Annotated in this window: 40 protein-coding genes; 25 read left to right on the forward strand and 15 right to left on the reverse strand. The window is 39.5% G+C overall.

The features are described from left to right. Nucleotides 1-59 precede the first annotated feature (59 nt). Complete coding sequence (locus tag BN2425_RS03750) at nt 60-1,454, reverse strand: hypothetical protein (protein WP_042455161.1); 1,395 nt, start codon at nt 1,452-1,454, stop codon at nt 60-62. Nucleotides 1,455-1,715: 261 nt separating this feature from the next. Continuing rightward, complete coding sequence (locus BN2425_RS03755) at nt 1,716-2,213, reverse strand: hypothetical protein (RefSeq protein ID WP_042455164.1); 498 nt, start codon at nt 2,211-2,213, stop codon at nt 1,716-1,718. A 223-nt stretch (nt 2,214-2,436) separates the two neighbouring features. Between BN2425_RS03755 and hemE the strand changes: the two genes are divergently transcribed. From hemE to BN2425_RS03795, 8 genes are all read left to right on the forward strand, one after another. Beyond that, the gene (gene hemE, locus BN2425_RS03760; RefSeq protein WP_042455166.1) at nt 2,437-3,486 is read left to right on the forward strand and encodes a uroporphyrinogen decarboxylase; all 1,050 of its coding nucleotides are present in this window, start codon (nt 2,437-2,439) and stop codon (nt 3,484-3,486) included. 119 nt (nt 3,487-3,605) lie between these two features. Continuing rightward, nucleotides 3,606-4,538 carry a ferrochelatase gene (gene hemH / locus BN2425_RS03765; protein ID WP_042455168.1) on the forward strand — a complete coding sequence of 311 codons (933 nt, stop codon included), beginning with the start codon at nt 3,606-3,608 and terminating at the stop codon, nt 4,536-4,538. 37 nt (nt 4,539-4,575) lie between these two features. Beyond that, nucleotides 4,576-5,997: a protoporphyrinogen oxidase gene (gene hemY, locus BN2425_RS03770; RefSeq protein WP_042455170.1), complete on the forward strand. Its 1,422-nt coding sequence runs from the start codon at nt 4,576-4,578 to the stop codon at nt 5,995-5,997. A 193-nt stretch (nt 5,998-6,190) separates the two neighbouring features. Further along, complete coding sequence (locus BN2425_RS03775; RefSeq protein WP_042455172.1) at nt 6,191-8,344, forward strand: YhgE/Pip domain-containing protein; 2,154 nt, start codon at nt 6,191-6,193, stop codon at nt 8,342-8,344. 99 nt (nt 8,345-8,443) lie between these two features. Then, a complete protein-coding gene (locus BN2425_RS03780; RefSeq protein ID WP_042455174.1) occupies nt 8,444-9,178 on the forward strand; it encodes an MBL fold metallo-hydrolase in 735 nt (244 codons plus the stop codon). A 14-nt stretch (nt 9,179-9,192) separates the two neighbouring features. Continuing rightward, a complete protein-coding gene (locus BN2425_RS03785; protein WP_042455176.1) occupies nt 9,193-10,182 on the forward strand; it encodes a lipoate--protein ligase in 990 nt (329 codons plus the stop codon). A gap of 188 nt (nt 10,183-10,370) precedes the next feature. Beyond that, on the forward strand, nt 10,371-11,933 hold the full coding sequence (locus tag BN2425_RS03790; protein ID WP_042455178.1) for a fatty acid--CoA ligase family protein: 1,563 nt from the start codon (nt 10,371-10,373) through the stop codon (nt 11,931-11,933). Nucleotides 11,934-12,089: 156 nt separating this feature from the next. After that, on the forward strand, nt 12,090-13,361 hold the full coding sequence (locus tag BN2425_RS03795) for a M48 family metallopeptidase (RefSeq protein WP_042455180.1): 1,272 nt from the start codon (nt 12,090-12,092) through the stop codon (nt 13,359-13,361). Between the two features lie 174 nt (nt 13,362-13,535). Here BN2425_RS03795 and BN2425_RS03800 read toward each other — a convergent pair whose 3' ends face one another. Then, a complete protein-coding gene (locus BN2425_RS03800) occupies nt 13,536-13,772 on the reverse strand; it encodes an IDEAL domain-containing protein (protein WP_042455182.1) in 237 nt (78 codons plus the stop codon). 191 nt (nt 13,773-13,963) lie between these two features. On the opposite strand from BN2425_RS03800, the gene BN2425_RS03805 reads away from it, so the two are divergent. After that, nucleotides 13,964-14,524, forward strand: a complete 561-nt coding sequence (locus BN2425_RS03805; RefSeq protein ID WP_235714565.1) for a competence protein ComK — start codon at nt 13,964-13,966, stop codon at nt 14,522-14,524. Between the two features lie 16 nt (nt 14,525-14,540). On the opposite strand, the gene BN2425_RS03810 is transcribed toward BN2425_RS03805, so the two are convergent. Beyond that, nucleotides 14,541-14,906, reverse strand: coding sequence for a hypothetical protein (locus tag BN2425_RS03810; RefSeq protein ID WP_042455184.1), 366 nt, complete (start codon nt 14,904-14,906; stop codon nt 14,541-14,543). Between the two features lie 258 nt (nt 14,907-15,164). On the opposite strand from BN2425_RS03810, the gene BN2425_RS03815 reads away from it, so the two are divergent. The 5 genes from BN2425_RS03815 to addA all read left to right on the forward strand — a co-directional run bounded on the left by BN2425_RS03815 (nt 15,165) and on the right by addA (nt 24,797). After that, nucleotides 15,165-16,106 (forward strand): LCP family protein, encoded by a 942-nt coding sequence (locus BN2425_RS03815; protein ID WP_042455186.1) that lies wholly within the window; start codon nt 15,165-15,167, stop codon nt 16,104-16,106. A gap of 39 nt (nt 16,107-16,145) precedes the next feature. Then, nucleotides 16,146-16,811, forward strand: a complete 666-nt coding sequence (locus BN2425_RS03820; protein ID WP_042455189.1) for a TVP38/TMEM64 family protein — start codon at nt 16,146-16,148, stop codon at nt 16,809-16,811. Next, nucleotides 16,801-17,355 carry a signal peptidase I gene (gene lepB, locus BN2425_RS03825; protein ID WP_042455191.1) on the forward strand — a complete coding sequence of 185 codons (555 nt, stop codon included), beginning with the start codon at nt 16,801-16,803 and terminating at the stop codon, nt 17,353-17,355. Before BN2425_RS03820 ends, lepB begins: the two co-directional genes overlap by 11 nt. Nucleotides 17,356-17,521: 166 nt before the next feature. Next, nucleotides 17,522-21,019 carry a helicase-exonuclease AddAB subunit AddB gene (addB, locus tag BN2425_RS03830; protein ID WP_042455193.1) on the forward strand — a complete coding sequence of 1,166 codons (3,498 nt, stop codon included), beginning with the start codon at nt 17,522-17,524 and terminating at the stop codon, nt 21,017-21,019. Further along, nucleotides 21,012-24,797 (forward strand): helicase-exonuclease AddAB subunit AddA, encoded by a 3,786-nt coding sequence (gene addA / locus BN2425_RS03835; protein WP_042455195.1) that lies wholly within the window; start codon nt 21,012-21,014, stop codon nt 24,795-24,797. The genes addB and addA overlap by 8 nt, the downstream gene beginning before the upstream one ends. 75 nt (nt 24,798-24,872) lie before the next feature. Here the strand turns inward: addA and BN2425_RS03840 are convergent, their stop codons facing one another. The 6 genes from BN2425_RS03840 to BN2425_RS03865 form a co-directional block, all read right to left on the reverse strand. Continuing rightward, complete coding sequence (locus BN2425_RS03840) at nt 24,873-25,091, reverse strand: spore germination protein (RefSeq protein WP_042455197.1); 219 nt, start codon at nt 25,089-25,091, stop codon at nt 24,873-24,875. Nucleotides 25,092-25,135: 44 nt separating this feature from the next. Beyond that, nucleotides 25,136-25,543, reverse strand: coding sequence for a spore germination protein GerPE (locus BN2425_RS03845; RefSeq protein WP_042455199.1), 408 nt, complete (start codon nt 25,541-25,543; stop codon nt 25,136-25,138). Nucleotides 25,544-25,546: 3 nt separating this feature from the next. After that, on the reverse strand, nt 25,547-25,729 hold the full coding sequence (locus BN2425_RS03850) for a hypothetical protein (protein WP_042455202.1): 183 nt from the start codon (nt 25,727-25,729) through the stop codon (nt 25,547-25,549). Beyond that, on the reverse strand, nt 25,726-26,304 hold the full coding sequence (gene gerPC / locus BN2425_RS03855; protein WP_235714566.1) for a spore germination protein GerPC: 579 nt from the start codon (nt 26,302-26,304) through the stop codon (nt 25,726-25,728). Before gerPC ends, BN2425_RS03850 begins: the two co-directional genes overlap by 4 nt. A 134-nt stretch (nt 26,305-26,438) precedes the next feature. Further along, nucleotides 26,439-26,717 (reverse strand): spore germination protein GerPB, encoded by a 279-nt coding sequence (locus BN2425_RS03860; RefSeq protein ID WP_042455205.1) that lies wholly within the window; start codon nt 26,715-26,717, stop codon nt 26,439-26,441. A gap of 16 nt (nt 26,718-26,733) precedes the next feature. Beyond that, nucleotides 26,734-26,955 (reverse strand): spore germination protein, encoded by a 222-nt coding sequence (locus tag BN2425_RS03865; RefSeq protein ID WP_042455208.1) that lies wholly within the window; start codon nt 26,953-26,955, stop codon nt 26,734-26,736. Nucleotides 26,956-27,195: 240 nt separating this feature from the next. Here BN2425_RS03865 and BN2425_RS03870 point away from each other — a divergent pair, with 240 nt between their 5' ends. From BN2425_RS03870 to BN2425_RS03885, 4 genes are all read left to right on the forward strand, one after another. Further along, nucleotides 27,196-28,110 carry a fumarylacetoacetate hydrolase family protein gene (locus BN2425_RS03870; protein WP_042455210.1) on the forward strand — a complete coding sequence of 305 codons (915 nt, stop codon included), beginning with the start codon at nt 27,196-27,198 and terminating at the stop codon, nt 28,108-28,110. Between the two features lie 129 nt (nt 28,111-28,239). Next, nucleotides 28,240-28,599, forward strand: a complete 360-nt coding sequence (locus tag BN2425_RS03875; RefSeq protein ID WP_042455212.1) for a YisL family protein — start codon at nt 28,240-28,242, stop codon at nt 28,597-28,599. A 125-nt stretch (nt 28,600-28,724) separates the two neighbouring features. Next, the gene (locus tag BN2425_RS03880) at nt 28,725-28,997 is read left to right on the forward strand and encodes a ubiquitin-like small modifier protein 1 (RefSeq protein WP_042455214.1); all 273 of its coding nucleotides are present in this window, start codon (nt 28,725-28,727) and stop codon (nt 28,995-28,997) included. A 1-nt stretch (nt 28,998) separates the two neighbouring features. Then, a complete protein-coding gene (locus BN2425_RS03885) occupies nt 28,999-29,271 on the forward strand; it encodes a hypothetical protein (protein WP_042455216.1) in 273 nt (90 codons plus the stop codon). A 41-nt stretch (nt 29,272-29,312) separates the two neighbouring features. Here BN2425_RS03885 and BN2425_RS03890 read toward each other — a convergent pair whose 3' ends face one another. Next, complete coding sequence (locus BN2425_RS03890; protein ID WP_042455219.1) at nt 29,313-31,142, reverse strand: aldehyde ferredoxin oxidoreductase family protein; 1,830 nt, start codon at nt 31,140-31,142, stop codon at nt 29,313-29,315. A 210-nt stretch (nt 31,143-31,352) separates the two neighbouring features. Here BN2425_RS03890 and BN2425_RS03895 point away from each other — a divergent pair, with 210 nt between their 5' ends. Then, nucleotides 31,353-32,381 carry a ThiF family adenylyltransferase gene (locus BN2425_RS03895; RefSeq protein ID WP_042455222.1) on the forward strand — a complete coding sequence of 343 codons (1,029 nt, stop codon included), beginning with the start codon at nt 31,353-31,355 and terminating at the stop codon, nt 32,379-32,381. A gap of 73 nt (nt 32,382-32,454) precedes the next feature. Here the strand turns inward: BN2425_RS03895 and BN2425_RS03900 are convergent, their stop codons facing one another. After that, entirely contained in the window at nt 32,455-33,018 is a 564-nt protein-coding gene (locus BN2425_RS03900) for a DUF2777 domain-containing protein (RefSeq protein ID WP_042455224.1), read from the reverse strand. Between the two features lie 225 nt (nt 33,019-33,243). Here BN2425_RS03900 and asnB point away from each other — a divergent pair, with 225 nt between their 5' ends. Together asnB and BN2425_RS03910 are read left to right on the forward strand one after the other, a co-directional pair. Further along, entirely contained in the window at nt 33,244-35,091 is a 1,848-nt protein-coding gene (asnB, locus tag BN2425_RS03905; protein WP_042455226.1) for an asparagine synthase (glutamine-hydrolyzing), read from the forward strand. Nucleotides 35,092-35,195: 104 nt separating this feature from the next. Then, the gene (locus BN2425_RS03910) at nt 35,196-36,701 is read left to right on the forward strand and encodes an alpha-amylase family glycosyl hydrolase (protein ID WP_042455228.1); all 1,506 of its coding nucleotides are present in this window, start codon (nt 35,196-35,198) and stop codon (nt 36,699-36,701) included. 48 nt (nt 36,702-36,749) lie between these two features. Here BN2425_RS03910 and BN2425_RS03915 read toward each other — a convergent pair whose 3' ends face one another. Then, the gene (locus BN2425_RS03915) at nt 36,750-37,622 is read right to left on the reverse strand and encodes an SDR family oxidoreductase (protein ID WP_042455231.1); all 873 of its coding nucleotides are present in this window, start codon (nt 37,620-37,622) and stop codon (nt 36,750-36,752) included. 102 nt (nt 37,623-37,724) lie between these two features. Further along, on the reverse strand, nt 37,725-38,216 hold the full coding sequence (locus tag BN2425_RS03920; protein ID WP_042455233.1) for a YajQ family cyclic di-GMP-binding protein: 492 nt from the start codon (nt 38,214-38,216) through the stop codon (nt 37,725-37,727). A gap of 186 nt (nt 38,217-38,402) precedes the next feature. Between BN2425_RS03920 and BN2425_RS03925 the strand changes: the two genes are divergently transcribed. Both BN2425_RS03925 and BN2425_RS03930 read left to right on the forward strand, forming a co-directional pair. Then, nucleotides 38,403-39,266, forward strand: coding sequence for a CvfB family protein (locus BN2425_RS03925; RefSeq protein WP_042455235.1), 864 nt, complete (start codon nt 38,403-38,405; stop codon nt 39,264-39,266). Nucleotides 39,267-39,334: 68 nt separating this feature from the next. Then, a complete protein-coding gene (locus tag BN2425_RS03930) occupies nt 39,335-39,466 on the forward strand; it encodes a DUF3941 domain-containing protein (RefSeq protein WP_074433002.1) in 132 nt (43 codons plus the stop codon). A 39-nt stretch (nt 39,467-39,505) separates the two neighbouring features. On the opposite strand, the gene BN2425_RS03935 is transcribed toward BN2425_RS03930, so the two are convergent. Continuing rightward, nucleotides 39,506-40,366, reverse strand: coding sequence for a DegV family protein (locus tag BN2425_RS03935; protein WP_042455237.1), 861 nt, complete (start codon nt 40,364-40,366; stop codon nt 39,506-39,508). 108 nt (nt 40,367-40,474) lie between these two features. Here BN2425_RS03935 and BN2425_RS03940 point away from each other — a divergent pair, with 108 nt between their 5' ends. Together BN2425_RS03940 and BN2425_RS03945 are read left to right on the forward strand one after the other, a co-directional pair. After that, a complete protein-coding gene (locus BN2425_RS03940; RefSeq protein WP_042455239.1) occupies nt 40,475-41,317 on the forward strand; it encodes a YitT family protein in 843 nt (280 codons plus the stop codon). A gap of 43 nt (nt 41,318-41,360) precedes the next feature. After that, nucleotides 41,361-42,125, forward strand: coding sequence for a BsuPI-related putative proteinase inhibitor (locus BN2425_RS03945; RefSeq protein WP_052352767.1), 765 nt, complete (start codon nt 41,361-41,363; stop codon nt 42,123-42,125). Nucleotides 42,126-42,169 lie beyond the last annotated feature (44 nt).

The following is a 42,169-nucleotide window of genomic DNA, read 5'->3' on the forward strand; positions in this document are numbered from 1 at the left end:
ACCTTTCTCGACAATCTGAGAGGCTAAACAGCCTCTTTTTTGTTTTTATTAGCAGAGTCCTAGATTAAAAAGATGGCTGCTATAGTTGTAACGATGAGGCCAATGACTACTGGAAGCAGGTTTCTTCGGGCCAGTTCAAAGGGGTCCACATTACATATCGCTGCTGCGGGGATTAAAGCCCATGGGACGAGTGTTCCACCGCCAACCCAGATCGCTGCGATTTGTCCCAATGCTGTCAAAGCTGCTGCTCCTTTACCAATTGCCACTGCAAACAGACTGGCAACCGAACCGGCTAGGGAAATTCCTGAGAACCCGGAACCATCTAATCCTGTTATAGCCCCTACTGCAGTCAAGGTTACAGCTCCGACGGTTTTGCTTAAGGGAACAATGTTGGCAAGAGCGAGGCCTAAGTCATTTACGATGCCTTGGGATGCTTTTGGTAAGAAATCTCCAACAATTTTTGTGAATCCTGCATCGCCTAAATAAAAGAAGGCGGCAATGGGGATGACTGGTCCAAATACCTTAAAACCAAACTGAAAGCCTTCAATTAAAAAGTGGGTGGTTTTTTCCAATCCTTTACCCTTGTATCCGGCTAATGATATTAGAAGTAAAATCAGGATAGAGGTACCACCTATTAAAGCAGTGGCATCACCACCAGTTAAATCTAACACGACCATTGTTGCGACGTCGGCTACATACAGTATTGGAACCAGAATTGCGAAAAATCGTTGCTGGGATAGGGATAAAAGTGGAGGCGCGGCTTCAGATTCTTGTGAAACAGCTTGGGAAGTGGTATCGGCAGGCAGAAGTCCTCGTTTCATATCTCTTCGCAGAAAGTAATAGGCAACTGTTGTTGTAACAATCCCCATGATAAATACTAAAGGTATGCTTGCGTGAATAACAGCATTAATGGGTATTCCTGCTGCGTCCGCCGTAAGCTTTGGTGCAGCCTGAATTACGAAATCACCGGATAATGCTATCCCATGGCCAAACAAGTTCATTGCCATTGCAGCACCAAGAGCTGGAAGTCCTGCCCTAATTGCTGCCGGGAGAAGCACTGCCCCTAGCAAGGCAACAGCTGGTGAAGGCCAGAAAAACCAGGATATCACCATCATAAGTATACCAATCGTCCAATAAGCGAGTCCTGGATTTCGAATCAGTTTACGAAAAGGGGAAATCATGACATCATTAATCCCCGTCACAGTTAAAGTATGGCTCATACCGACAATAATGGAGATGACCAGAATGGTAGATAGCAATTCTGTTATCGCATAACTAAAACTTGTAAAAATACTGGTAACAGCATGGCTTAAACTGCCGGTGGCAGTAATAGCGATTAGGAAAATGCCAACGATACAAACAATGGTCGTATCTCTTCTCATGACCATGAAAGCAATAATCAGAGCAATAAACACAACATATATCCAATGAAGAGCAGTTAACTCAACCAGCATCATTTGACCTCCTTTCTATTTCCATAGGGAGTTAATTAGGTATCCGCCCTGATGGATGTAATACAGAATATTAATGTATCCCTCAAGTGGTGAAGGGAAAATTAAAAGCGGAAACAACTTTAAATTAAGCTATGTTAGAGACCAAATCTGTATTTGTATACTAGTTAGTCGGAATAAAAATCTACGACTTACTTTAATTCAGCCTAGAATAAAAAAGGAATGGACACTGGACCATTCCTCAACAGGTTGTGTAAAAACCCTTTATTCTTGTATTGTGTACTTCTGTATATAAGGGGAACTCTCAAATACGCTGGGCTGCTGGCTGTACCCCAGACCATTTTTGATTTTCTCAACCAATGGCGTATTGGACTTTTGCCATTTTTCGTAGAGTGTTTCTTTTTCCCAAATTGTTATTATCATGTAGGCTCTTGAAGATAATGGGCGGAGTGCCCTTAGTGTATATAAACCTGGTTCATTTCCGAACAGCCAGTTTTCAACCTTCAGTTGATACTCAAATAAGGGGCGTCCTTCGTCTGTAATAGGTATATGGTACATGACAACATATCCATTATCGACCAATTCCCCACGTGATTCAATGGCTTCATAACGTCTCGGTTGTTTAAAGACAGTTTCGCCAGCCGTTTCATGGAATAGCAATGCACCGTCGGCTTTTGCCATCAACACCATCTTCTCCTCTGGATTTTTTTCCTTTACTCGTTTCAGAAATTCTATTGTTCCGGTGGTAATATAAATGTTCAATAATCTCCCTCCTAGAATTATTAATAGTGTACTCCAGAGTACATGTTTTGTTTAGCTTAAGCAATCAGAAAATCGACTATTTTTTGACAGTTAATAGCATTTACTATACACAAATGTTTTAAATGGATATAGTGTAGACAGTCTATATAAAAATGAAGTTTTAAAAATTAAACTTTATATATTAAAATGAAAATCAGATGTGTCTATGAAAGGGGCCAATGGAATGAACAAACCGATAAATGAAACATTTTTAAAAGCAGCAAGAGGGGAGAAAACAGAGTACATACCTGTTTGGTACATGCGGCAAGCTGGGCGGTCACAGCCGGAATATCGGGAAATAAAAGAAAAATATTCCCTATTTGAAATAACTCACCAGCCCGAGCTATGTGCTTATGTTACTCGGCTGCCAGTTGAAAACTATAATGTTGATGCTGCCATTTTATACAAAGATATCATGACTCCGCTTCCAGGTATGGGGATGCATGTGGAAATCAAAGGGGGAATAGGACCAGTTATTGAAAAGCCAATCCGTTCATTGGCAGATGTGGAGAAGCTGCAGGGACTCAATCCAGAAGAACATATTCCTTATGTGCTGGAAACCATTAAACTGTTAACGGAAGAACAATTATCCGTACCTTTAATTGGCTTTTCCGGTGCACCTTTTACACTTGCTAGTTATATGATCGAAGGCGGCCCATCGAAAAACTATAATAAAACAAAAGCGTTTATGCACACGGAGCCAAAAGCTTGGTTTGCTTTAATGGAAAAGTTAGGGGATATGATTATTACATATGTAAAAGCACAAATTGGCGCAGGTGCTAAAGCAATCCAAATTTTTGATTCCTGGGTCGGTGCGTTAAATGTTGAAGATTATCGCTATTTCATTAAGCCTGTCATGAATCGAATTTTTTCTTCTTTGAGAGAAGAAAAGGTACCGCTGATTATGTTCGGCGTTGGAGCTAGTCATCTGGCGCTGGAATGGAATGACCTACCACTTGATGTCGTGGGGTTAGACTGGCGCCTCCCAATCCGTCAGGCTAGGGAGATGGGAATTCAAAAAACAGTTCAAGGAAATCTTGACCCAGCCATTTTAATGGCACCTTGGGAGGTCATTGAGCAGAAGGCAAAAGCGATTTTGGACCAAGGAATGGAACAGAGCGGCTATATCTTTAACCTAGGTCATGGTGTTTTCCCGTCGGTTAACCCCGAGACGTTAAGAAGGTTAACATCGTTTATCCACGAATATTCAGCTTCTAAACTGAGCCAATTCTAATTCTTTTTAAGGCTTTAAGTTGGCGGACAGGCACATTTTTTGGCACAATAAAGTGAAACTATTTATTGGGTTTACCTGCTGATAGTTCTGCAGAAAGAGTAAAAGATGAGGTGCAATAGATGACAAAAAAGAAAATGGGGCTGCTTGTTATGGCATATGGCACTCCCTATACAGCTGATGATATTGAACGATATTACACACATATTCGGCATGGCCGCAAGCCAACACCCGAAATGATTGACGACTTGCGGAATCGATATGAAGCCATTGGGGGAATATCCCCTCTTGCAAAGATCACGCTAGAACAGGCTGAAAAACTAGAGAAGCATCTCAATACAATTCAATCGGAAATAGAATTTAAAACTTACCTAGGATTAAAACATATTGAGCCATTTATTGAAGATGCTGTTGGGCAGATGATTAACGATGGACTACAAGAGGCAGTAAGTATCGTGCTTGCTCCACACTATTCGACCTTTAGCATTAAGTCATATAATAGCAGAGCTTCAGAGGAAGCTGAAAAATTAGGCGGACTTTCCATCAAATCTATTGACAGTTGGTATAGGGAACCAAAGTTTATCCAATACTGGTCTGATCAAATAAAACAAATTTTTGAAGGAATGCCTACAGAGGAAAAGGAAAATTCTGTTCTGATTGTATCGGCTCATAGCCTTCCTGAAAAGATCCTCCAGTTAGGTGACCCGTATCCAGAGCAACTGAAAGAAACAGCCGATTTGATCGCGCAACAAGCAGGTGTGAAAAATTATTGCATCGGCTGGCAGAGTGCTGGGAATACACCCGATCCATGGCTGGGACCTGATGTTCAGGACTTAACTAGAGACTTATATCAAGAGCATCATTATAAAGCATTTGTATATGCTCCTGTCGGTTTCGTTTGTGACCATTTAGAGGTTCTTTATGATAATGATGTAGAGTGTAAGACAGTTACTGTAGAATTAGGGGTCAGCTACTATCGCCCAGAAATGCCTAACGCAAAGGATTCATTTATTGAAGCCTTATCGACGGTGGTTCTCAAAAAGGCAGCGGAATAAAAGAGGAGCGCAATATTATTGGAAGAAGGTTAGTACCGTGGCAGAACAAAAGCAAAAGGTTGTTATTATTGGCGGAGGAATTTCCGGACTAACAGCCGCGTACTACTTGCAGAAATCAATAAGTGCCGATCGCCTTCCCATTGAAGTTCAACTTATAGAGGCATCACACCGACTCGGGGGTAAAATGCAAACTGTTAATCGAGACGGTTTTATCATAGAGCGAGGCCCTGATTCCTTTTTAGCAAGAAAAACCAGTATCATAAAACTGGCAAAAGAAGTTGGGATGGAGGATAAGCTAGTCCCAAATTCCACGGGTAAGTCATTTGTTTTAGTCAATGAGGAGCTATATCCCATCCCTGGCGGGGCTATGATGGGAATTCCTACGGAAATAGGGCCGTTTATCACTACCGGCCTTATTTCTATTCCCGGTAAATTAAGAGCAGCAGCCGATTTAATTTTGCCCCGTTCGGAAAGTGGGAAAGACCAATCGCTAGGGGGATTTTTTAGAAGAAGATTAGGAGACGAGCTGGTTGACAATTTAATTGAACCATTGTTATCAGGTATATATGCAGGTGATATAGACCAGTTAAGCCTTCAGTCCACCTTTCCACAGTTTTATGAGGTAGAGCAAAAATATAGAAGCTTAATTATGGGGATGAAGAAATCAGCACCACCTAAGCCAAAAGTAATAAAGGAAAATAAAACTGGTGGGTTCTTGACATTTAAGACGGGGCTTCAATCTTTTGCGGAAGCAATTGAGGTAAAACTGGCACATCAATCAATCTTAAAAGGACATCGTGTTGAAAAAATAAGCAGAGTGAATCGCCAATATGAGATTTACTTAAATAACGGGGAAGTCTTGGCAGCAGATAGTATTATCGCAGCAACCCCGCATAAAGTAACTCAGGCGATGTTCTCGGATTATTCGTTTTTCGACCCTTTTAAATCTGTCCCATCCACATCCGTTGCTACTGTGGCACTGGCTTTTCCAGAGAAAGCAATTAAGAAGGACATAGATGGTACAGGGTTTGTCGTATCCCGACATAATGACTACTCTATTACCGCTTGTACATGGACACACAAGAAATGGATTCACTCCGCTCCGAAAGGAAAAGTCCTGCTCCGTTGTTATGTCGGGAAAGCCGGGGACGAGACCATTGTCGACCTGTCGGATGATCAAATTGTAAAAATTGTTCTTGATGACCTGAAAAAAACGATGGATATTACCATGAATCCGGATTTTTTCATTGTTTCACGCTGGAAAAATGCCATGCCTCAATATACGGTGGGACATAAGCAGCGATTGGCTAAAATTTTGGAACAGATGAAAAAGGAGTTACCCGGTGTCTATTTAGCAGGCTCTTCCTATGGCGGCGTTGGAGTCCCCGATTGTATTAATCAGGGGGAAGCGGCGGTTAAACAAGTTTTGGATTTTTTGAAAGAAGCTGTTCAATCGTAGCAGCTTCTTTTTCGTGATTTGATTTTACTTGTAATCATGTTAGAAAGGGAGTATACTCATTTAGTGTTGGAATTGACTGAAATGTTCATTTGGTCATTTGAGGATGAACCTGTTGGTAGTCCTTTGTTTTTTTTTTGCGAAAAAATGACTGTATGAACAAATTAGTCAATAATTTATAAAGGAGGCATCCGAGGTGAAAAACGTTTTATTAAAGGAAGAACTTTCAACGATTTTCAGCAACAAGAAAATCCTAATTCCCATCCTCGCTGTGTTATTTATTCCTGTCTTGTATGCTGGAATGTTTTTATGGGCCTTTTGGGATCCGTATGCTAAACTCGATCAGCTGCCGGTTGCCATTGTCAATGAAGATAAAGGGGCGGCAATGGATGGGCAGCAATTGGAACTGGGAAACGACCTCGTTAAAAAGTTAACCAAGAGTGATCAATTTAAGTTCCAAACGGTATCCAAGAAAGAGGGATACAAACAGCTTAACAATCAAAAATATTACATGTTAATAGAAATACCAAAAGATTTTTCAGAAAATGCTACCACTTTGTTGGACAATAATCCGAAAAAGCTAGAACTTCTTTATGTACCTAACGAAAGCTTTAACTTCCTTTCAGGACAAATTGGCGGAACAGCGGCTGAAAAAATAAAAACAGCTGTTGCAGAACAAGTGACTAAAACCTATGCTGAAACCATGTTTGATAAAGTAACTGACCTTGCCGAGGGGATCGGCCAAGCAAGTGATGGTGCAGGAGAGTTAAGTTCTGGAGCGGTAGAATTAGCGGATGGCTCCAAGGACTTAAACGATGGCCTGGCCACCCTTGCTGAGAAATCAATCGAATTTAATCAAGGGGTTAAGCAAGCTTCTTCTGGCACACAGCAGCTGTCTTCCGGTTCGGATGAGCTAAAAACTGGTTTAGAAAAAGCTGATTCCAGTATGCCAAAGCTAATTAATGGGACTAACCAGGTATATGCTGGAACCGAACAGATGAAAACAACCCTGCCCGCTGAAATAGCAAAAGGGATTAACAATCAAATGGCAGGAAGTGTTACCGAACTAAATACTGGAATTAATGATTTTAAAACGCAATTATCTGATACATTAATATCCGAAATGGCGGATAGCATGATTCTACAGCAGACGAGCACAATGGATCAACTGGCCGCAGCTTTAAAAAATTATGGTGTAAATGAACAAATTGTAGACGGAGTTATTGCAGGGGCCAAGGCAAAAATACCTGCTAAAGAAGTAGTAGAGCAGCAAATATCAACTGAATTAGCCCCCCAATTGAATGGTGCGTTTGGCCAATTCCAGACCGCTGTTAATCAAAAATTAGGTAGTTCAACAAGTGGACTTGAGCAGAAGTTGGCAAGTCAAACGAATCCATATTTTGATAAATTGATAGCAGGAATTAGTGCAGTAAACGATGGCCAAAAAGAGCTGCAGCAGGGTGTTCACCAATTATATCTGGGCTCTCAAAGCTTAACTAATGGTGCAAATGATTTAACATCAGGTATGGATAAGCTGGCGAGTGGTGCAGATCAATTAACTAATGGTTCTAATCAGTTAGCAGAAGGCTCTAATCAATTGGCGGACGGAACAACAAAAATTTCTGACGGAGCCAAGGAATTAGCTGATAAATTAGCTGATGGCGCCAATGAAGCCTCCAAAGTCAATGCGAATGATAAAACCTATGATATGATGTCTAAACCGGTCAAACTTGATACAGAAAGTGTGAATCATGTGCCAAACTACGGAACAGGATTTACGCCATACTTCCTGTCACTAGGCTTGTTTGTCGGTGCATTGATTTTATCCATTGTTTTCCCAATTGCAGAACCTGTAATAAAGCCAGCGAACGGATTGAACTGGTTCGTAAGCAAGTTTTCAATTCTTGCCGTTATGGGGATTATTCAAGCATTGTTGGCAGATGCCATCATATTAACCGCCTTGGATCTTCAGGTTCAAAGTGTACCTAGATTTATCTTGTTTACCATTTTCACAAGTTTAACGTTTGTGACATTAATTCAATTGCTTGTGACAGCTCTAAAAGATGTAGGACGGTTCATCGCCATCTTAATATTGATTTTCCAATTAACTACAAGCGCCGGAACCTTCCCGCTTGAAACGATTCCTAACTTCTTGCAGCATTTCAATGCCCTACTGCCAATGACATATACAGTAAGAGGTTTCAAAGCAGTTGTTTCAAGTGGTGATTTCAGCTATATGTGGCATAACACATCCATATTGGTTGGATACATCGTTATTTTTGCCATTTGTACAATAAGCTTTTTAACAATAAAATTCAAATCAAGCTATAACAAGCCCATTGAAAATTAAAATAACAATGAAACCAGTCTAATTTATAGGCTGGTTTTTACTGTTTTCTGTATAATAGCGTATATTATAGATAGGACATTAAGATTTGGAGGAATGGGTATGAAATTAACCATTATTGGACCATGGGGAGGGTATCCTAAAGTGAATGCCGCTAGTGCCGGTTATTTGCTCGAGCATGAGGGATTTCGCTTATTAATTGATTGTGGAAGCGGAGTACTGGCCAAACTGCAGAATATCGTTCAGCCTGAACAACTGGATGCTGTGATCATCTCCCACTATCATCCGGACCATATTGCCGATATCGGGGTATTGCAGCATGCCAGATTGATTCAAGGATATTTGGGAAAAGACATGGACACCTTGCCAGTATATGGACATCAATCCGACCAACAGGAGTTTTCCAAGCTTTCTTATAAAAATATTATGAAAGGAATTGCTTATGAACCTAATCAAGAGCTCCGAGTGGGTCCTTTCAAAGTGACGTTTTTAAAAACAGACCATCCGGTTCCTTGCTACGCAATGAGATTTGAAGCAGGGGGGAAAGCTATTGTCTATACAGCAGATAGTTCATTTAAAGAAGAATTTATTTCCTTTAGCCAAGGTGCAGAAGTTCTTGTCTGTGAATGCAACTTTTATGCAAACCAAAATGGAAAATCTGCAGGACACATGAACAGTACCGATGCGGGACGATTTGCGAGAGAGGCCGATGTGAAACAATTAATTTTGACTCATTTGCCGCATTACGGGAATTTAACTGAGCTTTTAGACGAGGCATCAAAAGAATATACTGGTATAATAAAACTTGCTGAAGAATTTCAAGTAATCACTATATAGGAAGGATCCAAAACATGTTATTTATAGATAATAAAGGTATCACAGACCCCCGCATCAATCTTGCTATTGAAGAATACGCCCTAAAGCATTTGGATATTAATGAAACCTATTTATTGTTTTACATAAATGAGCCCTCAATTATTATAGGGAAAAACCAAAATACCATTGAAGAAATTAATACAGAATATGTAGAAAACAATGGAGTTCATGTGGTGAGAAGATTATCTGGTGGTGGTGCTGTTTACCATGACCTAGGAAATCTTAACTTCAGTTTTATTACAAAAGATGATGGCGAAAGCTTTCACAATTATCGAAAGTTTACGGAACCTGTTATTCGTGCACTAAAAAATTTAGGTGTAAACGCTGAGTTAAGCGGGAGAAATGATATTGAAGTAGAAGGACGCAAAATTTCCGGGAATGCCCAATTTTCTACTAGAGGCAGGATGTTTAGTCATGGAACATTAATGCTGAATTCTAAAATGGATAACGTGGCATCGGCCTTAAGAGTAAAGAAAGAGAAAATTGAATCAAAAGGGATTAAATCTGTTCGCAGTCGGGTAGCTAATATCTCTGAATTTCTTCCTGAAAAACTGGAAATCAAAGAATTCCGTACGATTTTGCTTAAGTCTATATTTGAGGGGCAAGATGAAATACCTGAATATGTTTTGACAGAAGAGGATTGGAAGAAAATCCATCAAATTTCAGAGGATCGCTATCAAAACTGGGAATGGAATTATGGGAAGTCACCAAAATTTAACCTGCGACAATCCCATCGCTTCCCGGCAGGCACTATTGATGTCCGCTTGGAAGTGAATAAAGGGATTATCGAAAATTGTAAAATTTATGGAGACTTTTTTGGTGTGGGTGATGTAAGTGATATTGAAGCTATTCTGAAAGGGATTCGTTATGAAAAAGGGGAAATTGAAAAGGCATTAAATGATATCAATACTACCCATTATTTTGGAAATATATCAAAACAAGATTTCATTAACTTACTATACTAATTCATAAAAGAAATGGCACTTGAATATGGTGCCATTTCTTTTTTTGGACGGAAAAATAAATTAATATCCTTTTTCAGAAATTTTTGGGTATTATACTTGAATAGGCAATATTCATTCAATATAATATATTTAGAAAATTGTAATAAAATTATGAATGAGTATTCATTCACTACAAAGGGGAGAGACGAATGAATTTACCACTTCAACTTCATGAAACTTCAAAAGCATCAGCCAGTCAAATTGCTTATTATTTTATGGGGCAGTCTTCTACGTATGCGGAATTGGATGGAGCTATCACAAAATTTGCTTCAGGTCTTGCAAAGCTGGGAGTAAAAAAAGGGGACCACATCGCACTTTTGCTGGGAAATTCCCCTCATTTTGTCATCAGTTTATATGGGGCTTTAAGGTTGGGGGCAACCGTTATACCCATCAATCCAATTTATACCCAAGATGAAATAGGATATATCTTAAACAATGGAGATGTGAAAGCAGTTGTCGGACTGGATTTAATGATCCCATTAGTTGAAAAGGTACATATGCTTTTACCAAAGGTAGAGCATTATATCATTTGTGAAACGGACCAAAGTGGAATAGCGTTGTCTGGCATCGAAAATCTCTCTGCTTACCCAAAAATGAAATCGTTTACAGATGTTGCAGCCAGTGGTGATTTAAACTTCCTTGAACCTGAACTAGGGGATGACGATACTGCTCTGATTCTTTACACATCGGGAACAACAGGAAAACCTAAAGGAGCTATGTTGTCCCATAAGAATCTCTACAGTAATGCTAGGGACGTTGGAACCTATTTAAAAATGAATCACGATGACCGGGTCATTACAACCTTGCCGATGTTCCATGTATTCTGCTTAACTGTAGCTTTAAATGCACCATTATTACGAGGGGCTTCATTAATCATCATGCCTAAATTTAGTCCAAAAGAGACTTTCCGGATGGCAAAAGAATTAGAGGCCACCGTTTTTGCCGGAGTCCCAACCATGTATAATTTCCTTTATCAATATCCGGAAGGAAATCCTGCCGACTTAAGTACCCTGCGTCTATGTATATCTGGCGGGGCATCCATGCCTGTTGCACTGCTAAAGAACTTTGAACAAAAATTTAATGTATTAGTCTCAGAGGGCTATGGTTTATCTGAAGCATCTCCGGTAACTTGCTTTAATCCTCTAGATCGCCCGCGCAAGCCTGGTTCAATCGGAGTTTCAATTCCTAACGTTGAAAACAAAGTGGTGAATGAACTAGGGGAAGAGGTTCCGGTCGGCGAAGTCGGTGAACTAATTGTTCAAGGACCTAATGTTATGAAAGGTTATTATAAAATGCCAGAGGAAACCGCAGCAGCCATTCGCAGCGGCTGGTTATATACCGGTGATATGGCAAGAATGGATGAAGAAGGATATTTCTATATTGTTGACCGCAAAAAGGATTTAATTATCGTCGGCGGCTATAATGTTTATCCTCGTGAAGTAGAAGAAGTTTTGTACAACCACCCGAATGTAGTAGAGGCAGCGGTACTCGGTGTGCCTGACCCGAATCAGGGAGAGGCTGTTCAAGCTTATGTGGTTAGTAACGACCAAGAATTGACGAGTGAACAGCTATTAAACTATTGCAAAGAACATCTTGCAAAGTATAAAATCCCGAGTTCTATTGATTTTTTAGAAGAACTGCCTAAAAATACTACAGGCAAAATCCTGCGAAGGGCGCTTAAGTCCCAAGTTGCCCAGGCAGTTAAGCGTTAAATTATGAATTACATAAAGTTCGTGCAAAAGGCAGACAGGTGGTTCTGCCTTTTGTGCTGAAAATCCTAATTTTGTTTAATAGGACATGTCTAGTTCTAAATCAAAATTTTTTTACTAAACTAAGTATAGGAGGCTGTACAAAAAGGGGGACACAATATGGTAAGGAAACTGGGGCTCTATGCAGTATTGGCCTTTGTACTATATGGTTTATTAGTGTACTGGTATCTCTTTCATTTCGCAGATCCAAAACTGCCATTTGAATTTCAAGGAACCAAAGCGGACCCGGCTACTTTTCTAAACGGCAGGGAGCTTGTGCTTAGTGAAGAGTATTCAGAAATTCGCAACTTACTATTTTTCTTGGCAACGCCCTTTGAATGGCTTGTTTATTTTCTCATTTTACTATTTGGCCTGTCTGGCAGGTTCAAACGATGGGCGGAAGATTCAGCCAAATACAAGCTGCTGCATACACCGATTTATCTGTTTTGGTTATCGTTATTTGCTTTTTTGGCTACCCTTCCCATAAGCTACATCAGCTATTCTCTGTCCAAAACATATCACATATCTACCCAAACATTCCCTTCATGGATGAAGGATGAGCTGATTGACTTTTGGATTAATTATGGCACATGGTTAGTGATTGTGCCCGTGCTGTATTGGCTGATGAAAAAAAGCAAAAAACGCTGGTGGTTATATGGGTGGCTATTATCGGTTCCTTTTTCGCTGTTCATGATGTTTCTCCAACCGGTTGTTATCGATCCACTTTACAATGATTTTTCCCCATTAAAGAATAAAGAATTAGAAGCAAAGATTTTATCTCTTGCCGATAAGGCAAAGATTCCGGCAGAGCATGTTTTTGAAGTGGACATGGCGGAAAAAACAAACGCATTAAATGCCTATGTAACCGGGATTGGGTCTAATGCCAGAATTGTTCTCTGGGATACTACCTTAAATCGGCTAACCGATGATCAAATATTGTTTATCATGGCCCATGAAATGTGCCACTATGTAGAAAAACATATATATTGGGGGATTGGGGGATATTTGCTGCTTTCGCTGCTAGGATTGTATATGACATATAGGATGATGAATTGGGCTCAAAGTCGTTTTGGGAGAGAGCTGAAAGTCGTAAAGGTGGGAGATATTCAATCGCTGCCGTTATTTTTTATGATTATCTCAATGCTATTGTTTGCGGCAAGTCCATTTACTAATTTAGCTTCCCGTTACCAAGAAACACGGGCCGATCGATATGCTATCGAGATGACGAAAGATCCAGAAGCTGCCATTACCTCTTTCCAAGAGTTATCCAAATCTGGGTTAACTCAAGTTCACCCTCCTTTGTTAGTAAAGATATTCCGTTACACACATCCAACCATGTTAGAGAGGATTTCAATGCTCGAACAATATGAAATAGAACATCGCGCTGACTAAAACAAATAGAAAAGCTGGGAGCATTCCCCAGCTTTTCTATTTGTTATATCAACGTGTTTATAATCACTTTTAAATACTTGTAAACGGGTGATTGGAGCGGAAATCAGCAGCTAATTTTTAAACACAACCTATTTCAAAAAAAGAAAAACCGTCTCGACGGCAAATTTTAATCATTTAGGTCCCAAATTTTTTATTCACTTCTCTTAACTGACTGGACAATTGGAGAAATGACTTTTTGTCTCTGAGATCGATTGCTAAATCAATCCTTTGTAAAAGCTTTTCCTTTTCTACTGTCAATTGAATTTCAGTTAAAAGCATATCAATATAAAGGTCTTGGATAAAGTTTTCTTTTAATCGATTCCGTTTCATTTCTGCAATTTTCATTAATTCGGTATATGATTTTTCCTTCATGAAAATCACCCCAAATGCTTTTTTTTATTATATGGGTTTTTTTGGATAATATCAATAATATTTAAATTTTTCAAATTGTATTTTTTTTGACAAACTTTTGTGAATAAATTAGCAACAATTCAAAAAAGCTGGGGAATAAAATTGGGGAAATGCTATGATAGTTTCGAAATCTTAAAAAGGAGTTGATTTGTTTGAAGCATCAAATTCAAGATTATGAGATAAATTCCTGTACCATGTTTTTGGCCCCTATAGAATACGGAAGTAAAGTATTTTCTCAAATCGCTGAAGTTGAAGACGAATACGTTTCCCCATTTAAACCTTTGGAAATTGTTAAAAAAAGCTGTGACTATTTTGGCGTTGATTATGAAAGCAGAAAGAAGGGAACAAAACAGCTTATTGGTTATAGTCGCAAAATTCCGATTGTCATTGAGCCATCTAATCATATATTCTTTTTCCCTACCACATCGCCTAACCGCCCTGAATGTATTTGGATATCCCATGAATATGTTGAAAACTACCGTCGCATTGGACCGCATCAAACTTTAATTACTTTCCGAAATAAATCTTCGCATCTATTCCCTGTTTCCTTTAGCACTGTTGAAGGCCAAATGCTTAGAACTTCATTCCTTAAAACAAAGCTGCTGCAAAGAATGGAAACCAATAAGAAACTGAACTATTTGCTCCATAAGCCCAAAACATTAAACGCCTCAGAAAGTAGTACTAAATATGGCCCGGAAAAATTAAACGACTAATGTAGATCATTTGTTTTCATGGCAACTGGCGTCCCTTTAATAGATATCTCTGCATTAATTCTAGTACCTTATTGCGGATTCTGGGATTAAAATAATTGTGATTTTCTTCATAGCCTTTGTAAAAAAACATATACATGGTAAAAGCTTCGTCACGCTTTGTTTCAATTACTCGCAGCTGATTGTTTTTCATATACTGCTTGACTTGAAATAATTCACTTTGGATTTCCTTCATTACCGCTTCAATTAAATCCATATAAGGTTTCTTCAGTTTGAAAGGACTATTTTCTATCACGTTGAGATCACGGTTTAGGATGGTTAAAACCATTGGCAAATAAATGGCCTTTTCCATAATGTCGCGATCATGCTCAGGAATTCTGGTCATCGTCATCCACACCCTTCATAAAACCGAACTTATGTTCCTATCTATTTTACTAAAAACTTTTCACAAATGCAATAATGCTTCTTCTATTGAAGTATGCGAAAAAAGCTCGCTTAATAGCGAGCTTTTTTATTGCAAAATTCATCATTTTCATGAGAAAGTTTTTATTAATAGAAGGATATCAGTTAGGGGAAAATGAATTTAAGATAGACAGGAAACAGAAATAAAGGCAAAAAAATACAAACTTATTAGGTGATTTAAATGAGAGCGGATAAACATCGAAATAAGAAAAAGCGAATATGGGCATCTATTTTGATTTTATTTTTATTGCTAATTGGTGCAGGTATTGGATATTCATATTACCAATACAACCAAGGAGTAAACCAATCATTAAAAAAACTGAATAAGGACGATACAGACACAAAAGTTAACTATAATTTTGAAGGACAAAAGGATCAATATGGAGATACCAATATTCTTTTGCTTGGAAGTGATGCTCGGGGGGATGAGGCATCACGAGCAGATACAATTATGATTGCACACTATAATGAAGACAAAGGGACTTTTAAACTGACCTCCATCATGAGAGATTCCTATGTACAAATTCCCGGGTATGGTAAGCATAAAATAAACTCCGCTTTTGCGCGGGGAGGACCTGAATTAATGCGACAGACAATTAAACAAAATTTTGATATTGATTTACAATACTATGCGATTGTTGATTTTCAAGGATTTGTCCAGTTGATTGATGAAGCTTTTCCAAATGGTGTGGAAATAGATGTTGAAAAGAAAATGACAGCATATGTTGATGTACCCCTTCAGCCGGGTCTGCAAAGATTGAATGGAGAAGAGATGCTAAGCTATGTACGGTTTCGACATGATGCGGTAGGAGATTTTGGGAGAGTGGAACGGCAGCAAAAAGCAGTCAAAGCCATTGGAGACCAGCTAGCCAGCATTCAGACGGTTGCCAAACTTCCTAAGTTAGTTGGTGTGGTTACCCCATACATTAATACTAATATGGATACTTCTGATATGTTATTTATGGCGAAAGACTTCTTCAATGACGAGCGGGGAAATGTAGATACATTAAGAATTCCTATTGACAACAGCTTCACTGAAAAGAGAGTGGCGAAGGATGGTGCGGTTTTAGATATCAATTTACAAAAAAATAAAGATGCCCTTCACGAGTTTATTACAAAGTAATTCATTGTAAATCTGGTTAAAGATAGAAGGAGAAAACGGATGGACATAGAAGTTATTAGAACCTGGTTTACACTAGACAATATTATGAAACTCATACAAGAATATCGAGCACTTGGTCCGCTTCCGGGAATTGGGCTAACCATCCTAGAAGCGTTCCTGCCGTTTCTTCCTCTTGTAGTGTTTGTAATGGCCAATGCAAATGCATTCGGACTTTGGCTGGGATTTTTGTATTCATGGCTTGGGGCATGTGTTGGCGCGTTTCTAGTGTTTTCCCTAATTAGGAGATTTGGACAAAAGCGGTTATTGATGTTTTTTTCAAGACATCCTAAAGTCCGTAAACTAATGGACTGGGTGGATTGTCATGGTTTTGGGCCTCTGTTTTTATTACTCTGTTTTCCTTTCACCCCATCTGCCATTGTTAATATTGTAGCAGGTCTTTCAAAACTGAGTGCAGCTCAATACATGCTGGCTGTCATAATTGGAAAAATGGTGATGATTTTTACAATGAGTTTTATTGGTTACGACCTTCACTCATTAATAACTCAACCTTATCGTACGGCTATCGTTTTGGGGATTATTTTTATTCTTTGGTATGTTGGGAAAAGAATTGAAGTAAGATTGAATAAGAGCTTGGAAACTGCCGATAATGGAGAAAGAGATGCTATCAATAAGTCAAGAAAACGGAGAGGATTCAATGAACAATGAATGGAAACAGGAAGGGATCGAATGGTTGAAGGCTTTTGTTATTGGTATTATTATTTTTATCTTTATTCGGACGTTTTTCTTTTCCAATTATATAGTCGAGGGTGAGTCCATGATGCCTACCCTGGAGGATGGTAACAAACTAGTTGTGAATAAACTTGGCTATCAAGCTGGTGATTTAAGCCGCTTCGATGTTATTGTGTTTCATGCTAATGAAAAAGAAGATTTTGTGAAAAGAATTATTGGACTTCCAGGGGATAAATTAGAATACCGTGACGATCAGCTATATGTTAATGGTCATAAAATTGCGGAACCTTTTTTGAATGTATATAAGAAAAAAACACCGGGTGTGAATATAACAGGAGATTTTAATTTGCAAGAAATAACTGGTGAAGATATTGTTCCGGAAGGTAAATTATTTGTATTAGGTGATAATCGTTTAGGCAGCTGGGACAGCCGTCATTTCGGCTTTATTTCGGTTAATCAGGTGGTAGGTAAGGTAGACCTCCGCTACTGGCCATTAAATGAGATGGATATCCATTTTTAATAGAAGGTATTGATGCACGATATACAGGTCGTGTTTTTTTTTATCTATAAAACGAAGATTTTCCAATTATGGCTTTAAACATCATTTGGCTTTCCAAACGTTTGTGCCTATTTTGTGATAAAATGGTTGTTACAGAGTTTTTTGTTAAGGGAGTGCGGTGTCCGATATGTCATTAAGAATTGTAGTGGGTAGGTCGGGAAGCGGTAAGTCTGCGTTGTTCCTCGATGAAATTCGCAGTAGGCTAATCGAAAATCCGGAAGGTACCCCGATAATTTATATTGTTCCTGAACAGATGACATTTATGTCTGAATATAAACTGGCCACCGATCCCGAGATTGGCGGAATGATTAGGGCGGAGGTCTTTAGTTTTTCCCGTCTTGCTTGGAGAATTCTTCAGGAGACAGGCGGAATTAGCAGGACTCATTTAAGTAGCGTAGGAATGAATATGTTAATCCGAAAAATTATCAATGAACAAAAAGACCAATTAAAGCTTTTTCAGCGGGCTGCTGATAAAACAGGCTTTATCCAGCAGGTAGAACAAATGATTATCGAATTAAAGCGGTACTGTGTCAGCCCGGATGACCTTATGGAAGGTTTGGGACTCTTGGAGTCTGAAAATTCATTTGACACCAAGGCATTACACGATAAATTAGCTGATTTAGAAATAATTTATCAACGATTTGAGGATGAAATGTTTGGGAAATACCTCGATTCGGAAGATTATTTTCAATTGTTATCAGAAAAAATATCAGCATCTAAGTTTTTAGGGGAAGCGGAAGTTTATATTGATGGGTTCCATCGTTTTTCTCAGCAGGAATATCAGGTGATTCAAGAGTTAATGAAACAGTGTAAACGTGTTTCCATTGCCCTGACATCGGAATCCTTAACACCACAAATCGCCCCTGATGAACTCGATTTGTTCCGTGCACCAAAAGAGACTTGTTATACGATTTATCAAATTGCAGAAACAACAGGCGTTGAATTGGAACAGCCTGTTATTTTGAGTGAACGAAAAAAATGGATGGATGCTTCATTATGCCACTTAGAGGAGTATTTTGATTCACGACCGGTTGTGCCATTCCGTGGTGATCCAAATATTGAAATTTGCCAGGCGGTCAATCGGCGTGCGGAAATCGAAGGAATAGCCCGTGAAATTCGCGAGCTCGTAAGAACAAACGGTTATCGGTATCGCGATATCGCGTTGTTAGTGCGGAATGGAGCAGACTATCATGAAATTCTTGAACCGGTGTTTGTAGATTATCAAATTCCCTATTTTATTGACCAGAAGAGGACGATGCTCAATCATCCGTTAATTGAGCTCATTCGCTCGAGTCTTGAAGTCATACAATCTTACTGGCGGTATGAGACGGTGTTTCGTGTGATTAAAACGGAATTAATTTATCCTCTTCATGAGAATCCGGATATCATGCGGGAAAAAATGGACAGGCTAGAAAACTATTGTTTGGCTTATGGCATTAACGGGAGTAAGTGGACAAGCAAAGACCGCTGGGTTTATCGCAGAATAAGAGGTTTGGAATTAGAAGTCAATGTCCAAACGGAGTCAGAAAAGAAGATGGAGCTAGAATTGAACGAGTTGAAACTAATGGTCACCGCTCCTTTGCTAAGGTTATCGAGACGGTTAAAAAAGGCTGACAATGGAAGAAAACTTTGCGAAGCAGTTTATTTGTTTTTAGAAGAATTAGATATCCCTGCTAAGTTGGAAAAGTGGAAGTTAGCAGCTGAGGCAGAGGGAAGCTTGGTTAAAGCAAGAGAACATGAACAGGTATGGAATGCGGTTATCGATTTGTTAGACCAATATGTGGAAATTTTAGGGGAGGAACCTGCTTCATTAGCATCATTTGCTTCCATTATAGACGCAGGCCTTGAGTCATTGCATTTTTCGCTGATACCTCCAGCACTTGATCAGGTTTTGATTGGAGATTTAGAAAAGTCACGTCTTGCATCCATTAAAGCCGTGTTTGTGGTAGGCGTTAATGAGGGGGTATTGCCTGCTAAAATGGCAGATGAAGGCATTCTTGCAGACGACGATAGGGAAATATTGCAAGCGGCAGGAATACAGATTGCACCTGGCAGCAGAATAAGACTGCTTGATGAAAACTTCTTGGCATATCAAGCCTTTACTGCACCAGGAGAAAAGCTATATATAAGTTATCCACTGGCAAATGATGAGGGAAAAGCATTAATGCCTTCTTCTTATATTAAAAGAATAAAAGATATGTTCCCCGGTGTTTCTGAAAAGTTGCTTGTATTGGATCCGGCAGAATTAACCGAAGCAGAACAGCTAAACTTTGTTACTAACTACACAGGGACTTTAGCGTATCTTACTTCGCAACTGCAATGGAAGAAACGGAACTATCCAATCCCTGATTTGTGGTGGGATGTGTATAACTATTACATGAATAGCGGTGAAGCAAATTCGGCCCAAAAGGTATTTTCTAGCTTGTTTTATACCAATCAAACGGTGCAACTATCAAAATCGACTGCAGAGGCATTATATGGGGACACCATACAAGCTAGTGTTTCGAGAATGGAACTGTTCCATGCCTGTGCCTTTTCTCATTTTGCTCAGCACGGACTAAAGCTTAGGGAACGCCAGGTATTTCGTTTAGAAGCCCCAGACATAGGAGAATTGTTTCATGCAGCTTTGAAGCAAATATCGGAAACAGTGAATGAGCAAAAATTATCGTGGGCCATGTTGTCCAGACAACAATGTGAGGAGTTATCAAAAGCGGCGGTTAATACTTTAGCTCCAAAGCTCCAAAATGAAATTTTGCTCAGCTCAGAGCGGCATCACTACATTAAGCGTAAATTGGAGCAGATTATTACCCGAGCTTCACTTGTTTTAAGCGAGCATGCAAGGTCGAGCGGTTTTTCCCCTATTGGGTTGGAATTATGGTTTGGCCCAAATGGAGACTTGCCGCCATTGTCATTTTCTTTGAAAAACGGCAAGCGCATGGAACTGGCTGGAAGAATTGACAGAGTAGACATGGCCAAACAAGAGGACGATGGTGTTTTTTTAAGAGTGGTAGATTATAAATCAAGTGAAAAAGATGTTAATTTAACAGAAGTTTATTACGGCTTGGCACTGCAAATGCTGACCTATCTTGATATTGTCATCACTCATTCTGACAAACTAGTTGAATTAAAAGCCAGCCCTGCAGGGGTTTTGTACTTTCATGTCCATAATCCGTTTATTCAGACATCTAAATCTTTGACTATTGAAGAAATCGAAACCGAAATGGTGAAAAAGTTCAAAATGAATGGTTTGGTTCTCGGGGATCCGAATGTGGTTCGGCTGATGGATCAAACACTAGAATCAGGGAATTCCCAGATAATTGCAGCAGGAATTAAAAAGGACGGACAATTGACGAAAAACTCAAAGGTTGCTAGCTTAGATGAATTTAATCAGTTAAAGACCTACGTACGAAACCTTTACCAACAAGCAGGAGAGAAAATAATGGGAGGGCAAATTGATATTGCTCCTTATAAGTTAAAGGATAAGATTCCTTGTACATTTTGCAGTTTTAAATCAGTTTGTCAGTATGACGAATCACTTGAAGCCAACCGATTCCGAATACTATCTCCCTATTCAAAAGATGATGTTTTGAGCCTAATTAGAAAGGAGGGGACTGAGAGTGAGTAATTGGGTAGTACCTGAAAAACCGAAAGAGGCTACTTGGACAGATGACCAATGGAAGGCAATCATGGCAAACAATAAAGATATTTTAGTTGCTGCTGCAGCGGGGTCTGGTAAGACAGCTGTATTGGTGGAAAGAATCATTCAAAAGGTCCTTTCTGAGCATGAACCGATCAATGTAGATGAATTGTTAATTGTAACCTTCACCAATGCATCGGCAGCGGAGATGCGCCATCGAATTGGCGAAGCATTGGAAAAAGCCATTGATCAAAATCCAGCTTCCCGGCATTTGAGAAAACAACTCAGTTTGTTAAATAAAGCATCAATCTCAACGCTTCATTCCTTTTGTATGGAAGTGATTCGGAAATATTATTACTTAATTGATATAGATCCCAACTTTCGAATTGCTGACCAAACGGAAATACAACTGATTAGAGATGAAATAATGGATGAATTATTTGAAGAGGAATACGGGAAACCGGATAATGAGGCCTTTTTTCAATTAGTTGATGCTTTTACTAACGACCGGAGTGACGCTGCACTACAGGAAATTATTCAAAATGTTTACGATTTTGCTCGTTCAAACCCTTTGCCTGAGCAATATTTGCAAACCATTGTTTCCATGTACGACGTTTCCGACGTTACTCGGCTGGATAAGCTTCCCTTTATTCAGGCTTTACGTCTAGACATTGACCTTCAATTGCAATCAGCACAGGAAATGCTCAAACAAGCTTTAAAACTGACAAAACTTCCTAATGGACCAGCACCACGAGCAGAGAATTATGCAGATGATCTTAATGTACTTCAAACACTCATAACGGCCAAACAAGATTCTTGGGAAAGTCTGTATCAGGCCATGCAAACTTGGTCTTTCTCCAGAGCTAAATCGGTTAAAGGAGATCAATTTGATAGAGAGCTGACAGAAAAAGCTCAAAAGCTACGTGATAAAGCTAAGAAGAAGATTCAAGATCTCAAAGATGAACTGTTTTCTCGTAAGCCTGAGAATTTTCTACACGATATGGAGGAAATGTACCCATTAGTTCAAACGTTGGCAGAGCTTGTTAAAAAGTTTTCTGTTCGCTTCCAATTAGTGAAAAGAGAAAAAGGTATTGTGGATTATGCTGATTTAGAGCATTTTTGTCTGCAAATTTTAAAGGGTGAAGTGAATCAAAGCGGTATCATTTCTCCATCAGAAGCAGCATTATCCTATCGCCGGCACTTTAAAGAAGTTTTTGTAGACGAGTACCAAGATACCAATATGGTGCAAGAAACAATTTTAAAGCTTGTAGCCAAAGAAGAGGAGGAGACTGGAAATTTATTTATGGTTGGCGACGTTAAACAGTCCATATATCGTTTTCGTCTCGCAGAGCCTAATCTTTTTCTAGATAAATATAATCGGTTCACTCCTGATGGACGCCTAACAGGGTTAAGAATTGACTTAGCCCGTAATTTTCGAAGCCGCAAAGAGGTACTGGATGCAACCAATTATTTATTTAAACAAATAATGGGTGTAAAGGTCGGAGAAATTGAATATGATGAAGCGGCCGAATTAAGAAATGGTGCCCCGTATCCAGAAAATCAGTCTTTTCCTGTTGAGGTCATTTTGGTCGACCAAACTACGGGGGAGACCGATGAAGTTGATCAAGATATGGAATCGGATATAGAGAAGGTTCAAGCTGAATTTGATCAAGCAGACCTAGAGCAATCCCAGCTAGAGGCGAGAATCATCGCGACTAAAATCAAAGAAATGATTGAAGCCGGTTTTCCAGTTTATAATACAAAAACGAAATCTACTCGTCCTATTATGTACCGTGATTTCGTTATTCTGCTAAGGTCGATGACATGGGCACCAGCTATTATGGAGGAATTTAAACAGCAAGGTGTTCCCATTTACGCTGAATTATCGACAGGATATTTTGAAGCAACAGAAGTAGCTGTTATGGTTTCGCTGCTACGGGTTATTGATAATCCGTTTCAAGACATTCCATTAGCTTCGGTGCTGCGTTCGCCGATAGTTGGACTAAACGAAGAGGAAATGGCCCAAATAAGAATTTACCAGAAGCGAGGTTCGTTTTGGGAGGCGGTAACCGCCTTTTGCATGGATAAAACTCTACAGGATAAGGAAGTATTTTATGAACGTGTTCGAAAATTCCATGACCAACTGAAAAAATGGCGGTCGATAGCCCGCCAAGGTGCACTTTCTGAACTGATTTGGCAGTTATTTCGTGATACCCAATATTATGACTTTGTTGGGGGACTGCCTGGAGGAAAACAGCGACAGGCTAACTTAAGAGCATTATATGACCGGGCCCGTCAGTATGAACAAACTTCTTTCCGCGGGTTGTTTCGGTTTTTGCGTTTTATCGAGCGGATGATCGACAGAGGGGATGACCTGGGTGCTGCAAAAGCACTCGGCGAGCAAGAAGATGTTGTAAGGATTATGACTATTCACAGCAGTAAAGGCCTTGAATTTCCAGTTGTTTTTATGGCGGGAATGGCCCGTAACTTCAATATGACGGATATCAGGAAACCGTACATGCTTGATAAAGATTTTGGATTTGCCGCAAAATATGTAAATGTAGAAAAGCGGATTACTTATCCATCTTTGCCGCAAATAGCATTTAAACGAAAAAAGAAAATGGAAATGCTAGCAGAAGAAATGCGCGTGTTATATGTAGCAATGACAAGAGCAAAGGAAAAGCTTTATTTGACGGCCTCATTAAAGGATGCTGCTAAAAAAGTGGATGAATGGCTGGACACTGTTGACTATCCCGATTGGTTACTGCCTGATTACAAAAGAGCCTCTGCAACAAGTTATATTGATTGGATTGGTCCTGCCCTCATTCGCCATCGGGACTGCAAGGAATTAATCGCTTTAGAGAACGAAAGACAAATAACGCAGGAGATCTCTATGCATCCTTCTTCCTGGGAAATTAAGCTAATTAATGCTGAAGACATTAACAAGCAGGGAATTCTTAGTAAGGAGGAAGGGCAAGATTATTTGGAGCTTGTCCAGCAAGGCCAAAAGGTTCCTGTTACATCCATTTATGGGGAGGAAGTCACATCCAGGTTATCTTGGCACTATCCATTCTTAGGTGCAGCCAGCCATCGTTCAAAGCAATCAGTCTCTGAATTGAAACGACAGCGTGAAGTGATGGATGATCAGAGTGGAACAGATATCATTCGGCAATTCCACAAACCAATTTTAAAACGACCAAAATTCATGCAGGAAAAATCATTGAGTCCTACTGAGCGGGGTACAGCTTTGCATATGGTGATGCAGCATGTAGATTTGTCAAAGCCCGTAACAGAGGAGTCAATTAGAACACAAGTGAATTGGATGGTTGTTAATGAACTGTTAACGCAGGAACAGGCTGAAATGATTGATCTTTCATTAATTGTACAATTCTTTGAAACAGACCTTGGGCAAAGATTTTTCCGTGCAAAAGCTGTCCATAGGGAAGTACCATTTACGCTGTCTTTGCCTGCTCATGAGGTATATCCTGAATGGAACGACTTAACAGAACGTATTTTTATCCAGGGAATTATTGATTGCATTTTAGAGGATGAGACAGGCCTCATCCTTATTGATTATAAGTCTGACGGTATTACCGACCGCTATAAAGGCGGGTTTGAACAGGCAAAAACAATTCTAGAAGATCGCTATAAGCTTCAAGTTAACCTATATGCAAGAGCAATAGAACAGATATGGAAACGTCCATTAACAGACAAGTATTTATTTTTCTTTGATGGTGCCCATGTTTTGAAGATAGAGGATGAATAAAATAAAAAATGACATAAGCCCATCTAGGCCTATGTCATTTTCTTTTACGTGGTATCTATATCATAAAGCTGTCCCTTAATTATTACCAGCAATAGGCTGGTCAAGTAGTTTGGTATCTAAAGTGTTGGTTCCGCTTAACCCATTATTAGTAATAATAAACCCGCCAGTATTGAATCCCCCGGATCCTCCAAAGGTTTTGGAGCCAGACTTTGGTGAGATATATAATGTGTCGCCAAATTGAACGACTCCTCCCGAGACATTAACAATTTGTACTGGTCCGATAATAGCTGGCATTATCAACATCCTTTTCATTTAATTAGACATAACTGGACAATTATCTATCGCAACTTATTCAATTCTATGATGTCTTGTTCATGCCCATATGGTAACAGCTGACGTATATGTTTAACCCTTGCCTCTGAATGGATATGCCCGCTATTACCAATATGCAATGAGGAAGACGAAGAAACCCCTTTGATATCAATATTACCTACTTTAATTAGTGGTGGAATATTGTGGCGGATGATGGCAACCGGTTCATATATCGGTTCAAAGGGAATAGGACTAGTAAACGCACGGTAACTTGAGAAGTTTACTTCTGATCCAAAAAACAACTCTGCCTCTCGTTGCAGGGCAATTGCCCTTGAAAATTGGTTGATAATTCTAGAATCCCCAATTTGAAGGGTCGAGGCAAATGTCACTTGCTTAATGCGAATATTATCAACACAAGACGTTCTCTGCAGCATCTACTACTCCACACCTGATTGAAGCGGGACAAATGGTCCGATAATAAGTGATTCTGCTGGAGTATCAAATGCTGAAGCAAGCTGGATGGTCTCGGTGTCACCAACAAAAACCATTGAGGAACTTGCCACGCCAGTGATGATAATGTTTCCTACACAAAGTTCACGGTTATAAACTTCAAAAATCATTCCGGTTTCATTCCTTTCACAGTCTCAGGCAGTTGATTTAAGAAAGCAACGACTCCATTTTGAATTTCTTGTTTAATGGCATCAATTATTTGTTCATCCACAGTTAAGGAGGTATCCGCCCTCCGATTTACAGCGTGGAAATTCTTTAAATGATAGTCCACTCTGGTTGGCAGCTGTTTGATAATATCCTGCTTTATAAAGGATAAATAGGACTCATTTGGATGAATGTTTAAATTCCTTTGGGCTGCTTCTACGATTTGAGGTAAATCAGTTTCTAAATATTGATAAATAGTTTCTTCAATTTTCATTGACCTTTTCATGTAGTCGGCGGGAGTGAATTGGGTGTTTAATGCTTGACTTTGTACCTCGAATTCTTCAATGCCAGCCAAATCATTCGGGTTTAAACCAATATTTAATGTGCCTTCAAGGGTCTCAACTTTTAATTGGTCAAACTTATATTCAATTCGATCAACATGAATTGTTTTCGTTTCACTCAATGATTTGATTTCTTCTCGCATTTTTTGAATAGTCGCTTCCAAGGAGGCAATTCTATTCTCTTGTGTTTGGATGTGCATCTGAAGCCACCCTAGGTACTGTGAAAAATCTTGATACATCATATCACCCCGCTATTTGACTTAAGCTGACCACAGTGAAACCAGCAGTAGTCGAATTAGTAGCATCATTTGTTAAATAGTATAGGAACTGTGGATTACCTTGGACTTTTCTCCCTAACCGGAGCCTGCAAAGGTACCGACGGCTGTTCCGTTAATGTAGGAGGAGGTGTTCCAAAGGCATGTGAAGCATAAGGTACAGGCTTTTCGGTTGGTTTTACCGCGGAAGGTGCAGGACCTGTAAAGCCGCCGGTATTGTAAAGATAAGCAGCGGGTTTAATAATACCTGCACTGCCTATTTGAAGTACAGAGGAGTTGGTAATACCACCCACTCTGAGGGTATTTATGTTAATTGATTGCTGAATATAAACATTCATTGTAAACCACCTAAAATTACATATTAAGAAGATTGGACTGATCGACTATATCTGGATCGTATGTGTTAGTTGAACTTAACTGGTTGCGAACAGTCAATTGTTCTCCTGTATTAAAGGACCCGGCTCCCGAGAACGTTTTCGCACTTGAAAATGGCATGATTTTGTAAACATCTCCAATGTGAAAGGTAGAACTATTTCCAAGTGTAATCACTTGTGCAACTCCTACTATTGCTGGCATAAACAACACCCTTTTTATAAAATAAGAAGGTTAGACCACTTTCATAACGGTCCAGTGCAAGTGGCAATAAACAGCCAGTTGCGGTTTCATATTTCATCTTATGTATGGGCATTTGTAGTGTGATTAAATGGCCCAAATTTATATCCAAAGTAATAATTCTTGATAATTTAAAGCCTACATTTGTTAGATAAGGAATTTTCATTTATTCTGTTCTTATAGAATTAGAAAGGGATGATGGAGATGAAGTTTGCCACTGCGATGTATGGTGATAACATTTTTTTATGCCTGGTGGACGAAGGTCAAAATGCAATATTGCCCTTAAATCGTACCGAACGGGTCAAATCAGGTCATGAAAGCTTTCCAGAGTCAATGATTGAGTTTATTTCAGCAGGTGAACCCTACATTGAAAAAGTGAAACAATTGCTGGATTGGGTACAAACTCTTGAGGAACCAAGTGCCTATTATATTCCACTCTCGGATGTTACTTTACTCGCGCCTATTCCAAGACCTGCCAAAAATATCTTTTGTGTAGGGAAAAACTATGCTGAACATGCAATTGAAATGGGCAGTGTACAAGATATTCCTAAAGATCCAATTGTTTTTACCAAATCGCCGACTGCCGTTGTCGGTCCTAATGAAGTGGTACTAAACCATAAAGAGGTTACGAAAGAACTCGATTATGAAGGGGAATTGGCAGTCATCATAGGGAAGAGTGGCAGGGCGATTAATAAAGAAGAAGCACTCGACTATGTATTTGGCTATACCATTGTTAACGATATTACTGCTAGGGACTTACAAAAAAAGCATAAGCAATTTTTTATAGGCAAAAGCCTAGATACTACCTGCCCAATGGGTCCTTGGATTGTCCACAAAAGTTTGATTGACAATCCTAATCATCTGGATATTGAAACAAAAGTGAATGGGGAAGTACGCCAATCTTCAAATACAACCCATTTTATTTTTCCAGTTGAGGAAATCATCTCAGTATTGTCCGCAGGAATGACACTTGAGCCTGGGGACATAATTGCTACAGGGACACCCGCTGGAGTCGGAAGCGGATTTAACCCTTCTAAGTTTTTACAGCCTGGTGATAAAATTGAAATTACGATTGAAAAAGTAGGAACACTCAAGTCGATGATTCAGGATAAGGAATGACTTGAATCATTGACATGTAACTATTACTAACTTAAACACAATATTAGACTTGTTTTCTTTCGTATTTATCATCTTACTATGGTATGATAGTTTGGAAAAAGAGAGCAATTACAAAAGGAGGATTTGTTAATGATTCATGCACATATTACAGCATGGTTTCTAGCGCTCATTTTATTCTTCGTTGCGATCAGCTTACATAAAAGTGGGAAAGTTAAAGCTTTTAAAATTGTTCAAATGATTTTACGTGTACTCTATTTGTTGATTATTGCAACTGGTGCAGGACTATTGTTTACAGTTTATAAAATTGATGTTTGGTACATTTTAAAAGCTGTTGTTGGGTTATGGGTAATTGGAATCTTTGAAATGCTGCTGGGCCGTATCGCAAATAACCGCAAAACTTCAGTTTTCTGGATACAATTTGTCGTAGCCTGGTTGCTTGTTTTATATCTGGGATTTGTTAAGCTGCCTATGTCATTTTTAAACCCATAAATTAATATTAAATAGAAATGGCTGCCGTAATAATCGGCAGCCATTTCCTATTATTTAGATAAAACAAAGTGACAACATTGTTTTTTGCCTTTAATATGGAAAGAAAGGGGAGAGGAGAGGATTGTGTGCTCGTAAAAGTATTTGCAAATCTCCGCCAGATATGTGGAGGAGTTACGGTCGAAGTAAAACCAGATGGAAATCGGGTAATGGATGTATTGAATAAAATGATTGAGATGTTTCCAGAGTTACAGGACGAGATACTTACACCGGAACGTCAATTACGACCCTTTGTTCATGTTTATGTAAACGGGCAAAATATCATTCATTTGGATGAGCTAGAGACTAGGGTCGTGGAAACAGATCAGTTTGCTTTGTTTCCACCCGTTGCAGGTGGTTAAGGTGGCTCAAAAACTATTAGAGTTTCGTGGGATTAAGCTGGGACATTTGGGGATGTATTTTGAAGAGCTTGGAGCGGAGAGAATAACGGATGAATTTCCTTTTGTTTATTCAGCAGAGAATTGGATAGGGGAAATCTTGTCTGAACAGGAAATATCGTTTACTTCATCTTTTAAGGTAAATACAGTGACAGTAAGGTTTCAGGCGGAGAATCAGGAGAAATTAGAGGAACTTATAAAAAATTACCGATACAAAACAACTAGAATTGGAGGATAATAAAAGGCTTCTGCGATTGGTGCAGAAGCCTTTCTTCCATTTTATACAGTCTGACTTTCAGGATCAATGATGCCAAGCTCACGAAGTTTTACTTCAGGAACAACACCATCTACCCATCCGCGCACTTTGTAATACTCTTCTAACATGATATCCATCCGGCTGACGTGTCCGGCACTATTACCTGAAGCAGGCTCCTCCGTGAACCGTTTAGGAAGGAAGTCGTTTTCACGTTTGTTAAAGCCTGCAAGGTTGTTATAATAACGCTCTAAATTATAAATTCTTTCTCCAGCTTTCATGACATCTTCAGCAGTCATCGGAATACCTGTCATCGTGCTGTATTGTTCTGCATAATGCTCAGCATTTTCCGAGAAAGAAGAGAATTTGCAGATATTCATAGAATCAGAGAAGGCAAGCATATCTTGGAAAACCTTTAAGAGTTCGCCTTTTCCTTCCGGCTTTAAGCGATCAGTTGGCTCGGGAATGCCGGCAATCTCACTTGCAACCGTATAGCCGCGCAAATGGCAGGCACCTCGATTGCTTGTTGCATACCCAAGACCAATACCTTGGATTCCACGAGGATCATAGGCGGGTATAGACTGACCCTTAACAGACATGGAAAGTTCAGGAGCGCCCCATGATGCAGCTGCACGTGCCGGTCCTTCTGCTAGCAGGCCGCCAAGGCCTTCGCGGTAAGCAATTTTCCTTGTCAGTTCAATCATGGCGTCTGCATCGCCCCAGTTTAATTCTTCGGAGATAATTCCTTTTTCATAAGCTTCCATTGTAATGGAGAAAGCATGGCCAAGCTCTATTGTATCGAGCCCATATTCGTTGCAACGATCAATCAGGTAAGAAATAGCTTTGGCATCGCTTAACAAACAGTTTGACCCAAGTGACCATGCAGATTCAAACTCAACGCTTTCGACTCGGGTTTTATATTTTCCATCTTTTACTTCAACTTCAATTTTACAACCAACAGGACAAGCATGGCATGATTTATTGGCAACACGAAGATGCTGATTCACATATTCTCCGCTGTGCTTTTCTGCTTCGTCCCAATGAGTCAGTTGTGAGTTCTTCGTTGGCAGTGCCCCGACCTCATTGATGAGGTTAGTTAACACATTTGTACCGTAAACGGATAGTCCACCCTTGTTTGGTGCAGTCAAACCACCTTCAAGAACAGCTTTCAGTGCCTTTTTATTTGCCTCCTTATATTCAGTATCTAATTTTGCCACCGGCATATTCCCTTTTTGAGGGGCTTTAATGACAATAGCCTTCAATTTCTTATATCCTGCAACTGCAGCTGTGCCGCCGCGGCCGGCGGACCGGTCATGTTCATTTATGAAGGAAGCAAAACGGACTGTGTTTTCACCAGCCTGGCCGATTGCCATGACACTTAGGTCCTTTTCGCCATATTGATCCTGCATGGCCTTAATAAATGCTCTTGTGCTGGTTCCCCATAAGTTTGAGGCATCACGGATTTCTGCCCTGCCATCCTCAACATAAAGATAAACAGGCTTGTCGCTTTTTCCTTTTACGATGATATTATCGATACCCGACCATTTTAAACGGGCTGCTGTCCATCCCCCCATATGGGAGTCTGTCACCGTTTCGGTAAGCGGGGATTTGGTCACTACACACAAGCGTCCGCTCATGGCAGAGCGGGACCCTGTCACAGGACCTGTCATGATGCATAAGATATTTTCTGGAGAAAGCGGTTCCACTTCAGGCCCGTTGTCTAACACATATTTAACACCAAGTCCTCTTCCGCCTATAAACTTTTTGGCATCCTCTTCATTAATTGACCTGTAAGAAACGGTTCCGTCTGTGAGGTCTACTAGTACTTCTTTGTTTTTAAAACCACCTAGATTCATAAGTTTCCCCTCTTTTCCATTATAAATACTTGAATCTCTTAAGGTTAAAGAGAAAATGAAAAAATTAACATATAATCCAAATACTATTATATCACTTTTATAATTTTTTAAAAATTTAAATTTAACAGAGATAATAAATTTATATTTTGTTATCATTAAAGGGAGGCAGTAAAAAGGCACTTAAACGTATGAAAGAAAAGGGGATTTTTCATGGGTAATTTAGAACGTTATTCAAGGCAAATCCTGTTTGAGGGAATCGGCGAAACGGGACAAGGAAAATTATTAAAATCACGTGTAGCTGTGGTGGGGGCTGGAGCACTAGGAACGGTAATATCCAACCATCTTGTCCGTTCCGGTGTGGGTTACATTCGGTTAATTGACCGAGATTTGGTTGAGTTGTCAAATTTGCAAAGGCAAACATTGTATGATGAAGAAGATGCCAGATTAAATTTACCTAAAGCTGTTGCTGCCCAGAAAAGGTTAAATAAAATCAACTCCACGGTTACCGTTGATGCTGTTATAGCCGATCTAAACCTCGATAATGCAGAAGATTTGCTAACTGGAATGGATGTTATTGTCGATGGCACAGACAACTTTATGACCCGATTTTTAATCAATGACGTGGCAGTTAAACATAGAATCCCCTGGGTTCATGGGGCTGCTGTCAGCTCAAGAGGGATGTTTACTGTATTTAAGCCTGGCCATACTCCGTGCTATCGCTGCTTGTACCCAAATGTTCCCCAAGGATCTGGTGAGACTTGCGATACGGTTGGTGTACTCTCCCCATTAACAGATATAATTGGTTCCTATCAAGCAGTGGAAACGCTCAAGTTATTAGTTGGGTATGAAACAACTCCAAATTTGGAGCAAATCGATATATGGGACCATGCGGCCATGCAAATGAATATCTCCAAAGGGAAAAATCCGAACTGTCCGGCATGTGTTAACAGGCAATTTGACTATCTTAATCGGTCATCAGAACTTCAAGAAATCTATTCCACTCTTTGCGGTCGGAATACGGTTCAAGTAAGTCCGAGAAATCGGCGGACAATCGATTTAAAATTGACGGCGGAAAGGTTAAAAAAGAGTGGGAAAGTGGCAGGAAATCAATTCTTGTTAAGATTTTCCCTGGAGGAGAATATCACAATCGTTGTGTTTCAGGATGCCCGCGTTTTGATCCATGGGACAAATGATTTAGTTAAAGCCAAAACGCTCTATTCTAAATATATTGGTAACTAATAAAAGAGGCTGCCAGTTGAGTGTTCTGACAATAGTGGCTTATGTCAGAAACTTCTTTAAGACAGCCTCTTCATTATGAAATTAATTTTTCAATAATCAGCCGTTTTCCGGTATTGATGGTGAATTCAAAACGATCATTTACCTTCTCAAAATAGCGAAAATGGTGTTGAACATTGCATATCTGTTCCTGGTTGTCAAAAACCATAAAGTTTACTCCATCTTTACGATTCTCATCTGATAAAAAGGATAAATGGTTGTAACAATAGATACAATCATAAATTGAGAAGTTCAAGGAATTTAAGGTGGTAACAAATTGGAAAAAGGCATCATCATTAATTCCCTCTAAAAGTCGTTCAAGGGAATAAATTAAATGCTTTCTGATTCGTACCAAGTCATGATCACGAAGCATGACCACATCATGTCCTATGCGAATTTTACCTGGCTCGAGCAATATGCCTTTTCTCCACCGATTTAATCGAAAAATTTCAATTTCCTGCTGCAGATAGTCCTCTAACATGGAAGCTTCTTCTGTTTCCTCGTCAAAAAATATCCATTGATCGTTAATTTGCTCCACTGTTCCTTCGGTATATGCCCTCTTTTGTATATCATATAGATGGATTCGTTGCTGTCGATTCATAGTTTACCTCCGTGCCAGATACTTCACTTTTCTTTTTAGACATCTTTCTCATAATTTATAACTGATTTATCTTTTAAACTGAATGTCAGATATTATGACACAGTATTTTTGATGGCCTAGCTGGTTTAATCATCTGGACAATTAACGAATTAATCTGGGCTGAATAGTATAAAACATGTTAGAACAGCACCCTAGTCTTACGCAAGAAGAAAGGAGCAACGATACATGTGTGGAATATCAGGCTGGATCGATTTTCAGCATCCAATTAAAAATGAGATAGATACTTTAACAAATATGGCCAAAACTTTATCAAAGCGGGGTCCTGATGAAACCAATATTTGGGCAGATACACATGTGGGATTTGGCCATAAACGGCTTATTGTGGTAGACCCGGCCGGTGGAAGACAACCCATGTCCAAACAGAAAGATAATTTTAGTTATACCATTTGTTACAATGGAGAGCTTTACAACACGGAAGACCTGCGCAAAATTCTCCTTACTAAAGGATATTCCTTTAAAGGTCATTCTGACACCGAAGTTCTGTTAACTGCCTATATAGAATGGGCTGAGGAATGTGTGAATTATTTGAATGGCATCTATGCATTTGCCATTTGGGATAGCAAAAGGGAGCAATTATTTATTGGTCGTGACCGACTAGGGGTAAAACCATTATTCTATAAAGAGCATAAACATGGATTGTTATTTGCCTCCGAATTGAAAGCGATCCTTGCCCATCCAGAAGTAAAGACAGAAGTCACCAATGAGGGGCTGGCACAAGTCTTGGGAGTAGGTCCATCCAGGTCGCCAGGTTCTGGTGTATTCAAGGGGATAAACGAACTAAGACCAGCCCATGCGCTGACATTATCCAGAAATGGTTTGAAAACTTGGCGGTATTGGAATGTAAAAAGTGAGGAGCACAAAGATTCAGCGGAGGAAACTGCAGAAAAGGTTCGACATTTGGTCAGTGACGCGGTTACAAGACAGCTCGTTTCCGATGTGCCATTATGCACATTTTTATCAGGAGGACTTGATTCAAGTATCATAACAGCCATTGCTGCTAAAGAGTTCGAAACACAAGAAAAAGGGCAGCTTCATACTTATTCGATAGATTATGAGGGCAATGATGAGCATTTTACAGCAAATGAATTCCAGCCTGACTCTGACGAGAAGTATATTGCTTTGATGAAGCAGCATTTTGCTACAGAACACCATAAGAAGACGATCACACAAGAACAATTGGTTTATGATTTAACGGAGGCCCTTCATGTAAGAGATTTACCTGGCATGGCAGATGTAGATTCTTCTCTTTTATGGTTTTGCAAAGAAATAAAGCAGGATTTTACAGTGAGCTTATCAGGAGAGTGTGCAGATGAAATATTTGGCGGATACCCTTGGTTCCGTCGACAGCAGGACTTAGAGAGGGCGGGTTTCCCCTGGATGCGGTCGGTAACCGAACGGGAAAATTTATTAAAGTCGAATTGGCGAGACCGGCTCAATTTAGCCGAGTACAGCATCGAGCAATATCGCCAAGCAATCGCTGAAACCCCTAAACTAGAGGGAGAAAGTTTAGAGGAATCAAAACGTAGAGAATTATTTTATATTAATATGATCTGGTTTATGACGACACTGCTCGACCGCAAGGACAGAATGAGTATGGGTGCCAGTTTAGAGGTAAGGGTGCCGTTTGCCGACCATCGTTTAGTTGAGTATGTTTGGAATATTCCATGGGAGATAAAAATGTATCAAGGCAGGGAAAAAGGGATTCTCCGTAAAGCTTTTGAAGGGATATTGCCAGAAGAAGTGCTTTATCGAAAGAAAAGTCCATATCCCAAAACACATAATCCGGAATATACTTCAATGGTACAAAAATGGATGAAGGACATCATGAAGGATTCATCATCAGCCTTACATGAGTTATTTGAAAAAAAGCAGTTAGAAAGACTGATTGAAACAGGGGGGAACTCCTTCCAAGAACCATGGTTTGGCCAACTCATGACGGGACCACAGCTATTAGCCTACTTTGTTCAGCTGCATACATGGTTCAAGGACTACAATATTAATATAGTAAATTAATAGTCATACAGCACCGTTACATTTGGAATAAAAACTGTAATCGTTTAAAATGGGTGTAGGAAGGGGTCTTCCCCTTTCTTTTTATATGGGAGGCTAAATACATAATGAAAAAAATAATTCCATTTGTATTAATTATTTTTATACTATCAGTAATGCCTGCTAATGCACAGGAAACAGAAGGCAAGCGTCTGTGGCAGGATGAAACAGTTTATTCCATAATGGTGGACCGATTTAATAATGCTGACATAAAAAATGATTATGATGTAAATACCAATGATCCCAATCAATATAATGGCGGTGATTTTCAGGGAATCACTGATAAATTAGATTACCTAAAAGACATGGGATTTACAGCAATTCGGTTATCACCAATCTTTGCAAACGCGAAAGGCGGGTACCATGGTTTTTGGGTGACAGACTTTTATAAAGTGGACAAGCATTTTGGCACCATGAAAGAATTTCAAACACTTGTAAAAGAAGCCCATAAACGCAAGATGAAGGTTATCGTTGATTTCGTAGCTAATAATACAGCCAAAACGCACCCATGGGTAAATGACCCAGAAAAACGGGACTGGTATCATGAACAAGAAGAAAATGTTGATTGGACCAATCAAGAGCAAGCCGAAAAGGGCTGGGTGGATGGTCTGCCTGATTTAAATCAGGATAATCCTGTGGTAAGCAGGTATCTGATTGATGCGGCAAAATGGTGGGTAAAGAAAACAGATATAGACGGATATAGTTTGCCTGATATTGATCGCATTCCAACTGATTTTTGGAAGCAGTTCGCTGACGAAGTAAAGGGAGAAAAAGACAATTTTTATCTTTTAGGAATTCCCGCCAAAGATACAGACGTAAATCTGAAACAATATCAAAATGCAGGTATTGACAGCTTATTTGATTATTCACAAAGTGAAAAAATGCGGTATGCCTTTGCTAATACAAGTCGATCTTTTAAGTCTATTACACAGCAGCAACAACCGATTACGGCAACTTTCTTTGATAATGAATATACCGCAAGATTTACACGTGATATTGTCGAGGAAAGGCAGTTTCCCGGTTCCCGTTGGAAAACAGCCTTAACCTATCTTTATACAACCCCAGGTGTCCCGATTGTATATTATGGGACGGAGATCGCCTTAACGGGCGGTGAGATCCCGGATAACCGCAGGATAATGAGCTTTAGGGCCGAAAAGGATCTGATTGATTATATTACACAAATCGGGGAAGTACGGGAACAACAGCCTTCTTTAACGAGGGGAACTATCACTATGCTGTATGACAAAAACGGTATGGTAGTCTATAAAAGGGAGTATAAAGGTGACACAACCGTTATTGCCATCAATAATACGAGGAAATCGCAAAATGTAACATTGACAAGTGATCAATTGGAAGGGGACAAAGAACTTCGTGCGTTGCTGAGTGATAATGTGGTCCGCAGCCAGAATGGTCAATATACGCTTATTATTGACAGGGACAATTCTGAAATATTCTACTTGGCAGATAAAACTGGGCTAAACATGCCATATATTACTGTGACAATTGTAGCTATTTTATTAATATTAGTGTTTCTATTTTTAATCATTAAACGAGGTAAACAGAATAGGGTATAAAATGAAAGCATCAAGGACCTACCTTGATGCTTTTCATTTAATTCTAATTTATCCACCGACAATGGTTCCACCATTAACATGGATCATTTGCCCACTCATGTAAGCTGAATCATTCGATGCAAGAAAAACATAGCTTGGGGCCAATTCATACGGCTGGCCGGCCCTGCCCATTGGTGTGTTTGAACCAAATGTTGCTACCTGTTCGGCAGTAAAAGTGGATGGAATGAGCGAGGTCCAAATTGGTCCTGGCGCCACCCCATTAACCCGGATTCCGTCCTTTGCTAAAGACATGGATAAAGAGCGGGTAAAACTGACAACGGCGCCTTTTGAGGCAGAATAATCTAGCAATTGCTCATTTCCTTCATAAGCGGTAATTGATGCAGTGTTGATAATCGATGAACCTTTCTTTAAATAGGGGAGGGCCATTTTGGTCATGTAAAAGTAAGAGAATATGTTTGTTCGGAAAGTTCTTTCCAATTGGCTTGAACTGATATCCGATAAGCTTTTCTGTGGATGCTGTTCAGCTGCATTATTAACAAGGACGTCGAGTTTCCCGAATTCTTCAATGGTTTTTTGAACAACCTGACGGCAAAACTCTTCATTCCCGATATCACCTGGAAGAAGCAAGCATTTACGCCTCTCGGCTTCAATCGAGTTTTTCGTATCCTCGGCATCATGGTGCTCATTTAAATAAACAATGGCGACATCTGCCCCTTCTTTGGCAAAATGAATGGCAACGGCTTTCCCGATGCCGCTGTCACCTCCTGTAATCAGGGCTATTTTACCGGTCAATTTGCCGGCTGCTTTATACTCAGCACCCTCTGAAATCGGTCTGGGATTCATTTCGCGTTCAATTCCCGGCTGTCTATTTTGGTGCTGCGGCGGGAAACTTTGTTTCTTTTGATCTTGATTGCTGCTCATTCTTTTAACCTCCAACACAATTCATTACGAATATTAGTTTAAGAAATGTGCCGGAAATTATGTTGAAGAATAAAAAAGGCATAAAGCGGAGGCCTTATGCTGTTATCGATAGTTAATAAATTGAACGTCTATGCTGAGGTCTGCTTCTCGAATCAAGGTAATAATTTTTTGCAAATCATCTCGGCTTTTTCCACTGACACGAATTTGATCATCTTGAACTTGGCTCTTTACTTTTACGCCACTATTTTTTATGATAGTATTTATTTTTTTTGCATTGTCCTTATCGATTCCTTGGACCAGCTTTGCCCGTTGCCTGACCGTACCACCTGAAGCCCCTTCTAATTTGCTGTAGTCAAGGTTTTTAATCGGCACACCGCGTTTAATGAGCTTGCTAATCAATACATCTTTTAACTGTTCCATTTTGTATTCGTCATCAGAAATGAGGACGAGTTCCTCTTTTTCAAGGCTCACTTCACTTTTACTGCCTTTAAAATCGTAGCGTGTGCTTATTTCTTTCATTGTTTGCGTTACGGCATTTGTCACTTCAGAAAAGTCTACTTTGGACACAATATCAAATGAGCTGTCTTTAGACATGTCAAAACCTCCGTCATTCATTTATTAGGGTCAATTCTGCTAAAGTTTCCCTTTATGCCTACATTATAGTAAAATATAGCAGTTCGAACAAGAATAGCCTGTTGTCATTGGGGCAAAACAGGTTAAATGGAAAATCAAAATCGTGTCTATACTATAAAAAGCTCCTATAGAAATGGGGAATAATTGATGTCTTTAAAAGAATTAATTGGGCAAACCACTGTACTTAAAACAGCCCGAATTACAGACTTTGGATATTTTTTAACAAATGATGAGGAGGATGTGCTCCTTCATAAAAATCAGGCACAACATTCATTGGAAGAGGGTGATGAAGTAGAGGTATTTCTTTTTGTAGATTCGGAAGGAAGAGTGGCTGCTTCTACCTTCATCCCAGAGGTTGCGGTCGGCCGATACTCATGGGTAAAGGTAACAGATGTGCAACCAGATATCGGCGCTTTTATAAATATAGGCTTACCGAAGGATATCTTGTTAGGAAAGGATGATTTGCCTGTCCATAAATCGGTATGGCCAAAGGAAGGCGATTTACTCTATATAACCTTAAGGGTTAATCGTAATTTTCTTTTATACGCAAAGCTTGCAAGTGACCAAGTGATCAAAGAAATTTCTGTTAAAGCAACTCGCGATGCTTTTAACAAAAATGTGCAAGGCCATATTTACCGAACAGCCAAAGTCGGAAGCTGGATTTACACGATTGAAGGCTATAAAGGATTTATCCATGAATCACAGAGGCAAACGGAACCACGCTTAGGAGAAAGGGTGGAAGGCCGGATTATCGATGTGAAAGAAGATGGGACAGTTAATGTCTCCTTGCTTGCAAGAAAGCAGGAGGCGCAAGACACTGACGCTGAAAGAATATATGACTACTTAATGAGCCGAAATGGGGCAATGCCCTACACCGATAAAAGTATGGCTGAAGATATCCAAGAGCGGTTCGGCCTAAGTAAGTCCGCCTTTAAGCGAGCTATAGGCAAATTGTTGAAAGAAAATAAAGTATATCAAGAAAATGGATGGACTTACGCAAAGAAACAGTAACAGCAAGTACATACTCTTTTCCAAAATGATAAACACTAATGTGGAGAATTTGGAAAGGAGTCAATCAAATGTCCCACACTTCAGATAACGATAAAAAAGCAAAGGATCATAATGCAATTAACCATGAAAAAAATATGCTGGCAGAAAAAAATCGTCAGATGGGTAAAAATCAATATTCCAAGCAAACAGACCACAAATAAAAGGAGTGAGGTAATCCTCACTCCTTTTTGCATGGGTATTTATGAAGGAATTTCATTTAAAAAGAATATCGAAATCGTTCCTGCTCCTGTATGCGCTCCGATGGCAGCACCAATTGCGGAAATGTAGACTTGTTTTGGCTGAAACTCTGCTTGCATCATGGCTTTCATTTCTTTTGCCATTTCTTCATTATCCGCATGGCTAATTCCAATCACTTGGTTGGAAAGATTGTTGCCTCGTTCTTTCATTATTTCAATAATCCGACGCCATACTTTCTTCTGTCCGCGGATTTTCTCAATCGGAACAAGCTTTCCGTCTTCCATATTCAAAATTGGTTTAATGTTTAATAATCCGCCAAGAAATGCCGAAGCTTTAGAAACCCGGCCGCCCTTTGCTAAATAATCCAAATCATCAACGGTAAAAATATGTTCCATATGCTGTGCTCGGAACAAAACATCTTTTAAAATTTCCTCTTTTGGTGCATTTGCCGCGGCAAGCCTTGCTGCTTCCATAACAATTAAGCCTTGTCCAAGGGAAGCACATTTTGTATCAATGATTGTTAAATCCAAATTTGGATATTTTTCCTTTACTTGGTCAAGAATCATAACAGCGGTAGAATAGGTTCCCGATAGCTCGGAGGAAAAAGCTATGTAAATCCCAGCCTCATTTTTTTCGGCCATTTCAGTAAATATGTTCTCAAATACGAGGGGAGAGGCTTGTGATGTTTTCGGGATATTACCTGCGCGTATTGCTTCATATACAGAGAGAGGATCGATTCCCTTTACATCTTCATATTCTGCTCCATTTATATGGACCTTAAGAGGAATTAAAGTCACATTGTTTTCTTCATAAAAACTTTTCGGTAAATCGCATGCGCTGTCAGCCAGTATTTTTACCTGCATGAAGCTCACCTGCTTTCAAAAATCTATCTTAACTAGATTTAGTTTATCGGTTTCAGTAAAAAAATACAATTACCTTATTTGCTTAAGGGAAAAAAAGGGGGATTTTTTGTGATTTGGCTTCAAACCAAAAAAGTCGCCATCGTAATAGCTGGTGCCTTATTAAATGCCGCCGGAATGAATTTATTTCTGGTCCCGGCGGATATTTATTCGAGCGGATTTACCGGTATCGCCCAATTGCTCTCACGCGTGTTAGATGACTATACTCCAATACATGTGTCCATGGGACTGCTATTACTTATATTAAATATTCCGGTTGCCATTTTAGGCTGGAAAAAGGTCGGAAGGTCTTTTACCATTTACAGCTTTATTAGTGTTGCCTTGTCATCATTATTCTTGGAATTAATTCCAGTAAAACCTGTCTCGGAAGATATTCTGTTAAATTCCGTTTTTGGAGGAGTCATTGTAGCGGCAGGTATAGGAATAACCTTAAAGTGGGGTGCTTCTACAGGGGGATTGGATATTATTGCGATGGTGCTGTCGAGAATAAAAGATAAACCAATCGGACCTTATATGTTTATTCTGAATTTCGCTATTATCATTACGGCTGGGTTTTTATATGGATGGGAAAAGGCGCTATATACGTTGGTCTTTTTGTATACCTCTACAAGAGTAGTGGATGCCATTCACACACGGTATGCGAAACTAACTGCTTTTATCATTACCAAGAAAGCAGATGAATTAAAAAAGGCTATTCATGCCAAGCTTGTCAGGGGAATTACAATGATTCCGGCAAAAGGGGCATTTTCTAACGAAACGAGAGATATGCTGATGATTGTCATAACTAGGTATGAACTGTTTGATTTAGAAAGAGTCATTAAGGAGGTTGATCCTAATGCATTTACCAATATTATGGAAACATCCAATGTATACGGATTCTTCCGCAGGGATTAGGAACGATACTTCAAGGAAACGTACAAAGGGTTAGGAGGCAGTTATGCGTGTACTTATGTGTATAGTTTTGTTTTTCTTCCCCATGATGTTAAATGCTGATGCATATGAAGGGGTTGATAAAGACTTCAATTTTGCTGTTGTTCCGTTGGCTGGACCCGATAAGGTAGATTTTCAAATTTTGATAAAGAATAATGCCAATGTACCGCTTGAGTTTGAGTTTTCCAACTCTCAACTGTATGAAATAATTGTTAAAAATAAGGCAGGCAAGGAAGTATATGCATACTCAAAGGGTCGAATGTTCCTGCAGGCTATTCAGAAAATTACGATTGAACCAAATCAGGTCTATAAACGAAATGAAACATGGGACTATAAATTGGATGGTGTAAAGTTACCTGCTGGTGAATATATAGTAACGGCAGAACTCAAAGTAAAAAAAGTAAACGGGCAGCCTGTTGGAAGTCCACAAATGCTCACCAGCAGTAAGAAGCTTGCTATTCCTGACAGTAGTACTGGATTTCGAAATATAGAAGTTTCCGGAGAAAAAGGTACATACTCTATTACTGGTGAAGTCAAGGGGGACGACCGTGCTGTCTTTTATACTGTTGAAGATGGACATAATCAATACTTAGCGGAACAAAGGGTATTAATAAATAAAATAAAACTAACAGAGTGGCAGCGATTCAGCTTCACCATTCAAGTATCTCCAGAGAAGTTGCCAAAAAATGGGACGTTAATAGTCTATCTGTATCAGCGTAGCTCGCAAGGTGAAAATGAAAATACGTTACCTGTTGTATTGGAAAGGTTTTAACATGACAAAAAGCGGAAGCAAGAATGCTTCCGCTTTTTGTCATG

This window comes from Neobacillus dielmonensis (assembly GCF_000612665.1).
GTDB classification, from domain to species: Bacteria; Bacillota; Bacilli; order Bacillales; family Cytobacillaceae; genus Neobacillus; species Neobacillus dielmonensis.

Coding starts and splice junctions, on each gene's coding strand:
- BN2425_RS03865 (WP_042455208.1), bottom strand. CDS start 26,955: ATGCCAGCAATAGTAGGAGTTGCACAAGTGATTACACTTGGAAATAGT.
- BN2425_RS03850 (WP_042455202.1), bottom strand. CDS start 25,729: ATGATTTTTGAAGTTTATAACCGTGAACTTTGTGTAGGAAACATTATC.
- BN2425_RS03780 (WP_042455174.1), top strand. CDS start 8,444: ATGAAATTAACCATTATTGGACCATGGGGAGGGTATCCTAAAGTGAAT.
- BN2425_RS03935 (WP_042455237.1), bottom strand. CDS start 40,366: ATGCAGGTAAAAATACTGGCTGACAGCGCATGCGATTTACCGAAAAGT.
- BN2425_RS03895 (WP_042455222.1), top strand. CDS start 31,353: ATGGGTAATTTAGAACGTTATTCAAGGCAAATCCTGTTTGAGGGAATC.
- BN2425_RS03875 (WP_042455212.1), top strand. CDS start 28,240: ATGATTCATGCACATATTACAGCATGGTTTCTAGCGCTCATTTTATTC.
- BN2425_RS03920 (WP_042455233.1), bottom strand. CDS start 38,216: ATGTCTAAAGACAGCTCATTTGATATTGTGTCCAAAGTAGACTTTTCT.
- BN2425_RS03945 (WP_052352767.1), top strand. CDS start 41,361: ATGCGTGTACTTATGTGTATAGTTTTGTTTTTCTTCCCCATGATGTTA.
- hemH (WP_042455168.1), top strand. CDS start 3,606: ATGACAAAAAAGAAAATGGGGCTGCTTGTTATGGCATATGGCACTCCC.
- BN2425_RS03860 (WP_042455205.1), bottom strand. CDS start 26,717: ATGAATGTTTATATTCAGCAATCAATTAACATAAATACCCTCAGAGTG.
- BN2425_RS03900 (WP_042455224.1), bottom strand. CDS start 33,018: ATGAATCGACAGCAACGAATCCATCTATATGATATACAAAAGAGGGCA.
- BN2425_RS03870 (WP_042455210.1), top strand. CDS start 27,196: ATGAAGTTTGCCACTGCGATGTATGGTGATAACATTTTTTTATGCCTG.
- BN2425_RS03800 (WP_042455182.1), bottom strand. CDS start 13,772: ATGAAGGAAAAATCATATACCGAATTAATGAAAATTGCAGAAATGAAA.
- lepB (WP_042455191.1), top strand. CDS start 16,801: ATGAACAATGAATGGAAACAGGAAGGGATCGAATGGTTGAAGGCTTTT.
- asnB (WP_042455226.1), top strand. CDS start 33,244: ATGTGTGGAATATCAGGCTGGATCGATTTTCAGCATCCAATTAAAAAT.
- BN2425_RS03930 (WP_074433002.1), top strand. CDS start 39,335: ATGTCCCACACTTCAGATAACGATAAAAAAGCAAAGGATCATAATGCA.
- BN2425_RS03750 (WP_042455161.1), bottom strand. CDS start 1,454: ATGCTGGTTGAGTTAACTGCTCTTCATTGGATATATGTTGTGTTTATT.
- BN2425_RS03845 (WP_042455199.1), bottom strand. CDS start 25,543: ATGCTGCAGAGAACGTCTTGTGTTGATAATATTCGCATTAAGCAAGTG.
- hemE (WP_042455166.1), top strand. CDS start 2,437: ATGAACAAACCGATAAATGAAACATTTTTAAAAGCAGCAAGAGGGGAG.
- BN2425_RS03785 (WP_042455176.1), top strand. CDS start 9,193: ATGTTATTTATAGATAATAAAGGTATCACAGACCCCCGCATCAATCTT.
- BN2425_RS03910 (WP_042455228.1), top strand. CDS start 35,196: ATGAAAAAAATAATTCCATTTGTATTAATTATTTTTATACTATCAGTA.
- BN2425_RS03890 (WP_042455219.1), bottom strand. CDS start 31,142: ATGAATCTAGGTGGTTTTAAAAACAAAGAAGTACTAGTAGACCTCACA.
- addB (WP_042455193.1), top strand. CDS start 17,522: ATGTCATTAAGAATTGTAGTGGGTAGGTCGGGAAGCGGTAAGTCTGCG.
- BN2425_RS03915 (WP_042455231.1), bottom strand. CDS start 37,622: ATGAGCAGCAATCAAGATCAAAAGAAACAAAGTTTCCCGCCGCAGCAC.
- BN2425_RS03820 (WP_042455189.1), top strand. CDS start 16,146: ATGGACATAGAAGTTATTAGAACCTGGTTTACACTAGACAATATTATG.
- gerPC (WP_235714566.1), bottom strand. CDS start 26,304: ATGCACATCCAAACACAAGAGAATAGAATTGCCTCCTTGGAAGCGACT.
- BN2425_RS03815 (WP_042455186.1), top strand. CDS start 15,165: ATGAGAGCGGATAAACATCGAAATAAGAAAAAGCGAATATGGGCATCT.
- BN2425_RS03790 (WP_042455178.1), top strand. CDS start 10,371: ATGAATTTACCACTTCAACTTCATGAAACTTCAAAAGCATCAGCCAGT.
- BN2425_RS03925 (WP_042455235.1), top strand. CDS start 38,403: ATGTCTTTAAAAGAATTAATTGGGCAAACCACTGTACTTAAAACAGCC.
- BN2425_RS03795 (WP_042455180.1), top strand. CDS start 12,090: ATGGTAAGGAAACTGGGGCTCTATGCAGTATTGGCCTTTGTACTATAT.
- BN2425_RS03810 (WP_042455184.1), bottom strand. CDS start 14,906: ATGACCAGAATTCCTGAGCATGATCGCGACATTATGGAAAAGGCCATT.
- BN2425_RS03840 (WP_042455197.1), bottom strand. CDS start 25,091: ATGCCAGCTATTATCGGACCAGTACAAATTGTTAATGTCTCGGGAGGA.